Annotated in this window: 47 protein-coding genes (2 of these 47 only partly in view); 24 read left to right on the plus strand and 23 right to left on the minus strand. The window is 56.5% G+C overall.

Annotated features, from left to right (window positions below; translation table 11 throughout):
• Nucleotides 1-631 carry the 5' portion of a LysR family transcriptional regulator gene (locus tag CKW32_RS15755; RefSeq protein ID WP_095185361.1) on the minus strand. The gene continues 233 nt to the left of window position 1, outside the view, so 631 of the gene's 864 nt are visible here — the first part of the coding sequence; the start codon lies at nt 629-631; its stop codon lies off the left edge, out of view.
• A 102-nt stretch (nt 632-733) separates the two neighbouring features.
• On the opposite strand from CKW32_RS15755, the gene CKW32_RS15760 reads away from it, so the two are divergent.
• A complete protein-coding gene (locus tag CKW32_RS15760) occupies nt 734-1,666 on the plus strand; it encodes a DMT family transporter (RefSeq protein WP_095185362.1) in 933 nt (310 codons plus the stop codon).
• A 117-nt stretch (nt 1,667-1,783) separates the two neighbouring features.
• Here CKW32_RS15760 and CKW32_RS15765 read toward each other — a convergent pair whose 3' ends face one another.
• The gene (locus tag CKW32_RS15765; protein ID WP_095185363.1) at nt 1,784-2,545 is read right to left on the minus strand and encodes an ABC transporter substrate-binding protein; all 762 of its coding nucleotides are present in this window, start codon (nt 2,543-2,545) and stop codon (nt 1,784-1,786) included.
• 133 nt (nt 2,546-2,678) lie between these two features.
• Here CKW32_RS15765 and dnaX point away from each other — a divergent pair, with 133 nt between their 5' ends.
• The 5 genes from dnaX to CKW32_RS15790 all read left to right on the plus strand — a co-directional run bounded on the left by dnaX (nt 2,679) and on the right by CKW32_RS15790 (nt 8,296).
• Nucleotides 2,679-4,727: a DNA polymerase III subunit gamma/tau gene (gene dnaX, locus CKW32_RS15770; RefSeq protein WP_095185364.1), complete on the plus strand. Its 2,049-nt coding sequence runs from the start codon at nt 2,679-2,681 to the stop codon at nt 4,725-4,727.
• A 43-nt stretch (nt 4,728-4,770) separates the two neighbouring features.
• Nucleotides 4,771-5,109, plus strand: coding sequence for a YbaB/EbfC family nucleoid-associated protein (locus CKW32_RS15775; protein ID WP_032887653.1), 339 nt, complete (start codon nt 4,771-4,773; stop codon nt 5,107-5,109).
• 142 nt (nt 5,110-5,251) lie between these two features.
• A complete protein-coding gene (locus tag CKW32_RS15780) occupies nt 5,252-6,286 on the plus strand; it encodes an NADP-dependent oxidoreductase (RefSeq protein WP_032887654.1) in 1,035 nt (344 codons plus the stop codon).
• 66 nt (nt 6,287-6,352) lie between these two features.
• On the plus strand, nt 6,353-6,955 hold the full coding sequence (recR, locus tag CKW32_RS15785) for a recombination mediator RecR (RefSeq protein WP_095185365.1): 603 nt from the start codon (nt 6,353-6,355) through the stop codon (nt 6,953-6,955).
• 192 nt (nt 6,956-7,147) lie between these two features.
• Entirely contained in the window at nt 7,148-8,296 is a 1,149-nt protein-coding gene (locus tag CKW32_RS15790; RefSeq protein WP_032887658.1) for an acyl-CoA dehydrogenase family protein, read from the plus strand.
• A gap of 107 nt (nt 8,297-8,403) precedes the next feature.
• Here CKW32_RS15790 and CKW32_RS15795 read toward each other — a convergent pair whose 3' ends face one another.
• Nucleotides 8,404-8,952, minus strand: a complete 549-nt coding sequence (locus CKW32_RS15795; RefSeq protein ID WP_095185366.1) for an adenine phosphoribosyltransferase — start codon at nt 8,950-8,952, stop codon at nt 8,404-8,406.
• Between the two features lie 79 nt (nt 8,953-9,031).
• Nucleotides 9,032-9,766, minus strand: a complete 735-nt coding sequence (gene fnr / locus CKW32_RS15800; RefSeq protein ID WP_032887662.1) for a fumarate/nitrate reduction transcriptional regulator Fnr — start codon at nt 9,764-9,766, stop codon at nt 9,032-9,034.
• Nucleotides 9,767-9,919: 153 nt separating this feature from the next.
• Between fnr and CKW32_RS15805 the strand changes: the two genes are divergently transcribed.
• Nucleotides 9,920-10,375 carry a hypothetical protein gene (locus CKW32_RS15805; RefSeq protein WP_095185367.1) on the plus strand — a complete coding sequence of 152 codons (456 nt, stop codon included), beginning with the start codon at nt 9,920-9,922 and terminating at the stop codon, nt 10,373-10,375.
• Here CKW32_RS15805 and hemN read toward each other — a convergent pair whose 3' ends face one another.
• From hemN to ccoN (CKW32_RS15875), 14 genes are all read right to left on the minus strand, one after another.
• On the minus strand, nt 10,376-11,758 hold the full coding sequence (gene hemN, locus CKW32_RS15810) for an oxygen-independent coproporphyrinogen III oxidase (RefSeq protein WP_095185368.1): 1,383 nt from the start codon (nt 11,756-11,758) through the stop codon (nt 10,376-10,378).
• Nucleotides 11,759-11,860: 102 nt separating this feature from the next.
• Nucleotides 11,861-12,544 carry a sulfite exporter TauE/SafE family protein gene (locus tag CKW32_RS15815; RefSeq protein WP_032887667.1) on the minus strand — a complete coding sequence of 228 codons (684 nt, stop codon included), beginning with the start codon at nt 12,542-12,544 and terminating at the stop codon, nt 11,861-11,863.
• Nucleotides 12,537-12,749 carry a cbb3-type cytochrome oxidase assembly protein CcoS gene (gene ccoS, locus CKW32_RS15820; protein ID WP_032887669.1) on the minus strand — a complete coding sequence of 71 codons (213 nt, stop codon included), beginning with the start codon at nt 12,747-12,749 and terminating at the stop codon, nt 12,537-12,539. Before ccoS ends, CKW32_RS15815 begins: the two co-directional genes overlap by 8 nt.
• Before the next feature lie 22 nt (nt 12,750-12,771).
• Nucleotides 12,772-15,222 carry a heavy metal translocating P-type ATPase gene (locus CKW32_RS15825; RefSeq protein ID WP_095185369.1) on the minus strand — a complete coding sequence of 817 codons (2,451 nt, stop codon included), beginning with the start codon at nt 15,220-15,222 and terminating at the stop codon, nt 12,772-12,774.
• A 112-nt stretch (nt 15,223-15,334) separates the two neighbouring features.
• Nucleotides 15,335-15,874, minus strand: coding sequence for a FixH family protein (locus CKW32_RS15830; protein ID WP_032887673.1), 540 nt, complete (start codon nt 15,872-15,874; stop codon nt 15,335-15,337).
• A gap of 15 nt (nt 15,875-15,889) precedes the next feature.
• Nucleotides 15,890-17,305 (minus strand): cytochrome c oxidase accessory protein CcoG, encoded by a 1,416-nt coding sequence (gene ccoG, locus CKW32_RS15835; protein WP_032887674.1) that lies wholly within the window; start codon nt 17,303-17,305, stop codon nt 15,890-15,892.
• Between the two features lie 351 nt (nt 17,306-17,656).
• The gene (gene ccoP / locus CKW32_RS15840) at nt 17,657-18,634 is read right to left on the minus strand and encodes a cytochrome-c oxidase, cbb3-type subunit III (protein WP_095185370.1); all 978 of its coding nucleotides are present in this window, start codon (nt 18,632-18,634) and stop codon (nt 17,657-17,659) included.
• A complete protein-coding gene (locus tag CKW32_RS15845; protein WP_003175465.1) occupies nt 18,631-18,816 on the minus strand; it encodes a CcoQ/FixQ family Cbb3-type cytochrome c oxidase assembly chaperone in 186 nt (61 codons plus the stop codon). The genes ccoP (CKW32_RS15840) and CKW32_RS15845 overlap by 4 nt, the downstream gene beginning before the upstream one ends.
• A gap of 6 nt (nt 18,817-18,822) precedes the next feature.
• On the minus strand, nt 18,823-19,431 hold the full coding sequence (gene ccoO, locus CKW32_RS15850; RefSeq protein ID WP_003193167.1) for a cytochrome-c oxidase, cbb3-type subunit II: 609 nt from the start codon (nt 19,429-19,431) through the stop codon (nt 18,823-18,825).
• Nucleotides 19,431-20,873 carry a cytochrome-c oxidase, cbb3-type subunit I gene (gene ccoN / locus CKW32_RS15855; protein ID WP_032887677.1) on the minus strand — a complete coding sequence of 481 codons (1,443 nt, stop codon included), beginning with the start codon at nt 20,871-20,873 and terminating at the stop codon, nt 19,431-19,433. The genes ccoO (CKW32_RS15850) and ccoN (CKW32_RS15855) overlap by 1 nt, the downstream gene beginning before the upstream one ends.
• Before the next feature lie 350 nt (nt 20,874-21,223).
• Nucleotides 21,224-22,171 (minus strand): cytochrome-c oxidase, cbb3-type subunit III, encoded by a 948-nt coding sequence (gene ccoP, locus CKW32_RS15860; RefSeq protein WP_032887679.1) that lies wholly within the window; start codon nt 22,169-22,171, stop codon nt 21,224-21,226.
• Nucleotides 22,168-22,368, minus strand: a complete 201-nt coding sequence (locus tag CKW32_RS15865; protein WP_032887681.1) for a cbb3-type cytochrome c oxidase subunit 3 — start codon at nt 22,366-22,368, stop codon at nt 22,168-22,170. The genes ccoP (CKW32_RS15860) and CKW32_RS15865 overlap by 4 nt, the downstream gene beginning before the upstream one ends.
• A 3-nt stretch (nt 22,369-22,371) precedes the next feature.
• Nucleotides 22,372-22,980 carry a cytochrome-c oxidase, cbb3-type subunit II gene (gene ccoO, locus CKW32_RS15870; RefSeq protein ID WP_032887682.1) on the minus strand — a complete coding sequence of 203 codons (609 nt, stop codon included), beginning with the start codon at nt 22,978-22,980 and terminating at the stop codon, nt 22,372-22,374.
• Nucleotides 22,981-22,990: 10 nt separating this feature from the next.
• On the minus strand, nt 22,991-24,415 hold the full coding sequence (ccoN, locus tag CKW32_RS15875) for a cytochrome-c oxidase, cbb3-type subunit I (RefSeq protein ID WP_032887684.1): 1,425 nt from the start codon (nt 24,413-24,415) through the stop codon (nt 22,991-22,993).
• A gap of 79 nt (nt 24,416-24,494) precedes the next feature.
• Between ccoN (CKW32_RS15875) and CKW32_RS15880 the strand changes: the two genes are divergently transcribed.
• On the plus strand, nt 24,495-25,187 hold the full coding sequence (locus CKW32_RS15880) for an alpha/beta fold hydrolase (protein ID WP_095185371.1): 693 nt from the start codon (nt 24,495-24,497) through the stop codon (nt 25,185-25,187).
• A gap of 255 nt (nt 25,188-25,442) precedes the next feature.
• Here the strand turns inward: CKW32_RS15880 and CKW32_RS15885 are convergent, their stop codons facing one another.
• A complete protein-coding gene (locus CKW32_RS15885; RefSeq protein ID WP_032887688.1) occupies nt 25,443-27,008 on the minus strand; it encodes a PAS domain-containing methyl-accepting chemotaxis protein in 1,566 nt (521 codons plus the stop codon).
• 584 nt (nt 27,009-27,592) lie between these two features.
• On the opposite strand from CKW32_RS15885, the gene wbpA reads away from it, so the two are divergent.
• The 14 genes from wbpA (at nt 27,593) to CKW32_RS15955 (ending at nt 46,434) form a co-directional block, all read left to right on the plus strand.
• Nucleotides 27,593-28,903 (plus strand): UDP-N-acetyl-D-glucosamine 6-dehydrogenase, encoded by a 1,311-nt coding sequence (gene wbpA, locus CKW32_RS15890; protein WP_095185372.1) that lies wholly within the window; start codon nt 27,593-27,595, stop codon nt 28,901-28,903.
• A gap of 107 nt (nt 28,904-29,010) precedes the next feature.
• The gene (locus tag CKW32_RS15895) at nt 29,011-29,958 is read left to right on the plus strand and encodes a Gfo/Idh/MocA family protein (RefSeq protein ID WP_095185373.1); all 948 of its coding nucleotides are present in this window, start codon (nt 29,011-29,013) and stop codon (nt 29,956-29,958) included.
• A 102-nt stretch (nt 29,959-30,060) separates the two neighbouring features.
• Nucleotides 30,061-30,645 (plus strand): UDP-2-acetamido-3-amino-2,3-dideoxy-D-glucuronate N-acetyltransferase, encoded by a 585-nt coding sequence (wbpD, locus tag CKW32_RS15900; protein WP_095185644.1) that lies wholly within the window; start codon nt 30,061-30,063, stop codon nt 30,643-30,645.
• Entirely contained in the window at nt 30,642-31,733 is a 1,092-nt protein-coding gene (locus CKW32_RS15905; RefSeq protein ID WP_095185374.1) for a DegT/DnrJ/EryC1/StrS aminotransferase family protein, read from the plus strand. Before wbpD ends, CKW32_RS15905 begins: the two co-directional genes overlap by 4 nt.
• Complete coding sequence (gene wecB, locus CKW32_RS15910; RefSeq protein WP_095185375.1) at nt 31,730-32,815, plus strand: non-hydrolyzing UDP-N-acetylglucosamine 2-epimerase; 1,086 nt, start codon at nt 31,730-31,732, stop codon at nt 32,813-32,815. The genes CKW32_RS15905 and wecB overlap by 4 nt, the downstream gene beginning before the upstream one ends.
• A complete protein-coding gene (locus tag CKW32_RS15915) occupies nt 32,812-33,594 on the plus strand; it encodes an ABC transporter permease (protein ID WP_095185376.1) in 783 nt (260 codons plus the stop codon). Before wecB ends, CKW32_RS15915 begins: the two co-directional genes overlap by 4 nt.
• Nucleotides 33,587-35,371 (plus strand): ABC transporter ATP-binding protein, encoded by a 1,785-nt coding sequence (locus CKW32_RS15920; RefSeq protein WP_095185377.1) that lies wholly within the window; start codon nt 33,587-33,589, stop codon nt 35,369-35,371. The genes CKW32_RS15915 and CKW32_RS15920 overlap by 8 nt, the downstream gene beginning before the upstream one ends.
• Complete coding sequence (locus tag CKW32_RS15925) at nt 35,368-38,685, plus strand: glycosyltransferase (RefSeq protein ID WP_095185378.1); 3,318 nt, start codon at nt 35,368-35,370, stop codon at nt 38,683-38,685. Before CKW32_RS15920 ends, CKW32_RS15925 begins: the two co-directional genes overlap by 4 nt.
• Before the next feature lie 55 nt (nt 38,686-38,740).
• Nucleotides 38,741-39,778, plus strand: coding sequence for an acyltransferase (locus CKW32_RS15930; protein WP_095185379.1), 1,038 nt, complete (start codon nt 38,741-38,743; stop codon nt 39,776-39,778).
• A 10-nt stretch (nt 39,779-39,788) separates the two neighbouring features.
• Nucleotides 39,789-40,760 (plus strand): hypothetical protein, encoded by a 972-nt coding sequence (locus CKW32_RS15935; RefSeq protein WP_095185380.1) that lies wholly within the window; start codon nt 39,789-39,791, stop codon nt 40,758-40,760.
• Nucleotides 40,761-40,791: 31 nt separating this feature from the next.
• Nucleotides 40,792-41,991 carry a glycosyltransferase gene (locus CKW32_RS15940; RefSeq protein ID WP_160016643.1) on the plus strand — a complete coding sequence of 400 codons (1,200 nt, stop codon included), beginning with the start codon at nt 40,792-40,794 and terminating at the stop codon, nt 41,989-41,991.
• A 57-nt stretch (nt 41,992-42,048) separates the two neighbouring features.
• Complete coding sequence (gene asnB / locus CKW32_RS15945; protein WP_095185382.1) at nt 42,049-43,968, plus strand: asparagine synthase (glutamine-hydrolyzing); 1,920 nt, start codon at nt 42,049-42,051, stop codon at nt 43,966-43,968.
• Nucleotides 43,940-45,199, plus strand: a complete 1,260-nt coding sequence (locus tag CKW32_RS15950; protein ID WP_160016645.1) for a glycosyltransferase family 4 protein — start codon at nt 43,940-43,942, stop codon at nt 45,197-45,199. Before asnB ends, CKW32_RS15950 begins: the two co-directional genes overlap by 29 nt.
• On the plus strand, nt 45,196-46,434 hold the full coding sequence (locus tag CKW32_RS15955; protein WP_095185384.1) for a glycosyltransferase family 4 protein: 1,239 nt from the start codon (nt 45,196-45,198) through the stop codon (nt 46,432-46,434). The genes CKW32_RS15950 and CKW32_RS15955 overlap by 4 nt, the downstream gene beginning before the upstream one ends.
• Before the next feature lie 322 nt (nt 46,435-46,756).
• Here CKW32_RS15955 and CKW32_RS15960 read toward each other — a convergent pair whose 3' ends face one another.
• The 3 genes from CKW32_RS15960 to CKW32_RS15970 all read right to left on the minus strand — a co-directional run bounded on the left by CKW32_RS15960 (nt 46,757) and on the right by CKW32_RS15970 (nt 50,848).
• Nucleotides 46,757-47,920 (minus strand): D-glucuronyl C5-epimerase family protein, encoded by a 1,164-nt coding sequence (locus CKW32_RS15960; RefSeq protein WP_160016647.1) that lies wholly within the window; start codon nt 47,918-47,920, stop codon nt 46,757-46,759.
• Between the two features lie 353 nt (nt 47,921-48,273).
• Nucleotides 48,274-49,158: a DMT family transporter gene (locus CKW32_RS15965; RefSeq protein WP_095185386.1), complete on the minus strand. Its 885-nt coding sequence runs from the start codon at nt 49,156-49,158 to the stop codon at nt 48,274-48,276.
• A 64-nt stretch (nt 49,159-49,222) separates the two neighbouring features.
• A complete protein-coding gene (locus CKW32_RS15970) occupies nt 49,223-50,848 on the minus strand; it encodes a methyl-accepting chemotaxis protein (RefSeq protein WP_095185387.1) in 1,626 nt (541 codons plus the stop codon).
• Nucleotides 50,849-51,236: 388 nt separating this feature from the next.
• On the opposite strand from CKW32_RS15970, the gene aceK reads away from it, so the two are divergent.
• Nucleotides 51,237-52,958, plus strand: coding sequence for a bifunctional isocitrate dehydrogenase kinase/phosphatase (gene aceK / locus CKW32_RS15975; RefSeq protein ID WP_095185388.1), 1,722 nt, complete (start codon nt 51,237-51,239; stop codon nt 52,956-52,958).
• 42 nt (nt 52,959-53,000) lie between these two features.
• On the opposite strand, the gene CKW32_RS15980 is transcribed toward aceK, so the two are convergent.
• The gene (locus CKW32_RS15980) at nt 53,001-53,555 is read right to left on the minus strand and encodes a hypothetical protein (RefSeq protein ID WP_143499377.1); all 555 of its coding nucleotides are present in this window, start codon (nt 53,553-53,555) and stop codon (nt 53,001-53,003) included.
• A 248-nt stretch (nt 53,556-53,803) separates the two neighbouring features.
• Here CKW32_RS15980 and hrpA point away from each other — a divergent pair, with 248 nt between their 5' ends.
• Nucleotides 53,804-57,671, plus strand: partial view of an ATP-dependent RNA helicase HrpA gene (gene hrpA, locus CKW32_RS15985; RefSeq protein WP_095185390.1) — the 5' portion only. 44 nt of this gene lie beyond the right edge of the window; only the first 3,868 of its 3,912 coding nucleotides appear in the window; its start codon is at nt 53,804-53,806; the stop codon falls past the right edge of the window.

Raw genomic sequence — 57,671 nt, forward strand, 5'->3', positions numbered from 1 at the left:
TCGGTTTGAAGTTGTGCGGCTTGACCCAGTTTTCCAGTGCTGCGCGATACGGGCAGCCAGGCGGCCAGACCAGCAAGGTGCGGCCGGCGAGGTCCTCGGCGCCATTGATGGGTGCACTGGATGCGTTTGCGATCAGCACCAGGCGCTCGCTGTAGACCACGCTGTGTTCGAGCTTGGAGCGTTTGTTGCCGGCGGCCACGAGCGCCACGTCCAGGCGATGGTGTTGCAGGTCGTCGAGCAACGGGCCCCAGGCGCCTGTCACCAGTTCCAGGCTGACATCCGGGTAGCGCCGGTGATACTCCGCCAGCAGCGGTGGCAAACGTCCGCTGGCGCTGGATTCCACCGCGCCGATACGCAAAGTGCCACGGGGAATGGCGCTGGCGTCCACGGCGCGTTTGGACTCATCCACCAGCGCCAGAATGCGCTCGCAGTACTCCAGGAAAATTTCACCGGCGGCACTGATCGCCAGCCCACGCCCGGCGCGGATGAACAGTGGTGTGCCCAGCTCGCCTTCCAGCTGCTTGATGCGCGTGGTGATGTTGGACGGCACGCAATGCAGCAGCACGGCTGCTTGGGCCACGCTGCCGGTTTGTGCCACGGCTCGCACCATTTTCAGTTGGGCCAGTTCCATTGCTCAGTTCCAGTGATTGCAGAAGTCAGAAACGGTTAATTGTCCTGCGCCTTGCGGGGGCGAAGACTGACGGCACACCTTCTCAGTTTCTGGACGCCGTCGATGAATAACCCTTCACCCGCAAAGCTTACGCTAGTCATCGCCAGCGTCATCCTGTGTTGGGCCTATTCGCCGATTGGCGTGCACATGGGGCTGCACAGCTACAGCCCCGGACAATTGGCGTTGTTAAGGTTTTTGATTGCGTCGGTGTTCATGGGCGGTGTGGCACTGGTGATGGGCATCGGTCGTCCGCGCTTGCGGGATTTTCCGTGGTTGTTGGTGCTGGGGTTCTTCGGCGTGTTCCTGCACCACACCAGCCTCAACTATGGGCAGCAATGGGTCACGGCAGCGGCGTCCAGCGTACTGGCGCAGTCGGCGCCGCTGTTCAGTGTGCTGATCGCGTTTTTCTGCCTGAAGGAGCGGGTCAGCGCTTGGCGCTGGGGCTGCGTATTGCTGGGGCTGCTCGGCGTGCTGGTGGTGATCTGGGGGGATCAGGGTCTGGGCGAGATCGACCCGCGTGGCTTGTTGATCCTGCTGGCGGCGGTTTCGTGGAGTGTGTATTTCGCCCTGCAGAAACACTATGCCCACCGCTACAGTCCGCTGACTATGGCGTGCTACATGGTGTGGGCGGGCACCCTGATGCTGTGCGTGAACCTGCCGGGCCTGCCTGCTGCGGTGGTGCAGGCGCCGTTGGCGGAGAACGTCGCGGTGCTGGTACTCGGTATTTTTCCCAGCGCCTTGGCGTATCTGGCTTGGGGTTATGTGTTGAAGCATGTGGAGGTCAGTCGCGCGTCGGTGGCGATGTACCTGATCCCGCCGGTGGCGATGGTGATGGCCGCGACGTTGCTGGGTGAACACATTGCCTTGCAGGTGATGATGGGCGGTGTGATCGTGCTGGCCAGCGTGGCGGCGATCAGTCTGGAAGGGCGCTGGCGGTTAGTCGTTCAGACAAAACGCACGCAAACGGTGGCCATCGAAGTCCAGGGCCGGCGGTGACTGGATAACGATGGCGCCGCATTCTACCCATCGGTCCCGCAGCAAGAAGCCCACTTCACCGCCGGCTGTAAGCTGGACTGCGGCTCGACCAGAGCCCGAGCCTATAAGGAGCGGCTGTCAGTTTTTGTCAGGGGCGAGCAGGGGCGCCGGGTTTTCGCCGGTGTACAGCTTGATGATGTCGTCGATTTCGCCGGACATTTTCATCCGCAACAAGGTGCGCAGGATTTTTTGCGCCGGCACGTCGGGATCGTTACGCACGATGCAACCGAGGTTTTGCTCGTCAATCAACGCGACCTTGTGCAGCCGCTGGCTGATCGGCATTTTCTGGTTGAAACGGTCGACGATCCATTCGTTGCTCACCGCATAGTTGAATCGCCCCGCCACCAGTTTGTGCAGCACCAGCTCTTCGCTATGGGCGTCGTCGCGGGTGAGTTGGCCGTTGGCAAACAGCGGGTCGAGGGCGGCATAGCGATAGTTGAGCACCGTGCCGATCGGCTGAGGTGCCAGCTTGAGCACCTGTACCGGCTGGTTTTGCGCACTGACCAGCACATTGCGCTGCACCATTAAAGGCAAGCTCCAGATGTAGTCGCCGGACAGGTTGTCGACCCACGCCTGGGTGACATAACAGCGCACATCAATGTCGCCGTGTCCCATGGCCGCAGAGATGCGTGCCCGGGCCAGCACGTGGAACTGCGCCGGATGGCCAACCTGGGTGGCCAGGCTCAGCATCACGTCATACAAAATGCCCTGGGTCGGCCGACCGTTCTCCAGTTGCACCATGGGCATCGCCCAACTGTCGGAAACCGAGAAGCGCAGCGGTGCAGGCGCCGCCAGGCTAGCCGTGGTCATCATCCATAAAGCGCCCAGGACTACGCGCATACACTCTCCGGGTTCAGGCCTTTTGGAGGCCAGTCAGCAGAGCTTAGTCAGATTAGGCGAGCGTGCCGGATGCAATTTCCCCCTTGCTCCGCTAGCATTACCGGCTTCCGCTTCCCAGTTGCGACGGTTTTCGATGAGTTATCAGGTTCTTGCACGTAAATGGCGTCCGCGCTCGTTCCGCGAAATGGTCGGCCAGACCCATGTGCTCAAGGCTCTGATCAATGCCTTGGACAGCCAACGGCTGCACCACGCCTACCTGTTCACCGGTACCCGGGGCGTGGGCAAGACCACCATTGCGCGCATCATTGCCAAATGCCTGAACTGTGAAACCGGTATCACTTCGACGCCTTGTGGCACTTGCTCGGTGTGCCGCGAGATCGACGAAGGGCGCTTCGTAGACCTGATCGAGATCGACGCCGCGAGCCGCACCAAGGTCGAAGACACCCGCGAGCTGCTCGACAACGTGCAGTACGCGCCTAGCCGCGGTCGTTTCAAGGTCTACTTGATCGACGAAGTGCACATGCTGTCCAGCCATTCCTTCAACGCGCTGTTGAAAACCCTGGAAGAGCCGCCGCCCTACGTCAAATTCATCCTGGCCACCACCGACCCGCAGAAACTTCCTGCAACGATCCTGTCGCGGTGCCTGCAGTTCTCCCTGAAAAACATGACCCCCGAGCGCGTGGTCGAGCATTTGACCCACGTGCTGGGTGTCGAGAACGTACCGTTCGAAGACGACGCGCTATGGCTGCTCGGCCGTGCCGCCGATGGTTCGATGCGTGATGCCATGAGCCTTACCGATCAGGCCATCGCCTTCGGTGAAGGCAAGGTCATGGCCGCCGATGTGCGCGCCATGCTCGGCACCCTCGACCACGGCCAGGTGTTCGATGTGCTGCATGCATTGATCGAAGGTGATGCCAAGGCGTTGCTCGAAGCCGTGCGCCACCTCTCGGAGCAAGGCCCGGACTGGAATGGCGTGCTCTCGGAAATCCTCAACGTCCTGCACCGCGTCGCTATCGCCCAGGCTTTGCCGGAAGGTGTCGACAACGGCCATGGCGACCGCGACCGCGTGTTAGCCCTGGCCCAGGCGTTGCCGGCCGAAGATGTGCAGTTCTACTACCAGATGGGCCTGATCGGTCGTCGGGACTTGCCTTTGGCGCCGGACCCGCGTGGGGGCTTTGAAATGGTCCTGCTGCGCATGCTGGCGTTCCGGCCAGCTGATTCGGCCGATGCGCCGAGACAGCCGCTAAAGCCAGTGGGGATCAGCCAGGCCACAGTTGATTCCGCCAAACCAGTGGCTGGCGCGGCGGTGGTTGCGCCAGTGGTTGCTGCCCCGGTTGCGCCGGCGCCTGAGCCAGCCCCCGTGGTGGCACCTGTGGTTGATCCGGAGCCGGTGGTTGAGCCAGAGCCTGTCGTCGACCTGCCCTGGAATGACCCGGTAGAAGCCGAGGTCGAAGAACTCGAACAGCAGCCCTATGTTGAGCCCGTGCTCGAAACCGCCAGCGAGCAGCCTGAGCTGACGCCTATGCCTGCGCCGACACCGGACAGTGTGGTGCCAGCCGCTCCTGAGTGGGTTTCAGCACCGGTTCCCGAGCCGACAGTCGCCCAGGTTGAGGCCGCAACCCCAGGCATCGACCTCGACGACGAGCCGCCGCTGGACGAAGACTACATCGAGCCGGACATGGATTCGGCCTACAGTTACCTGGACGATTTGGCCAGCGAACACACCGCCGAACCGGCCCCCGAGCCCGAAGCAGAACCCGCGGCAGCCCCGGCCACCGGCCTGGCGTTGCAATGGCTGGAACTGTTCCCGAAACTGCCGATCTCCGGCATGACCGGCAGTATTGCCGCCAACTGCACCCTGATTTCCGTCGACGGCGACCACTGGCTGTTGCATCTGGACCCGGCCCACAGCGCCCTGTTCAACGCGACCCAGCAACGGCGCCTCAACGATGCCCTGAACCAGTACCATGAGCGCACGCTGACTATCACCATCGAGTTGATCAAGCCCGAGCAGGAAACCCCGGCCCAGGCCGCGACCCGCCGGCGTATCAACCGTCAGCGCGAGGCAGAGGATTCGATCCACGCAGACCCGCTCATCCAGCAAATGATGCAACAGTTTGGTGCGGTCGTTCGTCACGATACTATTGAACCTGTCGAAGCCCCGGTGACCCAAGCGTCATGACACCGGGCTATTAATTGATCCACGTACTTTTGAGGTGATTCCCATGATGAAAGGTGGCATGGCCGGCCTGATGAAGCAGGCGCAGCAGATGCAGGAAAAGATGGCCAAGATGCAGGAAGAACTGGCCAACGCCGAAGTCACCGGTAAAGCCGGGGGCGATATGGTCAGCGTGGTGATGACTGGGCGTCACGACATCAAGCGCGTGAGCATCGACCCAAGCGTGCTGCCAGGCGTGGGTGAAGATGACCTGGAAATGCTCGAAGCGCTGTTCGCCGCGGCCGTCAACGACGCCGTGCGCAAGATCGAAGCCAATAGCCAGGACAAAATGTCCGGCGTGACCGCTGGCATGCAACTGCCACCGGGCATGAAGATGCCGTTCTGATTCTCCAGCGTTAGCTAGACTCCAATGCCAGGCCCAGTGCCTGGCATTTTTGTTTGTGCCTATTCAATCGAATCCCGATCGAACCCTGGCCTGGCACCCATGGTCTGCAACCTATACCGATGAATTCGATAAGGAGCCCCTGATGCCTCAAGAACTGACCCTGAACCAACGTATCGTGCTGGTCTCGCGCCCCCAAGGCGCGCCCACTCCGGAAAACTTTCGCCTGGAGCGCGTGAGCTTGCCGGAGTTGGCGGACGGCCAAGTGCTGCTCAAGACCCTCTACCTGTCCCTTGACCCCTACATGCGCGGGCGCATGAGCGACGCACCGTCCTACGCCGCCCCGGTGGAAATCGATGAGGTGATGACCGGCGGTGCTGTCAGCCGTATCGAGCAATCTCGTAACCCGAAATTCGAAGTGGGTGATCTGGTGGTCGGCGCCACCGGTTGGCAGAGCCACAGCATTTCCGACGGCCGCAACCTGATTCCGGTGCCCAAAGGTCTCGCCAGTCCGTCCATGGCGTTGGGCGTATTGGGGATGCCGGGTATGACGGCCTACATGGGCCTGATGGACATTGGTCAACCCAAGGCTGGGGAAACCCTGGTGGTCGCCGCTGCCTCCGGCGCAGTCGGTTCGGTAGTGGGTCAGGTCGCCAAGCTCAAGGGCCTGCGCGTGGTCGGGATTGCAGGCGGTGCGGACAAGTGCCGCTATGTCGTGGATGAACTGGGTTTTGATGCCTGTATCGACCATAAGAGCGCAGACTTCGCCGATCAACTCGCCCAGGCTTGCTTCAACGGCGTGGACATCTATTTCGAGAACGTCGGTGGCAAGGTGTTCGACGCCGTGGTGCCTTTGCTCAACCCCAAGGCACGCATTCCTTTGTGCGGGCTGATTGCCGGCTACAACGCCCACGAAGCCCCCAGCGGGCCTGATCGCTTGCCGGCGCTGCAACGCACGTTGCTGACCAAGCGGGTGCGCATCCAGGGCTTTATCGTGTTTGATGACTACGGTGATCGTCAGCCAGAGTTCCTCAGTGCCATGGCGCCCTGGGTCCGCGACGGTAAGATCAAGTTCCGCGAAGACGTGGTCGATGGCTTGGAGCAGGCGCCCGAAGCCTTTATCGGCCTGCTTGAAGGGCGCAACTTCGGCAAGTTGGTGGTGCGGGTCGCGCAGGATTGAGGATTTGACGCTAATCCGGGGCGCGGGTATAAACCGCGTCTCGTTGTTTTGTCGGACCATTGCCCCATGAGCTTCAGCCCCCTGATTCGCCAACTGATCGACGCCCTGCGCACGTTGCCGGGTGTCGGCCAGAAAACCGCCCAGCGCATGGCGCTGCAACTGCTGGAGCGTGATCGCAGCGGCGGCACCCGGTTGGCCCAGGCCCTGGGCCAGGCCATGACGGGCGTCGGCCACTGCCGCCAGTGCCGAACCCTCACCGAAGAAGACCTTTGCCCGCAATGCGCCGACCCGCGTCGCGACGACACGTTGCTGTGTGTGGTGGAAGGCCCGATGGACGTCTACGCGGTGGAGCAGACCGGTTATCGCGGGCGTTACTTCGTGCTCAAGGGCCACCTGTCGCCGCTGGACGGCCTGGGCCCGGAGGCCATCGGCATTCCGCAACTGGTGGCACGTATCGAAGAGCAGGGCACCTTTACCGAGGTGATCCTGGCCACCAACCCGACCGTGGAAGGTGAAGCCACCGCCCATTACATCGCCCAACTGCTGAGCAACAAAGGCCTGATCACTTCGCGTATCGCCCATGGCGTACCGTTGGGTGGGGAGTTGGAGCTGGTGGATGGCGGCACGCTGGCGCATTCGTTTGCCGGTCGCAAGCCGATCGCGCTCTAACGATCAACACCAGCCAAATGTGGGAGGGCGCTTGCTCCCGATGGCAGTGGATCAGCCATGAATCTATTGGCTGACACACTGCTATCGGGAGCAAGCCCCCTCCCACAATGGTTTTGCGGTGTGATTGAGATCTGTGTTGCTAACCAAGCAAGCGCTTGGTAATTTCGCTCCACCTCTCCGTGGAGCTTGCCGATGTCTGCCTATCAGGACTACTTCGACCCCAGCCACCAATTGCTCCGCGACAGCGTGCGCCGTTTTGTCGAGCGCGAGCTGTTACCGGACATCGAGCAATGGGAGGAGGCGGAGAGCTTTCCCCGAGCGTTGTACCTTAAGGCCGGTGCGGCGGGGATCCTCGGTATCGGTTATCCCGAATCCTTGGGCGGCAGTCACGAGGGCGATCTGTTCGCCAAGGTGGCCGTCAGCGAGGAATTGATGCGCTGCGGCTCCGGCGGCGTGGTCGCGGGATTGGGCTCGCTGGATATCGGCTTGCCTCCCATCGTCAAATGGGCGCGGCCCGAAGTGCGCGAACGTGTGGCCCCGCAAGTGCTCTCGGGCGAGAAGATCATCGCCTTGGCCGTCACCGAACCCAGCGGCGGCTCCGATGTAGCCGGCCTGCGCACCCGCGCCGTGCGTGATGGCGACGTTTACCGGGTCAGCGGCAGCAAGACCTTTATCACCAGCGGCAACCGCGCCGATTTCTACACCGTTGCTGTTCGTACCGGCGGGCCAGGCTTTGGCGGCATCAGCCTGTTGCTCATCGAAAAAGACACCCCGGGTTTCACCGTCGGCCAGCCCCTGAAGAAAATGGGTTGGTGGGCGTCGGACACGGCAGAGTTGTTCTTCGATGATTGCCAAGTGCCCGTAGGCAACCTGATCGGCGCCGAGAACATGGGGTTTGCCTGCATCATGGGCAACTTTCAGAGTGAACGGCTGGCGCTGGCGTTGATGGCCAATATGACCGCGCAGCTTGCGCTTGAGGAAAGCCTCAAATGGGCCGCGCAGCGTGAAGCATTTGGCAAGCCCATTGGCAAATTCCAGGTGCTCAAGCATCGCCTGGCGGAAATGGCGACGGCTGTGGAAGTGTCCAGGGAATTCACCTACCGCCAAGCCGCCAAGATGGCCGCTGGCAAGAGTGTGATCAAGGAGATATCCATGGCCAAGAACCTGGCCACCGATACCGCCGATCGGGTGACTTATGACGCCGTGCAGATCCTCGGCGGCCAGGGCTATATGCGCGGCAGCCTGGTGGAGAGGCTGTATCGCGACAACCGTATCCTGTCGATCGGCGGCGGCACTCGTGAAGTGATGAATGAAATCATCAGCAAACAGATGGGGCTTTGAGGCGGCTTACCTGCCTCATCGGGGCAAGCCCTCTGCCACATTTTGATGTGTAAACACCTTCAAGTGTGGGAGGGGGCAGCCCTTGATAGCGTCAGTCCCGCCAAATATTACCGCTCGGACAGCGCAAATTGCGTCAGGCAAAACGTCGGAATCCCCATGTCTTCCAAACGCTGCGAGCCACCCAGCTCCGGCAAATCAATAATTGCCGCGGCTTCAAAAATCTTCGCACCCATGCGCCGCACCAGGTTCGCCGCAGCGATCAAGGTCCCGCCTGTGGCGATCAGGTCATCGAACATCAGCACCGAGTCGCCTTCGCACAGGCTGTCGGCGTGCACTTCCAGTAAAGCTTCGCCGTATTCGGTCTGATAACCCTCGGCCAGGACATCGGCCGGCAGCTTGCCCTGCTTGCGGAACAGGATCAGCGGTTTGTTCAGTTGGTAGGCAATGATCGAACCGATCAGAAACCCGCGGGCATCCATCGCGCCGATGTGGGTGAAATCGGCTTCGACATAGCGATGGGCAAAGGTATCGGCCACCAGGCGCAGGGCCTTGGGCGATTGGAACAGCGGCGTGATGTCACGGAAGATCACCCCAGGCTTGGGGAAGTCGATGACGGGGCGGATCAGGGATTTGATGTCGAACGAATCGAAGGTCATCGTCGAAGAGTCCTGGGAGGAAAACGGACTCGAAGTATACCTGCGGCCTCACCGATTGGCGCGGCCACAAGTGTCTGCATCAACCCTCTAGAGAACCACCCGCCAGCGCACACAGCTGGATCGGGTCGAGAATGTGCACTTCCTTGCCTTCGGCGGCAATCAACTCGTTCTGCTGGAAACGAGTGAACACGCGGGACACGGTTTCCACCGCCAGACCCAGGTAGTTGCCGATTTCGTTACGCGACATGCTCAAGCGGAACTGGTTGGCCGAGAAACCGCGTGCCCGGAACCGGGCCGACAGGTTGACCAGGAATGTCGCGATGCGCTCGTCGGCGGTTTTCTTCGATAACAGCAGCATCATCTGCTGATCGTCACGAATTTCTCGGCTCATCACGCGCATCAACTGGCGGCGCAGTTGAGGTAATTGGATGGCCAGTTCGTCCAGGCGTTCGAAGGGGATTTCGCACACCGACGTGGTCTCCAGCGCCTGGGCCGACACGGGATGCATCTCGGTGTCCATGCCCGACAAACCCACCAGTTCGCTGGGCAGGTGAAAACCGGTGATCTGCTCCTCGCCGTTGTCGCTCAGGCTGAACGTCTTCAACGCGCCCGAACGTACTGCATAGACGGAGTCGAACTGATCGCCCTGGCGAAACAAAAACTCGCCTTTCTTCAGCGGGCGACCACGTTTAACGATGTCGTCCAGCGCATCCATGTCTTCCAGATTCAGCGAAAGTGGCAGGCAGAGGGGGGCCAGGCTGCAATCCTTGCAGTGAGCCTGGCTGTGAGCGCGCAGTTTGACTGGCTCGGACATTTCTTAAATCCTTGTGGGAAAACACACATAAGACGTAAGGGTAACGCACTGGGGGGCAGTGAGGCCAGCGTGTACAAAAAACAGACAGCCGTATAAAGCTTTGTGTATCGGTGCCGATACATATGAGTACGTTCATGAGCAGGAGCTCAGCGCATGTTGATCATCGCCGCCAACAACCCCTCCATCCGTGTGCCAAACCCAGAGCCTGCCCCGCCCGCTGCGGCGGTTGAGACGCAGGATGCCGTGTCAACGCCTGCCACGAGCGAAGGCGTGAAGGTGAGCATTTCGCCGGATGGCTTCAAGGCTGCGGGTGCGGCCAAAAGTGCCAACGCCGATATCGACGACAGCGGTCTGGACGACAACGTTAAGCAAGTTCTTAAAATGATCCGTCAGTTGAAGCAGCAGATCGCCGAAAAATTGGCGGAGCTTCAGGCCATCGCCGCGGACAAAAGCCTGACGCCGGAGGAGGTTCAGGCCAAGGTCGCTAACGTGCAAGGTGCCATCAGTTCCTTGCAGGCCGGCTTGATGACGGCCCAAATCTCCTTGGCCAAGGCCATGAAAACCATGAGTGCCGATCAGGCGCTCAAGGCCGCTTCGTTGTCGATGTAACTAGATCACCCGTGAAAACCGTTGCCGGTTCTGGTGTTCCAGGTACGCGTCGAACACCATGCACACCGAGCGCACCAGTAAGCGCCCTGCGGGCAGCACCCGAATGCCCTGGGCGTCGAGCGCGATCAGGCCGTCCTTGGCCATGGCCTCAAGTTGCAGCCAGATCTCATCGAAGTACCCGCGAAAATCAATATTGAAGGCCTGTTCGATACGCTCGAATACCAGGCTGAAATTGCAGATCAACTGCTGAATCACTTCCCGTCTTAGTCGATCGTCTGTGGTGCAGACCAAGCCACGGCTGGTCGCCAGCTGCGCGCCGGCCAGGGTGTTCTGGTAGCCGTTGAGGTCACTGCTGTTCTGGCAATACAAGTCGCCGATCTGGCTGATCGCCGACACACCCAGGCCGATCAGGTCGCAATGGCCGTGGGTGGTGTAGCCCTGGAAATTGCGTTGCAGCGTGCCTTCTTCCTGGGCGATGGCGAGTTCGTCATCCGGCAGAGCGAAGTGGTCCATGCCGATGTAGCGATAACCCGCCTCGGTCAATTGCGTGATGGTGGTTTGCAGCATCAGCAGTTTTTCCGCCGGTGCTGGCAGCTCGTCGCTGTCGATGCGCCGCTGGGGCATGAAGCGCTCCGGCAGGTGCGCATAGTTGAACACCGACAGGCGATCCGGTTGCAGCTTGATCACTTCTTCCACGGTGCGCGCGAAGTTGATCGGCGTTTGCTTGGGCAGGCCGTAGATCAGGTCGATATTGATCGAGCGAAACTGCAAAGTGCGCGCCGCATCGATTACTGCGCGAGTCTCTTCCAGGCTTTGCAGGCGGTTAACGGCCCGCTGCACCTCGGGGTCGAGGTCTTGCAGGCCAATGCTGACGCGGTTGAAACCGAGTTCACGCAGCAGGCCCATGGTGGCCCAGTCGGCTTCGCGCGGGTCGATTTCGATGCCGTAGTCGCCGGAATCATCATCGAGCAAATTGAAGTGCTGGCGCAGGGAGCCCATGACCTGACGCAGTTCGTCGTGGCTGAGAAACGTCGGCGTGCCGCCGCCGAAATGCAACTGCTCCACCGGCTGTTTCGGGTCGAGGTGGCAGGCCACCATTTGGATCTCCTGCTCCAAGCGGTGCAGGTATGCCTGGGCGCGGCCACGGTCTTTGGTGATCACCTTGTTGCAGGCGCAGTAGTAGCAAATGTTCGCGCAGAACGGCACATGCACATACAGCGACAATGGGCGCACAGCCTTGCGACTGTCGCGCAGGGCATGCAGCAGGTCGAAGGTGCCGACCTGGCTGTCGAATTGTACGGCGGTGGGGTAGGACGTATAGCGCGGTCCCGCCAGGTCGTAGCGATGAATCAGATCGGTGTCCCAACGAATGGCGTCGAGCATGCGGGCGTCCCCCGGATAGGCTAGTGGGCCGAGTCTAGAGGCGTGGAGCAGAGGGCATCTTGATTTGCATCAACGAGCAGCGGCGCTATGCCACATGGCCTTTTAGTGGCCCATCAGCCAGTGCTGGTGCGGCCCTGGCAAGGTCCAAATACCGAACACAATGACCAGCAATCCACCGGCCATGCGCACGCTGCGTTTGCGCAATAACGCGGTGACGCGTTCGGCGGCCAGCCCAGTCGCCAGCAGCACGGGCCAGGTGCCCAACCCGAACGCGAGCATCAGCAAGGCACTGTCCAGCGCATTGCCCTGGCTCGCGGCCCACAGCAGGGTGCTGTAGACCAACCCGCACGGCAACCAGCCCCACAGCGCGCCCAGCAGTAGAGCGCGGGGCAGGCTGGACACCGGCAGCAAACGGGTGGCAACGGGCTGGATATGCCGCCACAGGCCGCGCCCGAGGCTTTCGATACGGGTGAGGCCGCTCCACCAACCGGCCAGGTACAGGCCCATGCAGATCAGCAGCAGACCGGCGAGTACGCGCATGAACATCGCCGCCGGGCTATTGGCCACGGCCCAGCCGGCCAGGCCGATCAACAGCCCAGCCGTGGCGTAACTGAGGATTCGCCCCAGGTTGTACGCCAGCAGCAGGCGAAACCGGCGACTGCGTTGCTCCTTGGGAATTGCCAAAGTCAGCGCGCCCATCAGCCCGCCGCACATGCCCAGGCAATGACCGCCGCCCAGCAGGCCCAGGATCAGCGCGGAGACCAGCAGCGGCGCCAATTCAAGCATGAGGTGGGTCTTTGGGCGGTTGTTCCGGACCGTTGGCTTCGTCGATGGCGGCCAGGTGGTTCGGGTCCTGGTCGTCGAACAGCACGCTGTGGGCCGGGCCGTCGAGGTCATCGTACTGGCCGCTGTCCACGGCCCAGAAGAAGATGTAAATAGCGATGGCCACTATCAGCAGCGCCGCCGGAATCATCACGTATAAAGCTGGCATCTGCACTCCATGCCCGCGCGGCTCACGCGGGCAGCGGGCGGGTGATTGAGGGGGCGCTGGCGGCCTGTGCGCTCGGCACGCGAGTCAGGCGCAGGGCGTTGAGTACCACGGTCAACGAACTGATGGACATGCCGACTGCCGCCCAGATTGGCGTGATCCAGCCCAAAGCAGCAAACGGCAACATCAGGCCATTGTATAGGCCCGCCCAGAGCAGGTTTTCAATAATCACTCGTCGGGTGCGCCGCGCCAGGCTGAAAGCCTGCACCAGAGCGTCGAGGCGATTGGAGAGCAACACCGCATCGGCACTGGTCTTGGCCAGGTCGGTGGCCGAGCCCATTGCCACGCTGATATCGGCGGCGGCGAGGACGGGGACATCGTTGACGCCATCGCCGAGCATCAGCACCTTGCGACCTTCCTTGTGCAGCTGTTGCAGCACGTGCAGCTTGTCGTCGGGACGCAGGCCGCCGTGGGCCTCGTCTATGCCCAGCTCAAGGGCGACACTGGCGACCATCGGCGAACTGTCCCCGGACAGCAGCAGTGTGCGCCAACCGCGCGCCTTGCAAGCGGCGAGCAGGGCGGGGGCGTCGCTGCGCAGGCGATCATCCAGTACGAACCAGGCGAGGGCGCCGCTGCGGTCGCCCAGCAGCAGCCATTGCCCGGCGTCGTCCGGCGGAGCGGGGATCGGGCAGCCACTGAGTTCGCAGACGAAACCCGGCTGGCCGATGCGTAGCAGACGCTCGCCCACTCGACCTTCCAGACCGAGACCGGGCGTACTGAGCACTTCGTCAGCGGCCAGTGGCGCACGGCCAAAGGCGCGGGCAATCGGGTGTTCCGAGCGGTTTTCCAGGGCGGCGGCGAGACCCAGGCAGTCGTCGCTGCCCAATTCGCCCAGCGGCCGGATCGCGCGCAGGGCCAGGCGACCTTCGGTGAGGGTGCCGGTCTTGTCGAAAATCACCGTGTCGATCTGGTTCAGGCCCTCCAGCACATGGCCACGGGTCAGCAGCAGCCCGAGTTTGTGCAGGGTGCCGGTGGCGGCGGTCAGGGCGGTAGGTGTAGCGAGGGACAACGCACATGGGCAGGTCGCCACTAACATCGCCAGCACGATCCAGAACGCTCGTGATGAGTCCAGTTCCCACCACAGCAGGCCGATCAGCGCAGCGGCGATCAGCGAACACAACAGGAACCACTGCGCGGCGCGGTCGGCGATTTGCGCCAGTCGCGGTTTTTCGGCCTGGGCGCGTTCCAGCAGGCGCACGATGGCGGACAGGCGGGTCTCGTGGCCAAGGGCGCGCACTTCGACGGTCAGCGCGCCGTCGACGTTGAGGGTGCCGGCGGTGACGGTGTCGCCGACTTGGCGCGGTTGCGGCAAGTACTCACCGGTGAGCAGGGACTCATCAATGCTGGACTGGCCATCGAGGATCACGCCGTCTGCTGGCAGCACCGCGCCCGGATGCACCAGCACGCGGTCGCCCAGGGCCAGTTCGCTCAACAGGATGCGTTCGCTCTGGCCGTCGTCTTTCAAGCGCAGGCACGACGCAGGCAACAGGTTGACCAACTGCGCAGTGGCCGCCGCCGTGCGCTCCCGGGCACGGCGTTCCAGGTAGCGACCGGCCAGCAGGAACAGTGCAAACATGCCCACTGCATCGAAATACAGCTCGCCGACGCCGGTGATCGCGGTCCATATTCCCGCCAAATAAGCCCCGCCAATGGCGAGGGATACTGAAACGTCCATGGTCAGGTGGCGCGTGCGCAGGTCGCGCATGGCGCCCTTGAAGAACGGCGCGCAGCTGTAGAACACGATGGGGGTTGTCAGAAACATCGCCACCCAGCGCAGGATTACATGCAGCTCCGGGCTCAGGTCGATATTGAATTCCGGCCAGGTGGCCATGGTTGCCATCATTGCCTGGAACCACAGCAGCCCGGCGACACCGAGTTGGCGCAAAGCCAGGCGGTTTTCGCTGGCCAGTTGCTCGGCGGCGCGGTCGGACTGATAAGGATGGGCGGCATAGCCGATATGGCGCAGCTCACTGAGCACTTGGCTCAACGGCAATTGCCCGTCGGCCCAGCGCACCTGCAAGCGATGGTTGGACAGGTTCAACCGCGCCTCGGCAACGGCGGGCAAGCTGCGCAGGTGTTTTTCGATCAGCCAGCCACAGGCGGCGCAGCTGATGCCTTCCATCAACAGGGTCGTTTCGGCCAGTTCGCCTTGGTGGTGCACGAAGGGTTTTTGCACGTCGGCGCGGTCGTACAGCGCCAGTTCGTCCACCAGTTGCACCGGCAGCGTTTCGGGGTTGGCCGAGGCTTCGCTGCGGTGCTGGTAATAGCTTTCCAAGCCTGCGGCCACGATTGCTTCGGCCACCGCCTGGCAGCCCGGGCAGCAGAGTTCGCGGCGCTCGCCGAGGATATCGGCGGTGAACCGGCTGCCGGGCGGTACGGGCAGGGCGCAGTGGTAGCAGGGAGTGGGGGTGGTCATGGTTCGGGATCTTTGGTGGCTGGGAAGGCCCCATCGCCGGCGAGCCGGCTCCTACGAGAGGGGTGTGGGTCTGTAGGAGCCGGATTGCCGGCGATGCGCGAAGCGCAGGTGTTTATTTTTTCAGGTCTTCGGCACCCTGCAACGGTTCATCACCCAACAGCAAGTCTTTGTCGTGGCTGACTTCTTCTTCCTCGAACAGCCGCCAGGTCTTGTCGCCTTCCACGCCCAGCAGTTCCACGAAGCGGCGGCCTTCGACTTTGTCGGTGACCTGTCCGATGTAGCGGCCGGGTTCGCTGTCGCTGCGGGCCAGATTGATTTTGCGATCTTTCTCCGGCTGAGTCGGGGAAATCAGGTTCAGCTCCAGGGTGTTCGGGTTGCTGTAGCCGGTGAGCTTCAGCTCGACTTCACCGGTCAGTTCGTCCAAATGCAGCTTGGCGCGCAGTTGCAGGGTCTGCGCCAGGCGTTCGCGGTCCAGTGAGCGGTTGATGCCCTTGCCAGCCTCGTAGTAGTTGTCGTTGACCAGGTTGTCCGGGTTGTTTACCGCGATGGTCACCATGGACAAGGTCAAGGTCACCGAGCAGGCGAGGATCCCGATGATGATCCAGGGCCAGAGGTGCTTGTACCAAGGGCTTGCGGCAGTGGCTAAGGGCATTGTTCCGTTCTCTCTTTATCGAACTTGTGGGCCGATGAATCGGCTCTTGGCTTCAATGTTGACGCTGGCGTCATCGGCATCGGTGAGGGTGAATTTCACCTCGTTGGTGCTCGACGGCAGTTGTTCCGGCGCACTCGACAGTTCCACTGGCATGCTGACGATATCGCCGGCAGCCACCTTGATCTCGCGCCGGCCCTGCAGCTTGAGGTCTGGCAGGCCTGATGCGTCGAGCACGTAGGTGTGGTCGCGCTGGTCCTTGTTCATGATCTTCAGGCTGTAGACGTTTTCGATACGGCCTTCGGCGTTTTCGCGGTAGAGCACGCGGTCTTTGCTCACGTCGAAGCCCACCAGCGACCGCATGAAGAACGCCCCGGCCAACAGGCTGATCATCGCCAGCAACACCAGGGCGTAACCGATCAGGCGTGGTCGCAGCTTGTGGGTTTTCTGCCCGGACAGGTTGTGCTCGGTGGTGTAGCTGATCAGGCCGCGCGGGTACTCCATCTTGTCCATGATGTTGTCGCAGGCGTCGATGCACGCGGCGCAGCCGATGCACTCGATTTGCAGACCGTCGCGGATGTCGATGCCGGTGGGGCACACCTGCACGCACATCGTGCAATCGATGCAGTCGCCCAGGCCTTGGGCCTTGTAGTCGATCCCTTTTTTACGCGGGCCACGCAGCTCTCCACGACGTGGGTCGTAAGAGACGATGAGGGTGTCTTTGTCGAACATCACGCTCTGGAAACGCGCGTACGGGCACATGTAGATGCACACCTGTTCGCGCAGCCAGCCGGCGTTGCCGTAGGTGGCGAGGGTGAAGAAACCGACCCAGAAATACGACCAGCCATCGGCCTGGCCGGTGAAGAAATCGAACACCAGTTCGCGGATCGGCGAGAAGTAGCCGACGAAGGTAATCCCGGTGGCAAAACCGATCAGCAGCCACAGGCTGTGCTTGCTGAATTTGCGCAGGAATTTGTTGGCGCCCATCGGCGCTTTATCCAGCTTGATGCGTTGGTTGCGGTCGCCTTCGGTGACTTTTTCGCACCACATGAAGATCCACGTCCACACGCTTTGCGGGCAGGTATAACCGCACCACACGCGGCCGGCGTACACCGTGATGAAGAACAGGCCAAACGCCGCGACGATCAGAATACCCGAGAGCAGGATGAAGTCTTGGGGCCAGAAGGTCGCACCGAAAATGAAGAACTTACGCTCCGGCAGGTTCCACCACACGGCCTGGTGGCCACCCCAGTTCAGCCACACCGTGCCGAAGTAGAGCAGGAACAAAGCAGCGCCGCCGAGCATTCGTAAATTGCGGAACAGGCCGGTAAAGGCGCGGGTGTAGATTTTCTCGCGCGGGGCATAGAGGTCGACGGTGGCGGTCGAGTGTTTGGCAGGCGGGGTAACGTCATGTACCGGTATTTGGTCGCTCATCATTGCATCCCACGGCGGTGGAGATTTGCCTCGGCCAGTACGTGCCAACCGGGGTCAAATTAGGGGTCTTGCAGTGGCGTAATGATACGCCCCCGATGCTGCGCAAGGGGTGCGACCTTTGGTCGCGTTGGGGAAAATCAATTGATGGTGTACGTGATCTGGATCAATTGACTTGTGAAGTATGGACGGTTTTTGCGGGCTCAACCTTCAAAAAGCCGAAGATCCAATGTGTGAGGGGGCTTGCTCCCGATAGCGGCGTGTCAGTCAGAGTCACTAATACTGATCCACCGTCATCGGGAGCAAGCCCCCTCTCACAAGGGTTTTTTGGTGTTTCTGGGTAAGGGGGTCGCCTTACTGCTCCTCGGCCTTCTTATCCCCATGGGACAAGCTGTAAACATACGCCGCGAGCAAGTGCACCTTGTCATTGCCTTGCAATTGTTCCTGCGCCGGCATCTGGCCCTGGCGGCCGAAACGGATGGTCTGCTGCAGTTGGGCGAAGCTCGAACCGTAGATGAATGCACCGGGGTGGGTCAGGTCGGGCGCGCCCATTGCTGGGGTGCCTTTACCGGCTGGGCCGTGGCAGGCCACGCAGTTGGCGGCGAAGAGTTTTTCGCCGTTGGCTACGTCGGCCTTGACGCCTTCGGGCAGTTTGCGGCCGTCGAGTTGGGTGACCACGTAGGCCGCCACGTCGCTGACACCCTCTTCTTGCAGCACCGGCAGCCAGCCCGGCATCACGGCATGACGGCCTTTCATGATGGTTTCCTTGATCGTCGCCGGCTCCCCACCCCAGCGCCAGTCGGCGTCAGTCAGGTTGGGGAAGCCGTAGGCACCCTTGGCGTCGGACCCGTGGCACACCGAGCAGTTGGACGCGAACAAGCGGCCACCCATCTTCAGGGCTTGCGGGTCTTTGGCGACTTCCTCAATGGGCATGGAGGCGAATTTGGCGAAGATCGGACCGAACTTGGCGTCCGACCGGGCCATTTCCTTTTCCCATTCATGCACACCGGTCCAGCCGGTCTGGCCATTGGCGAAGGGGGTTTGTTTGTCGTTGTCGAGGTAGTTGTAGCCCGGCAGCAGGCCTTTCCAATTGCCCAGGCCTGGGTACAGCACCAGGTAGCCAAGGGCAAAAATGATGGTGCCGACGAACAGCATGAACCACCACTTGGGCAATGGGTTGTCGTACTCCTCGATGCCATCGAACGAGTGGCCGACGGTCTCGTCGGTTTGCTCGGCGCGCTGGCCCTTGCGGGTCGACAGCAACAGCCAGGTCAGGGCGAAAATGGTACCCAGACTGAGGACTGTGACGTACAGACTCCAGAACGTAGTCATTCTTTGTTACTCCTAGAAGCTTGCTCGACGTGCTTGATGGCTTCGGGATCATCCGCAAAGGGCAGCAAGGTCGCGTCTTCAAACTCCGACTTGCGCTTGGGGCTGAACACCCACAACGCCAGGCCGATAAAGGCCACCATCACCACAACGGTGCCCAGGCCACGAATCATCCCGATATCCATGAAGAATCACCGTTTGCTTTTGATGATGGTGCCCAGGCCTTGCAGGTAGGCCACCAATGCGTCCATTTCGGTCTTGCCCTTTACGGCTGCGGCTGCACCGGCGATGTCTTCGTCGGTGTAGGGCACGCCCAGGGTGCGCAAGACTTCCATCTTCTTCGCGGTGTCCTTGCCGTCGAGCTTGTTTTCCACGAGGAACGGGTACGCCGGCATTTTCGACTCAGGCACCACGTTGCGCGGGTTGTACAAGTGCGCACGTTGCCAGTCATCGGAGTAACGCCCGCCAACACGGGCCAGGTCAGGGCCGGTGCGCTTGGAACCCCACAAGAACGGGTGGTCCCATACGCTTTCGCCGGCGACCGAGTAGTGGCCGTAGCGTTCGGTTTCGGCGCGGAACGGGCGGATCATCTGCGAGTGACAGCCCACGCAACCGTTGGCGATGTAGACGTCGCGGCCTTCCAGTTCAAGGGCGGTGCGCGGCTTCATGCCTTCCACCGGCTTGTTGGTCACGTCCTGGAAAAACAGCGGAACGATCTGGGTCAGGCCGCCGATACTCACGGCGATGACCATGAAGAAGGCCAGCAGGCCGATATTCTTCTCGACTACTTCATGCTTCATCAGTGGGCTCCCACAACGGCGATCTTGGCGGCGGCTTCGGCTTCTGCGGGGTCCGATGCACGCACGGTGCGCCAGACGTTGTAGGCCATGAACAGCATGCCGGCAGCGAAGAACGCACCGCCCAGGGCGCGGACGATGTAGCCCGGATGGCTGGCTTGCAGCGCTTCGACGAACGAGTAGGTGAGGGTGCCGTCATCGTTGATCGCACGCCACATCAGGCCTTGGGTGATGCCGTTGACCCACATCGAAGCGATGTAGAGCACGGTACCGATGGTGGCCAGCCAGAAGTGCGTGTTGATCAGCCCGACGCTGTGCATCTGCGCACGGCCGAACAGTTTGGGGATCATGTGGTACAGCGCACCGATGGAGATCATCGCCACCCAACCGAGGGCACCGGCGTGAACGTGGCCGATGGTCCAGTCGGTGTAGTGGGAGAGCGAGTTGACGGTCTTGATTGCCATCATCGGCCCTTCGAAGGTCGACATGCCGTAGAACGCCAGGGATACCACAAGGAAGCGCAGGATCGGGTCGGTGCGCAATTTATGCCAGGCACCCGAGAGGGTCATCATGCCGTTGATCATGCCGCCCCAGCTCGGAGCCAACAGGATGATCGACATCGCCATGCCCAGGGACTGAGCCCAGTCCGGCAGTGCGGTGTAGTGCAAGTGGTGCGGGCCGGCCCAGATGTAGAGGGTGATCAATGCCCAGAAGTGCACGATGGACAAACGGTACGAGTAAATAGGACGTTCGGCCTGTTTCGGCACGAAGTAGTACATCATCCCCAGAAAACCGGTGGTGAGGAAAAAGCCTACGGCGTTATGCCCGTACCACCACTGGATCATCGCGTCCGTCGCGCCGGCATACGCCGAGTAGGACTTGAACAGGCTGACCGGCAGCGATGCGTGATTGACGATGTGCAGCATCGCCGTGACCACGATGAACGCACCGTAGAACCAGTTGCCCACGTAGATGTGCTTGGTTTTGCGCTTGACGATGGTGCCGAAGAACACCGCACCGTAGGTCACCCACACAATCGCCAGCAAAATGGCGATCGGCCATTCCAGCTCGGCGTATTCCTTGGTGGTGGTGTAGCCCAGTGGCAGGCTGACGATGGCGCCGACGATGACCGCCTGCCAACCCCAGAAGGTAAAGGCGGCGAGGCCATCGGAGATCAGTCGCGTCTGGCAGGTTCGCTGCACGACATAGTAGGAGGTGGCAAACAATGCACATCCGCCGAAGGCGAAAATCACCAGGTTGGTGTGCAGCGGGCGTAGGCGACCGAAGGTCGTCCATGGCAAGTCGAAATTCAATTCCGGCCAAACCAGTTGCGAGGCGATGAACACCCCGAGCCCCATGCCAAGGATCCCCCAGACCACCGTCATGATGGCGAACTGGCGGACTACCTTATAGTTATAAGCAGTCGGACTGATTGCTGTGCTCATTCTAAGGTTCCACGGTTTAGGTTTTTTTATAGGTAAAATCGGCCGCAAGTATGTAGAAAGCGAGGGGCCATTGCAACGCAATGGCTGACCTGGATCAATGCGTTCCACGCCAGATTCTGCGCCCTTTCCATGTTTGGCGTAAGGACAAAATCAGAAATCGAAAGCTGATCGAGTGGACAGGAAATTTTGGGGGTCGCAACGACTGTCGTCGCGTACGCCAAGATCGGTCCGCTGTGCAAGCAAGCGTAGACCCGAATGGCAATAGGGGAAAGTTGTGCTTTGGAGGGGTGTGACACTTGGTCGCGTAGCGCAGTAGAGCTGCCGCCCCAAATTGGGGCGGCAGTCAGGTGTTACTGAGCTGCGCTTTCTGGCATTGCACCATCAGCGTTGTGAGACAGGCTGTACACGTAAGCTGCGAGCAGGTGCACTTTGTCGTTGCCCTGCAACAGTTCCTGCGCCGGCATCTGGCCCTGACGGCCGTGACGAATGGTCTGCTGCAATTGCGCCAGGCTGGTGCCGTAGATATAGCCGCCTGGCAGCGTCAGGTTCGGCGCCCCCATGACTTCCATACCGTGGCCTTCCGGCCCATGGCAGGCCACGCAGGTGGTGTTGAACGCCGCTTTGCCCGCATCCAGGTCGGCAGTGCTATCGGCCGGCAGTGGCAACTTGGCCAAATCGTGACGTACATAGGCAGCGACGTTTTTCACACCGTCGTCACCCAGCACCGTACCCCAGGCCGGCATCGCCGCGTGGCGACCGTTCAGGATGGTGGTCTTGATGGCCTCAGCCGAGCCGCCCCAGCGCCAGATGTTGTCTGCCAGGTTAGGGAAGCCGAACGCGCCCTTGGCGTCCGAGCCGTGACACACCGCGCAGTTGGAAGCGAACAGGCGACCACCCATCTTCAGCGCTTGCGGGTCTTTAGCGACTTCTTCCACGGGCATGGCCGAGAATTTGGCGAAGATCGGCCCGAACTTAGTGTCGGCCTTGGCCATCTCCTTGTCCCACTCCTTGGCCGAGGTCCAACCGTCTTCATAGCCCGGCAGCACACCTTTCCAGTTCCCCAGGCCCGGGTAGAGCACCAGGTAGCCGACCGCAAACACCAGGGTGCCGGCGAACAGCATGAACCACCACTGGGGCAGCGGGTTGTCGTATTCCTCGATACCGTCGAAGGCGTGGCCCATGGTCTGGTCGACACTGCCCTTGGTCTCGCCCTTGCGGGTGGCGATCAATAGCCAGGTCAGCCCGATCAGGCTGCCGAGGGTCAGTACGCAGATCCATGTACTCCAGAATAGGGTCATGGCCGATTGCTCCTTGTTGCAGGCTCTTCTTGAGCGTCGGATGGAGAAGGTTCATCGGCGAAGGGCAGCAGGCGCGCCTGCTCGAATTCCTCATTGCGCCGGTTGTTGAACACCCACAGCGACAGGCCGATAAAGGCGATGGCAACGACCAGCGTGCCAAGGCCGCGGATGGTGCCCGCATCGAATTCAAATCCCATGGCTCACCTCTTGCTCTTGATGGCAGTGCCGAGTACTTGCAGGTACGAAACCAGCGCGTCCATCTCGGTCTTGCCCTTGAGGCTGGCCACGGCGCCACTGATGTCGTCGTCGGTGTATGGCACGCCAAGGGTGCGCATTACTTTCAACTTGTTCTCGGTGTGGCTGCTGTCGACCTGGGCCGTGACCAACCACGGGTAGGCCGGCATCTTCGACTCGGGCACTACGTTGCGCGGGTTGTACAAGTGCGCGCGGTGCCAGTCGTCCGAGTAGCGGGCGCCAACGCGGGCCAGATCCGGGCCGGTGCGCTTGGAGCCCCACAGGAACGGGTGATCCCACACGCTTTCGCCCGCCACCGAGTAGTGGCCGTAGCGTTCGGTTTCGGCGCGGAACGGACGGATCATCTGCGAGTGGCACTGCACGCAGCCTTCGCGGATGTAGATGTCGCGGCCTTCCAGTTGCAGTGCGGTGTAGGGCTTCATGCCTTCCACCGGCTTGTTGGTCACGTCCTGGAAGAACAGCGGGACGATCTGGGTCAGGCCGCCGATGCTCACGGCGAGCACCATGAGCAGCATCAGCAGGCCGACGTTCTTTTCAATCGTTTCGTGTTTCATCACAGACTCCTCAGGCCAGCTGCGCAGTGGTGGCGGCTTCGACAGGCTGCGGCGAACGCACGGTGCGCCACGTGTTGTAAGCCATCAGGAACATGCCGCTGAGGAACACCGCACCGCCCACCAGCCGCACGATGAAGCCTGGATGGCTGGCCACCAGGGTTTCGACGAAGGAGTAGGTCAAGGTGCCGTCTTCGTTGATCGCACGCCACATCAGGCCCTGGGCGATGCCGTTGACCCACATCGAGGCGATGTAGAGCACGGTGCCGATGGTGGCCAGCCAGAAGTGCGCGTTGATCAGGCCGAGGCTGTACATCTGCTCGCGACCGAAGACTTTCGGGATCATGTGGTACAGCGCGCCGATGGAGATCATCGCCACCCAACCGAGGGCGCCGGCGTGTACGTGGCCGATGGTCCAGTCGGTGTAGTGGGAGAGGGCGTTGACGGTCTTGATCGCCATCATCGGGCCTTCGAAGGTCGACATGCCGTAGAACGCCAGGGACACCACCAAAAAGCGCAGGATCGGGTCGCTGCGCAACTTATGCCAGGCGCCCGAGAGGGTCATCATCCCGTTGATCATGCCGCCCCAGCTCGGAGCCAGCAGTACCAGAGACATCACCATGCCCAGGGACTGCGCCCAGTCCGGCAGCGCGGTGTAGTGCAAGTGGTGCGGACCGGCCCAGATGTACAGGGTGATCAGCGCCCAGAAGTGCACGATGGACAAGCGATAGGAATACACCGGACGTTCGGCCTGCTTGGGCACGAAGTAGTACATCATCCCCAGGAAGCCTGCGGTGAGGAAAAAGCCTACCGCGTTGTGCCCATACCACCACTGCACCATGGCATCCGTCGCACCGCCGTAGAGGCTGTAGGACTTGGTCAGGCTGACCGGGATTTCCAGGTTGTTGACGATATGCAGGATCGCCACGGTGATGATGAACGCACCGAAGAACCAGTTACCGACGTAGATGTGCTTGGTGTTGCGCTTCATCACCGTGCCGAAGAACACGATGGCGTAGGCCACCCAGACAATGGTGATCAGGATGTCGATCGGCCATTCCAGCTCGGCGTATTCCTTGGAACTGGTGTAGCCCAGCGGCAAGGTGATCGCAGCCAGCAGGATGACCAACTGCCAACCCCAGAAGCAAAACGCGGCGATTTTCGGCGCGAACAGCTGCGTTTGGCAGGTGCGTTGCACCGAGTAGAACGAGCTGGCAAACAGTGCGCAGCCGCCGAAAGCGAAGATCACCGCGTTGGTGTGCAGCGGGCGCAAGCGGCCGAAGCTGGTCCAGGGCAAATCGAAGTTGAGTGCGGGCCAAACCAATTGGGCGGCGAGAAAAACCCCGAGCCCCATGCCGACGATGCCCCACACCACCGTCATAATGGCGAATTGGCGGACCACCTTGTAGTTATAGGCGGTACTTAAAGTAGTGTTCATGGTTCCCCATCCACGGTTCAACCCAAGCAAATGCGGCACTTGGGCTGGAGTTATAGGCAGACTAAATAGCGAGGCAAGCATGGGCAAAGAGCACAAGGCCAGTATTGACGGGGATCAATGGGCGCAGTGTGTGCGGGAACACGGCTGGTTGTGGGATGTCGCGAAAGGGTCTATCGCGCGTACACCGGTGACGCTGATCCTGGCCCACGGCGCCGGCGCACCGATGGACTCATCCTTCATGAACGACATGGCTGCACGCCTTGCCAGGCATGGCGTCAACGTGTTGCGCTTCGAGTTTCCCTACATGGTCCAGCGTCGATTGGACGGTGGCAAACGCCCACCCAACCCGGCGCCGAAACTGCTGGAAGCCTGGCGCGAAGTGCATGCCGAGGTGCGACGTCATGTCGCTGGGAAACTGGCCATTGGTGGCAAGTCCATGGGCGGGCGCATGGCGAGTCTGTTGGCCGATGAATTGGCCGCGGACGCGTTGGTGTGCCTGGGTTATCCGTTCTACGCGGTGGGCAAGCCGGAAAAACCGAGGGTCGAGCATTTGGCCGAGCTAAAGACGCCGACGTTGATTGTGCAGGGCGAGCGCGATGCGCTGGGCAATCGGGCGGCGGTGGAGGGGTATGTGTTGTCACCGAGCATCGAGGTGATGTGGCTGGTGGCGGGGGATCATGATTTGAAGCCGTTGAAGGCTTCGGGCTTCAGCCATGAGCAGCATCTGGAGGCTGCGGCGGTGCAGGTCGCCAGGTTTCTCGGCGCCTGTTAGGAACGTATCGGGACGTAGGTATCTACACATCTTCGATGCAAACATACCCTTAGAAAACGAGGCTCTTGTGGTGAGCGGGCTTGCCCCGCGCTGGGCTGCGCAGCAGCCCCAAAACCTGCCAGTCGGGTGTTGCTGAAAAAATGCGGTGTCTGGATTAGGGCTGCTTCGCAGCCCAGCGCGGGGCAAGCCCGCTCACCACAGAGTTATGTGTCTGCCTTTAGGCGTTGTGTAGATAACCCTGCCCCCGAGAGCGGTCTAGCGGTTAAAGCGCTCCACCAGCGAGTACTGGGTATTGGCGGTATGCGTCAATTCCTCACTCAACTGCGCCGAGTTCATCGCCTGCTCCGAGGTCTGATCTGCCAACAGCGCAATGGTGCTGATGTTACGGCTGATCTCTTCGGCTACCGAGCTTTGCTCTTCAGTCGCCGCTGCAATTTGCGTGGTCATGTCAGTGATATGCGCCACCGCCTCACTGATGCCCACCAACGCCTGATCCGCTTCCATCACCCGCGCCACACCTTCTTCGGCCTGGCGATGCCCGGCGTCCATGGTTTGCACGGCGGCGGCGGCGGTGTGTTGCAGCTTGGCGATCAGGGCATGGATCTGCCCGGTCGACTCGGCCGTACGCTGCGCCAGCTGCCGTACTTCGTCGGCTACCACGGCAAAGCCTCGGCCCATCTCGCCGGCACGAGCGGCTTCGATAGCGGCGTTCAATGCCAACAGGTTGGTCTGGTCGGCAATGCCCTTGATCACATCAACAACACCGCCGATCTCATCGCTGTCCTTGGCCAGTTGAGTGACGGTCACGCCCGTCTCACCCACGGCAACCGACAGACGCTGAATGGCCTCGCGGGTTTCCCCGGCGATATCGCGGCCGCGACCGGTCAAGCGATTGGCTTCCTGGGTGGCGTCCGCCGTGCGCTGCACATGGCTGGCGACTTCCTGGGTGGTCGCCGCCATCTGGTTGACCGCCGTGGCCACCTGTTCGGTTTCCACGCGCTGGCGTTCCAGGCCGCTGGAGCTGTTGTGGGCCAGGGTGTTGGACTGCGCCGCTTGCTCGTTGAGATGCTCAGCAGTGTCCTGCAAGCGTGTAAGGCATGTCTTCAGACGCGCTTCCTGGCTGAGGATCGACATCTCCAAGCGCGCCTGAGCGCCACGGCTGTCGGTGTACATCTGCGCGATCAACGGGTCGGAGGTGGTCTGCTCGGCCAAACGCAGCAGGCGCTTGAGACCGCGCTGTTGCCAGCTCAGGCCCAGCAGGCCCAAAGGCACCGACAAACCCGCCGCCAGGGCAAAGCCCCAGTGGGAGTTGAGCGACACGCCAATCATGAAGCTCAACTGGCTGATCAGGATAAACGGCAGCCAGTCCTGCAGCACCGGCAGCCACTTGTCCCGCTGGGGAACGGCCGACTTGCCCTGGTTGATACGTTGGTAGAGCGCTTCGGCCCGGCGGATCTGCTCGGCGGTAGGCTTGATGCGCACCGATTCGTAGCCGACTACCTGATTGCCTTCAAAGACCGGCGTCACATAGGCGTTAACCCAGTAGTGATCGCCCGTCTTGCAGCGGTTCTTAACGATGCCCATCCATGGCAAGCCTTGTTTGAGCGTGGCCCACATATGCCCGAACACCGCCGCCGGCACGTCCGGGTGACGGACCAGGTTGTGCGGGGCGCGTACCAGTTCTTCGCGACTAAACCCACTGATCTCGACGAAAGCGTCGTTGCAGTAGGTGATCACGCCTTTGGCATCTGTGGTTGAGATCAACCGTTGCTGAGCGGGGAAGGTACGTTCGCGCTGGGTAACGGGTTGGTTATTACGCATGGTTGTTCAATCCGCAAGGCTTTCAGGGGGTATCGGCAGGAGTGTGGGATTGTTTAGGGGGTTTATCAGGAGAGCTAGCGAGGGGGCAACTCTGTCAGTCGTTTTCGGTGGAGGCTCTTGCCCAATTGCCTGCAGGATTTTGATGTCGGTTTGAAAAGAATCACACACTTACAGGCAAAGTGCCATGACTCTCAGGAGGGGCATGAGTCTGTTCGAGGAGGGGCGCTTGTCACTTTATGGACGTATGTCTTTTTCTCGACATTGATGATCGGTTGATTAATAATTCAAGAGCTTTCTTAAGATAAAAACAGATTTGTCTGATTGACAAAGGGGTTGCATTTGTATTTTGGATTTCGTTTTCTGGCCTCTGAGTAGGTTGAGTGCGAGCGCTATAGCTAAATCTCAAGCTTCAGAAAACGATATTTTAAGAGCGGTGGTAGATATCGCGCTTGTTGGCCGAAGTTTGTATTGCAGAAGGTGGTTTGAATGCTGGCCCGGTCCTAATAGGTCGAAGAATCTGCGCAAAAATAGATGGCTTTTTGTTTCTTTCGATTTTCAGTTTTTGCTAGGGAGTGGTGTAGTTTATGGGGTTGGTTGAGGCGAGTATTGCCAAGTTCGAGAGAAAAGAGGCAGTAATTGGGATTGTAGGTCTCGGTTATGTCGGGTTGCCATTAATGCTTCGCTACAATGCTATCGGATATCGTGTTCTGGGAATCGATATTGATGTTGATAAAGTCGCCAAGCTTAATGCCGGTCAGAGCTATATCGAACACATCTCCAGCGATCATATCGTGGACGCATATGCCAATGGTTTTCGTGCGACCAGTGAGTTTAGCCGCGTCAGTGAGTGCGATGCATTGATACTGTGTGTACCCACGCCCTTGAACAAATATCGCGAGCCGGACATGAGCTTCGTGATTAACACTACCAACGCAATTAAGCCTTACCTGCGCGCTGGTCAGATCGTCTCGCTCGAAAGTACAACTTATCCTGGAACTACTGAGGAAGAACTACTGCCTCGGATTGAGGAGGGTAACCTCGTTACGGGAGAGGATATCTTTCTGGTTTACTCGCCTGAGCGAGAAGATCCGGGTAATGCTGACTTTGAAACTCGCACTATTCCAAAAGTTATCGGCGGCCATACGCCAAACTGTTTGAAAGTGGGCGTCGCTCTATATGGTCACGCCATCGACCAGGTTGTTACTGTCAGTTCTACCAAAACTGCCGAGATGACCAAGCTACTGGAAAATATCCACCGTGCGGTCAATATTGGCTTAGTGAACGAGATGAAAGTCGTTGCTGATCGTATGGGTATCGACATTTTTGAAGTCGTAGATGCGGCCGCGACCAAGCCTTTCGGTTTCACGGCTTACTATCCAGGGCCTGGTCTTGGCGGTCATTGCATTCCAATCGACCCGTTCTATCTAACCTGGAAGGCTCGTGAGTACGGGCTTCATACGCGTTTCATCGAGCTGTCCGGCGAGGTCAACAAGGCCATGCCGGAATATGTGGTTAGCAAGCTGATGGATGGCCTGAACAATAACAATAAGGCGCTCAAAGGCAGCCGTGTGTTAGTGCTGGGCATCGCTTACAAGAAAAATGTCGATGACATGCGAGAGTCGCCATCGGTGGAAATCATGGAGTTGATTGAGGCTAAGGGCGGCATAGTTGCTTACAGCGACCCGCACGTTCCCGTGTTCCCGAAGATGCGGGAGCACAGCTTCACGTTGACTAGTGAATTGCTTACCCCAGAGAGTCTGGGGTCGTTCGATGCCGTGGTCCTTGCGACGGACCATGAAAGATTTGACTACGAGTTGATCAAAACGTCGGCACGACTGATCATCGACAGCCGTGGTAAGTACCGTACGCCTGCTGCTCACATTATCAAGGCATGACAGCCCCAGTCTCACGGGGTTGAGCCAACTGACCGGATGCGCATTTAACTGCGTTCCTGCTGTTGTTGGTTGCCTCGTGGGGCGATACTCTTTTTGAGGTCTTTCTCATGAAACGTTTTGCTCTCGTTGGCGCTGCTGGCTATATCGCTCCACGGCACATGCGTGCAATTAAAGACACAGGTCATGAACTGGTTAGTGCCTACGATATCAACGACTCGGTAGGCATCATCGACAGTCTTTCACCGAATAGCGAGTTTTTCACCGAGTTCGAGCGCTTTTACGATCATGCATGGCGATTGAAGCGAGATCCTGCAACTGCGCTGGATATAGTCTCTGTCTGCTCACCCAATTATCTTCACCACTCGCATATTGCTGCAGGCCTGCGTCTTGGTTGTGACGTTATCTGTGAAAAGCCTCTCGTCCCTACCAATGCCATGCTCGATGATCTGAGTCAGATCGAGCGAGAGACAGGTAAGCGTCTCTGGAACATCCTCCAGCTGCGTCACCATCAGGCAATTATCGATCTGAAAAATCGTGTGCAGCTTGAAAAGCTGTCCCACAAACATGAGGTCGACTTGACTTACATTACCAGTCGCGGCCGCTGGTACATGGAAAGTTGGAAGGGTGACTCTCGCAAGTCCTTTGGCGTGGCCACCAATATTGGTGTGCACTTCTATGACATGTTGCATTTCATATTCGGAAATCTGCAGCGCAACGTCGTTCACTATGTTGACGATTTCAAAGCTGCTGGTTATCTGGAGTATGAGAACGCGCGAGTACGCTGGTTTCTTTCCATTGATGCCAGCGACCTGCCAGAGTCGGTAAAAGGTAAAAAGCCCACCTTTCGCTCGATCACCTGTGATGGGGAAGAGATAGAGTTCTCTGAAGGTTTTACCGATCTTCACACTGTCAGCTACCAAGCAATACTGGATGGCAAAGGTTATGGCATTGAAGATGCGCGTCATTGCGTTCAAACAGTGGAGACCATCCGCACTTTGACGCCTTCGCGGGCTCAGGGGGGCGAAGGTCACCCGTTCATTGCCAGTCTGAAATAAACCTCAGCGTCGTGGCGCCCCGCAGGCATTGGGCTACGTGCATTTCGGCAATGTCCCGGAGTGTTTGGATGTATGTACCTTGATATCAATCAGGACCCGGAATTGAACTACTACCAACACCCGAGTGCGATCATTGATGACGGCGCGCAGGTCGGCGATGACTCCCGCGTCTGGCATTTTGTCCATATCTGCGGTGGCGCCCGGATTGGGCGTGGCGTATCGCTTGGCCAAAATGTTTTTGTGGGGAACAAGGTCGTCATTGGCGACCACTGCAAAATTCAGAACAATGTTTCCGTCTATGACAACGTCACGCTTGAAGAGGGTGTTTTTTGTGGCCCGAGCATGGTGTTTACGAATGTCTACAACCCTCGTTCGCTGATTGAACGAAAAAGCGAATACCGCGACACCCTGGTCAAAAAAGGTGCGACGTTAGGTGCCAACTGCACCATCGTCTGCGGCGTGACTATTGGTGCTTACGCGTTCGTTGGTGCGGGAGCTGTGGTAAACAAGGACGTACCCGCCTATGCCTTGGTGGTCGGGGTTCCGGCGCGCCAGATTGGCTGGATGAGTGAGTTTGGTGAGCAACTGGACCTGCCGTTGAATGGAGAGGGCAGTGTCGCGTGCGAGCATTCTGACGCCACGTACGTGCTCAGTAGCAATGTGCTTAAAAAGGAGAATACACATTGATCGAGTTCATAGATCTCAAAGCTCAACAGCAGTTGTTAAAAGTAAAAGTTGACGCCGCTATCCAGCGCGTACTGGCCCACGGTCAATACATCCTCGGGCCCGAGGTGTATGAGCTCGAAGAACGTCTGGCTGCGTTTAGTGGGGCGAAATACTGTATCAGTGTCGCTAATGGCACTGATGCCCTGCAGGTTGCGCAGATGGCGCTTGGCATTGGACCTGGCGATGAAGTCATCATGCCGGGATTTTCCTACATAGCGACCGCTGAGACTGTCGCTGTGCTTGGAGCCAAACCCGTCTATGTGGATGTCGATCCTTTAACCTATAACCTCGATCCAGTGTTGCTGGAAGCCGCCATCACAACGAACACTAAGGCGATAGTTCCTGTCTCGTTGTATGGCCAGTGTGCTGACTTCGACGTGATCAACGCCATCGCCGCCAGGCATGGAATCCCGGTGATCGAGGACGCCGCGCAGAGTTTTGGTAGCCGCTATAAGACTAAGCGCTCTTGCAACTTGACTACCATCGCCTGCACTAGCTTCTTCCCGAGCAAGCCATTGGGTTGTTATGGCGATGGCGGCGCGATTTTTACCAACGATGAACACCTAGCCACGGTAATGCGCCAAATTTCCAGGCATGGCCAAGATCGCCGCTATCACCATATCCGCGTCGGAGTGAACAGTCGCTTGGATACGTTGCAAGCGGCAATCATGCTGCCCAAACTCGATGTATTTGAGGCAGAATTCATTCAGCGTCAAGAAGTCGCCAAGCGATATTCAAACCTGTTGGAGCAGGCTGCTATCGGTGCGCCCTTCGTAGCCGCACACAACCAGAGTTCCTGGGCTCAATACACTGTCCAGGTTGACTCCCGTGATGCGGTACAGGCTCACCTCAAAAATGCCGGTGTGCCGACTGCCGTACATTATCCAATTCCTCTCAATCGTCAGCCCGCTGTAAAGGATGAACATGCGTACTTGCCGATCGGCGACACTATCGCCGATCGCGTGATGAGCCTGCCTATGCACCCCTATCTGGATGAGGAGGCTCAGCGCTTCATCGTCGATACCTTGAAAGAGAGCCTTAACGCATGACCTGCAAGATCGTAACCATCGTCGGAGCTCGTCCACAGTTCATAAAAGCCGCCGCAGTTTCCCGGGAAATCCTCAAGCACCCGGGGCGATTGGTCGAAGTCATGGTGCACACCGGACAGCATTACGACCCGAACATGTCGCAGGTTTTTTTTGACGAGTTGGAGATACCGACACCTAAGTACAATCTTGAGGTGTCCGGCGGCACCCACGGCGTCATGACAGGCCGGATGCTCGAAGGTATCGAGCAGATTCTTATTGAGGAAAAACCGGACTGGGTACTGATCTACGGTGATACGAATTCGACCTTGGCGGGCGCGTTGGCTGCAGCCAAGTTGCACATTCCGGTGGCGCATGTAGAGGCAGGTTTGCGGTCTTTCAACATGCATATGCCGGAGGAGGTAAACCGGATTCTTTCAGATCGAGTTTCTAACCTCCTTCTTTGCCCTACCGCCCTGGCTGTAGACAATCTCTCTAAAGAAGGGATCACCCTTGGGGTGCATAACGTCGGTGACGTAATGTACGACGTGGCGTTGTTTTATCGCGAGCGCGCTAAGGCAAAAAGCAAGGTCCTGGCTCTGCTAGGGCTGGAGCCCGGTGCTTTTGCATTGGCGACCTGCCATCGAGCTGAAAATACTGATGACCCCCAGCGGCTAGGCGAAATTATGGCTGGTCTGGCAGACATTGCAGTGCAAATGCCCGTTGTCTTGCCCCTGCACCCACGTACGCGTAACTTGCTTAAAGTTCACGATATGGAGTACCACCTGAACTCTATTATAGTGGTCGACCCGTTGCCATTTTTGGACATGGTCGCTCTTGAACAGGCGGCCAACATCATTCTTACGGACTCCGGCGGCGTTCAAAAAGAAGCATATTTTTACGGGGTACCATGCATTACCCTGCGCGATGAGACCGAGTGGGTTGAAACTGTCGATATGGGGTTCAACCAACTGGTTGGTGCCAGCCGCAGTGCTATCAACGCGGCGATGAGCAACAGGTTAATCCCGAAAGCGAAGTCAGACGTCTATGGTGACGGTACAGCTGCCGCGCAAATAGTCGCTATTCTGGAAAAAACACGACTATGAATCCAATTTTAATCATTTGGCGTCACGTTCATGTCTTGTGGGCAACCACTCTAACCGACATACGCAGCCGGTTTATTGGCACGATATTCGGTGTCGCATGGATTTTCCTTTACCCATTGCTCTTCCTTGGCCTGTACGCAGTGGTTTACACGATGATTTATCGTGTACGGGTGGCAGAGTTCGGCACTTTCGACTATGTGCTCTTGATATTTTGCGGGTTGGTACCTTTTCTAGGGTTTTCGGAGGCGTTGGGCAGCGGAGTGGGGTCCGTCCTGGGTAACAAAGGGTTGATCAAGAATACGCTTTTCCCGATCGACCTTATTCCTGTTAAAACAGTACTTGCCAGCAGTGTGACTATGCTTGTGGGACTGGTAATGTTACTGATGGTGTTGTGGAGTCGCGGTATCGTTCACTCAACACAGCTGGCGATTCCACTGATATTGGTGTTGCAGATAGTCTTTACCGTTGGACTTATCTGGATACTCTCGGCGGTCAATGTGTTCATACCTGACCTAGCCCAGATGGTCGGAGTGCTTATCCTGTTCCTGATGCTCGTATCGCCTATTGCCTATACACAGGAAATGATTCCCAAGGAACTTATTCCGTTCATGTACCCCAATCCGCTGTATTACCTGATTATGTTGTATCGGGATGCAGCCTTCATTGGGGTTATCAAACCAGGGTTGCTGGCGATTTTTACTGGTATTTCGTTCTCCACTTTTTTCTTGGGTGGATTTGTCTTTTCACGATTGAAGCCATTATTTGCCGATTATGTCTGAGCCGATCATTGAACTAGCCTCCATCGCCAAGATGTACCGAATTTTCCGCTCGCCGCGTCATCGCATGATCGAGGCGCTGGGTTTCCCTGTTGGCCGCTCAACCTATGAAGAGTTCTGGGCAGTTCGCAATCTGTCTCTGACGATTAAACCTGGGGAAAGGGTCGGACTGGTCGGGCGAAATGGTGCGGGCAAAAGCACACTTCTCAAGCTTATTGCCGGGCTGATACAGCCGACCGAAGGTACGGTCAAGGTGCGAGGAAAGGTTCAGGCATTGATGGAGTTAGGAACCGGATTTCATCCCGAGTTCACCGGTCGTACCAACGTGCTGTCATCTTTCGCTTATCAAGGTGTTACAGGGGCTCGCGCCAGGAAGCTACTCGACGATGTACTTGAGTTTGCAGAGCTTGAAGAATTTATTGATAAGCCGGTAAAGACCTATTCTTCGGGAATGTACTCACGCCTGGCTTTTGCGGCTGCGACCGCAATACGCCCGGAAATTCTCATCATCGATGAGATCCTCGGCGCTGGGGACTCTTATTTCGCCGGAAAGTCGGCTAAGCGGATGCGTACACTGACTGCGGAAGGCTCAACTGTACTGTTTGTTTCTCACGACATGTCGGCGGTTCAAATGATCTGCGATCGCGCTATTTGGGTTGAGCGTGGAAGAATTGTCGCCGATGGCGATCCGATCGAAATCGGTCGTTCCTACGCCGCCTCCATCCGAAAGCAGGAAGAGTTGCGTCTCAGAGCAATCAACTTAAAGCTTAGCCGGGGCGATGTCAGCGAATTGTTGACTGACAATGAAATTGATCGAGTGTCGATACTTCGTTTCGTAGCCGCGTCCGATGATGCGCCAACGACGCCGCTTGCAGTATTCGAAATGACTCTGGAGCATAAGGGAGAAGTCATCGATAACGTGCTGGTAGGGGAGGCGTTGGATGACGATCGCAACCAACGCCTTCATGTGTTGACCGCACATGGTTACATGAACTGGAGTGCCCCAAAAAAGACCGCCGAAGGTATCAGCTTTCGTGATTTTGAAAATTGTGGAGGACAGTACAAACATGCCCCTGTAAGTGTCAAAGTTCCGTTGGGGTTGGGGGCACTGAGCGAATTTACGGTCACCGTTCGACACATGGGCAGGGCGGAGAACGAAGCAGTATATTGCCAGATATTTGATGGGCTGGAGTACGTCACTATCGGTACGCTGGAGCCAACTGTCGAAAGCGGGCGGATGATCATTCAGCGCTTTGCGCTTGAAAACCCGCTTTTGACCTCAGAGGAAGACAACGCGCCTGTAGCAGTTGACCGATCCGATTTCGAGTATGGGGAAGGTAGTGCCTGGATTGACGGTGTCGACTTCCTAGATCGGCACCAAGAATCACGGCGGGTGTTTTCCTTTGGGGAACCGCTTTATGTAAATGTGAAATGGGGCGCCAAACTCAATATTCCTTGCATGGCTTTCATTATCTGCATTTACGGTATGGACGGAAGGTGCGTGGCTCAGGTTGTATCGCCGTTCATATCATCAACTCGGGAGCGTCGTACCGGACTGGTCAAGGCGCAGTTTGACCCATTGATGGTCGGGGCTGGCGACTACGTCATTTCTGTTGGTATTTTTGACGGTATGACTGAAGATCAATTTAGTGGAGAACACCCACTGGATGTCCATGATCGTCAGTATCGTATCCGGATCACTGCGCCGATCGATGTGCGTATGGAGAGGGGGTTGGTTGTTCACCCTGTGGCTTGGGTAAATCTGGAATCCGTTGAATGAGTAAGCGGTCCGAGATTAGTTATTTTGCCCAGGATGATCTCTGGAGCCGCAGTGCAGTGTCAGAGCAAGTTGCGGTGGCCGAGGACCTGATCGAACTGATACCCCCTTCCGTGAGTACCATTCTTGATGCAGGGTGCGGTAATGGAACGGTCACCAACCGTTTGACGCCACATTGGGATGTAGTGGGCTGTGATATCAGTGAGGCTGCGGTAAAACACGTTCTGGCGCCAGCCTTGGTGGCTGACTTGTGCGCAATTCCATTTGGTGATCGAAGTTTTGATCTGACCCTTTCCAGCGATGTGATAGAGCATTTGCCTGATTCCATCTACGCACAGGCATTGGCAGAAATTGCGCGGGTTTCATCTCGCTATATCTTGGTAGCGGTTCCTTATCGTGAGTTGCTCGAAGCGGCAGAGATCACCTGCCCTGGCTGTGGTTCGCGCTATCACGCCCATCTGCATCAACGTTCCTATACGGTGGAGGACGCTGTCTCGTTATTCGCTCCGACGTTCTCTGCGATTGATGTCCGGTTTTCTGGTGAGGCGTGGACCTTTGAAGATCCCAGAATAGTCGAATCATCGCGTGCGTTGTCGGGCTTGGATTATCCTTTTGAGGATGGTGTCTGCCCTAATTGTTCCAAGCGTCGTGGACCTGTCGAAAGGTCGAGTTCCGCGCTGATGGTGCAGCGACGATTTGAGGCCCTGCAAGCGATGCAGTCCGCAGAGGGCCTGCGCAGGACGCCTGATATTAGCGAGATCCTAGTTTTGTTCGAGAGGGGCGTGTCGGCGACAACCAACTGGACGCCCACGCCTAGTGCCGAACCTTTCAATCAACGGACGCTGACGCTGTCCGAACTTGCCTTACGAGATAATCCGTTCAACTATCCGAGCCAAGCCTGCCGTATTAAGGGCGATGTGGATTATGAGGTTGTTACGTTTCCTCGGCGTCCGCAATCCATTCAGGTTGAGTTAGGTACTCTGACATCACTGGAGGTTTACGATCACGTCCGTGGTCGCTACGTCGCATGTCTCCAAACTGATGAGCCGGGCTTCTATATCATACCGCCGGTACCGTTCGGTCCTCACGGCTGCATCCTGCGCATGCTTCATCCTAGTGATGACGTGCGATTACAGATGAGCTTTGAAAGCTTTGACCAAAGTGCGATTACTGCCTGCTGCTTGGGCGATGATCCGACTATTGATCAAATGCGTGAAGAGTCAAGCAAGTTTTTGGCATTGTCCGAGCAGCTTGAGATTACGCGCTCGGCCCTTGAAATAAAACTTCAGGAAAAAGAGCGTTCGCTGCTCAAGCAGACGCAAGCGATGGCCAAGGTCAATAACTTGGCGAACGAGCTTGAAGGAAAACGCGCTGAGTTGGAGGGTCGTTATACCCAACTGAGCGAAAGAGCGTCTAGCCAAGAAGTGCTGATTACCACAGGAGAGCGTCGTGTAGAGGCGTTATCGGTAGAGTGCGAAAGACTTTCTTTCCAACTCGATGCTCTTCAAGTGGAACTCGATAGTTCAGTAAAGCAGGGCGCGGCTTGTCTGCTGCAGGTAGACGAACTGGTGATTAAACTCGAGCAGATGAGTAGTCTTGCCAATACTCTTGAAATGCGCCGTGACGCATTAGAGCATGAACTTCTCGCTCGCGATCAGCAATTGAAAAAACTGCAGGGTCTTTACGATGCTGCATTGCGACAGAAAGAACAGTGGGTCGAAAAGTCTAGCGAATCAGAACTAAAGCAACACAATCTGGTACTCACGATTGAGGCGCTCGAGGCGGAAGTAAATCAAGCGCAGATTATCTTGCTTGAGTATCAAAACGCTGTGCAGCGTATTGAAGTTTTGGAATTAGAAAAAACTACCTTGACTCTGGAGTTGGAAAGTTTAAGTATGGAAGTTTCGGCGCGTTCACACGAACTAGAAGAAAAGCATCGTGTGGCGAGTAGCCTCAATGAGCTGTCCGAACGCTTGGAATACCAGCGTGAAGCCTTAGAGGCGAAGGTGAAAAGTCTTGGATTGATAATCAACAGCTTGGTAGAGGAGAAAAACGAATATCAGTTGTTGGTCGACGCACTGCATATTCATATGGGGCAAACTCTAACTAGAGAGGCAAACCAACCACGCAAAGTTCTAGTTCTTTCGCATATGTATCCGCGCGAATACAATATGGTTGGTGGTATTTTTGTTCATGAGCAAGTCAAGGCACTAAGGGCTCAAGGTATTGATGCGCGAGTACTCAGTGGAGAACCTTTCTGGATCAATACTATTAATCCAAAGGCTATTAAGCGTGCGCTGGACGTATATCGGGAGCAGAAGCCCATTAGTTGGGAAGATCATGAAGGTGTCCCGTTGATACGCTTCCCGTACATTGTCAGTTCACTTCTACCCTTTCAAGCTCATGCCACAACCTACTCCCATGGCCTGATGCGCTATGCTGACTGGTTGAAAACGCACTTCGAATTTGAATTGATCCACGCCCACACATCCTATACCGACGGAACCGCTGGCCGTCGCTTAGCTAGCAAGCTGAAAGTTCCACTAGTCATTACCGAACATACAGGCCCGTTCACGACGCTGACTCGCACTCGTTATTTGCGCCGTATGACGCAAAAAGCTTTGAATGCGGCTGATAAAGTCATCTCGGTCAGCTCGGCACTCCTGTCGGATATTCGCCAGCAGATCAAACTTAAAGCGAGTGTCGACACGCAAGTCATTGCCAATCTAGTCGATACCGATATGTTTTGTGAGCAGCCAATGCAGCATGGCGAGTTGATCCATCTGTTATGGGTTGGCCACTTCGTGCCAGTCAAGCGAGTGCCTTTATTGCTGGAGGCGTTTGCGGCCGCATTCCAAGAGGAGCCTCGTTTGCGCCTGCGCATGGCAGGTAGTGGTGATGGTCTAGAGGATGCTAAGGCTCTGGTTAATAGCTTAGAACTCGAAAAAATTGTTGAGTTTTCCGGACGGGCAAGTCGTGCGCAACTTGTCGATTACTACCGTGAGTGTGATTTCTTGGTGATCTCCAGCGAAAGCGAGACATTTGGCGTGGTGGCGATTGAGGCAATGAGCTGTGGTCGTCCGGTGCTTACTACGCGTTGCGGTGGACCTGCAGAAATAGTCTCGCATCCACAGTTAGGTAATGTGGTTGGAATGAGTGTTTCGGAGTTGACCCAAGGAATATTGGTAATGGCCCGACAGCGTCGAACGTTCAACAGCAAAGTAATCCGTAAAGTGACCGAGCTCAAATTCTCTAGTGCCAGCATTGCGCAAGAGATCGCGAGCGTCTACTCGTCTTCCATAGACAGGCACAAATAATAACTACTAACAGTTGTCTAGCTTGATAAAAATTTAATAGGGGTTCTCTTGTTCAATGAGTCAAATAATCGCAAGTCCATCTGTCCGGCCCTATGATTCAAACTTGGATTTTGTTCGGGTAGTCGCTTGCCTGGCTGTTGTATTGTTACATGTGTCTGCTCGGCCCATCTACATGCAGGATGAGTTGAGCGCGTGGGGTTGGTTCTTAGGCGACGTCGTAAGTTCTCTGACTCACTGGTGTGTCCCAGTATTTGTGATGCTTAGCTCGGTTTTAATTCTGGGTAATAGCAAAACTACTTATGCTCATGTCATAAAGTCACGTGTTCCACGTATGTTGGCAGTGCTGTTCATATCATCGGTAATCTACGCTCTGTGGATGAAGTACTTTCAGCACGCTTTTGGCTGGGCGGCTTTCCTGAGAGCCATTGTCATGGGGCAGCCGTATTATCATTTGCACTTCTTTTACCTGATCATAGGCTTGTACCTGATAGCGCCGCCGTTGTCACAGGCGGTGGTCAATATGGAAGAAAAGGATCTACGTAATGCGGTAATCGCCACTTGCGTCCTGACGATGACTACATTCGCCTGGAGTACGTTTTCTAGAACCTACACGCCCAATGGTGGCAGCTTTTCTTGGTCGTACATCAGCTATTTTTTGCTAGGATATTATCTATACAAGTTTAAGCCAAATCTACCTTATGGGATGATCACTCTGGTAGGTTACTTGTGCACAGTCTTTGGCACTTTTGCTCTGGCTTATGGTTTTGGCACTACCTACACCTGGAAGCTGTATTTCTATAGCTACTTCAGTCCAACAGTATTTGCCATGGCTATCGGCGTATGGGGCCTAAGCTTACGGATCGCTGCTAGAGTTAGTTTTCCCGCGTTGAAAACTCTTGCGCCGCTTACCTTGTTGGTCTATATCCTCCATCCAATCTTCATGGAGCTCTTCCGTTCGCAATACAGCAAAATATCCGCGACATTTATGAACCCGTTGATAGAAGTGCCATTAACATTCGTGTTGACCACTTTTTGTGCTTTTGCTGCAGCCTGGTTGGTGTACAGGATTTCTTTTATTCGTCGTTTGTTTTAAGGATATACAAGTGGTTAATTCTAAGAGACGCAAGGTTTTGATCGCCTCGGTGGCTATCGTAGCTGTACTCGGATTAGGATATGCATGGAAGAGTAACTTGTGGGGCAGCGAGTTGTTCGATTGGGGAAGTGACCCCGTTATTCGTATTCAGCCTGCATCAGAAGATTCTCTTCATGTTGAATACCCTTCAGTCTTTAAGGTGGGCGATTCGAATGTGATGTTGTATTCGGGGTATGGCGATGACCACCGCTGGAGAATCAAGCTGGCAACCGCGCAGAACGATACCGACTACATCAAACAGGGCAATATTTTCGACGAGAAAAAGTTGCCTTTCAAAGGGGCCTATGCGTTCCCTTTCGTCAGAAAAAATCTGACAAATGGTGTTGCGACCTATGAGCTCTACTTCTCCGTGACCGAAGATGGTGCACCCACCTATTCGGCTATCTATCGTTCATCTAGCGTCAACGGTCTACGCTGGGAAACACCTAAAAAGTTATTGACCGACAGTGCCCTTGACCCTGTGGTGTTTAAGCGTAATGGTCACGACAAAATCATCTATACCGCGATGCTCAATGGAGACAACGTGATCAAGTCGGCGGAGCTGAAAGCCGATGGGAGTGCGGAACCGAGCAGGATCATATTGAGCCCAATAGCTGGGATTTACACCTTGGGTATTCTACATGTCGATGCCAAGCCTGTACTTGTCGTTGAAACCCAAAACAGTTGGGATGCCTACTGCTTTGATGCTTCAGATAATTTGATCGTGGCGAGCCAGGAGCCGATTTTTGTTTTCGGTGACGTCGCCGAGAAGAAGTGGGACGGATTGAAGTACGGCATGTATTTCTTTGAGGATGCAAGTACTCCTACTGTTTATTACAACGGTATTGAGGCGCACGGTGTTGAGCAGGGCGGACAGATCGGCGTCGCAAACTACGATCTTGATAGCCTGACTAGCAAGTTGAACTTGACCCAGTGTCAGTGAATCAGGGTTATTACCGCGTATGAACATATTGATGACAACTGCCGATCATCTAATGATTGACCGGAGAATTCTGCAGGAAGCTCAGACGCTGGTTGAGCAAGGTCACCAAGTGACCTTATTAGCAGGCTTCGAATGTCCGAAGCGAGAGTCCTACATCCACAATGGTATAAAAATTGAACGTTTTATGTTTGATTGGGGGGACTCGCGATTTTCCGCGCTAGCACGTCGCTATAAGTTAGTGCCGGGTTCTGCAATGTATAGCCGTGCTTGGCGGGTGTTCAGGGCGTGGGCCAATCGAATAGCGCGCTTGAACAGCTTTGAACAGTTTATTCTTGATCGGATGACCGAGTATCAAGTAGACGTACTACATGTCCACGATTTTCCCATGTTGGCCCCGGGCGTAGAACTGGCAAAGATTCGGAGCGTTCCGCTGATCTATGACGCTCATGAACTGTATTACGCCCAAGTGCAACTGCCCCGCGCTACTCAGAGAAAGTACAAAATAAAGGAGTCGAAGCTGATCAAGCAGGTCGATGCCGCGATTACGGTGAACCCTTATATAGCTAAATTGATGGCAGAGCGTTACTGCGTTGAGATGCCGGACGTAATCATGAACGCTGCACCCAAGATCGAAGTGGCTTCAACGTCGTTACTGCGTAAGCGTTTCGGTCTTGGTTCCGATGCCAACGTTCTGCTTTATCAGGGATGGATTTCTGATAACCGCGGCATCGAACGTATCGTTGAGGCAGCTGCTAATTTTTCCAACGGTACCTACTTGGTTATCGTAGGCTATGGCGCATTTGAGGACACGTTGAAGGCGCTGGTTGTCGAGAAGTGCCTAGAGCAGCGAGTGTTTTTCTATGGTGGCGTGCCCTCAGATGACCTGCACGAGTTGACGTGTGACGCCGACCTAGGAATCATTCCTTACCACGGCGTCGATGAAAATAATTATTTCTGCAGTCCAAACAAGCTGTTCGAGTTTGCTGTCGCTGAATTGCCGTTCATCAGTAACGACTTGCCATTTCTACACGATATTGTCGGTATGTATGGAAATGGCTTGCTGGCAGATCTTAATTCTGCAGAGTCGATCGCTGCTGCCGTCAATGGACTGTTTAGCGATTCGGTGATGATGGCCTCCCTGAAAGCCGGAGCGTCGAAGGCCCGTGAGGCGATCAATTGGGAAGTGGAAGGCAAAAAATTGCTGAATATTTATCAGCGCGTCACCGGCTGATTTCCTTCGGGAAGTTAGAGGACGTGTCAGTTATGTTTTTAGGGCAGGATGGTTTTTATGTGTGGGATTGCAGGGATCGTAGCCGTTTCAGGAACACCCGAGTTGATGCATGGTTCTGTCATGAAGATGATGGACGCTATTCGTCATCGAGGTCCTGATGGTGAAGGGATATGGCTTGATCCGGCACGGCCTGTGGCTTTGGGGCACCGGCGTTTAGCTATTATTGACCCTGAACACGGCAAGCAGCCAATGACTACTGAGGATGGCCGATATACGGTCGTTTTCAACGGCGCCATCTATAACTACTTAGAACTACGCCGTGAACTCATCGGTCGGGGTCATCCGCTGCATCATTACTCTGATACTGAGGTATTGTTGTATGCCTTTAGGGAATGGGGCGAGCGCTGTATAGACCGCTTAGTAGGTATGTTTGCCTTCGCAATCTGGGATCGTGCTGAACAACGCCTTTTTTGCGCGAGAGATCGTATCGGCATCAAGCCGTTCTACTATTATTTTGATGGACAACAGCTAAGCTTTGCCTCTGAAATCAAAGCGCTTTTCGCAGACGGTACGCTAAAGGCCGAATCGAATTCAGAAGGTTTGCAGGATTATCTGACGTTTCAGTTTTGCCTAAATGAGAAGACCTTGTTTAAAGGCGTCCAGAAACTTGAACCTGGTTATCAACTAAGTGCATGGTATGAGGGCAGTCACCTCAAAATCAAAACTTTCCAGTACTGGGACTTGCAATACAATATAGATGACCGTCACGATGAGCGTTACTTTATTGATAATCTTGCAGCCTTGATTGAAGACTCTGTACGCATGCATTTGCGTTCTGACGTACCACTGGGAGCGCATTTATCTGGGGGCCTTGATTCCAGCGCTGTTGTTTGTCTTGCTTCACGGATGTTGGGCGGTGAACAACTCAAGACATTCACTGGTGCCTTTCACGAAGGACCACAATTCGACGAGACTGCGCACGCAAAAGCGGTATCCGCATTTGCCGGCACTGCCTACAATGAGATCTATATTCCCGGAAATGAACTGTCGGATCTGTTGCCAAAACTGATGCATTTCATGGATGAGCCTCTCGCCGGGCCAGGTTTAATACCTCAGTACTACGTCTCGCGTCTGGCAGGCGAGCAGGTGAAGGTTGTACTTGGTGGGCAGGGCGGTGACGAGCTGTTCGTAGGTTATGCACGCTACATGGCTGCTTATCTGGAAAAGTGCCTATCTGGGGCGATCAACGAAACCGCCAATCAGAATCGATATGCGGTTTCGTTGGAATCCATTATTCCCAACCTGTCATTGCTCAAGACCTATCAACCAATGCTGCAGGGGCTATGGCGAGAGGGCCTCTTCGCACCAACTGACCAACGTTATTTTCGCTTGATTGACCGTAGTGAAGGCATGTCACACCTGTTCAATCCGGATGCATTCGACAAGTGCTATTCACCGTTTGAGTCATACCAAAAAATCTTTAATCGCGAAGGCTTGCATTCCTTGGTCAACCAAATGACCTACTTTGACCTTAAAGGCTCGCTTCCGGCACTGCTGCACGTCGAGGACCGTACAAGCATGGCGGCCTCCATCGAATCGCGTGTTCCGCTACTTGATCACCGCATTGTTGAATTCATGGCGACTATTCCACCCAATATTAAGTTTAGCGGTGGGCGCATGAAGCATTTGTTTAAGGAGTCTGTGCGCAGTTCGGTGCCGCGCAGTATTTTTGAGCGTAAGGACAAGATGGGCTTTCCTACACCGCTAACTCAGTGGACGAAAGGTGTAGCGCGTGATTTTGTGAGTGACACTTTACTTTCTGATCGTGCTCGGCAGCGAGGACTCTACAACGTGCAATCCGTCGAGAGAGCACTAAACAGCGAAAGTGAGTATGGGCGAGTTGTTTGGGGGCTGTTATGTATGGAGCTTTGGCATAGAGTTTTCATTGATGGAGACATGCAACCCAGTGATATCTGAAATCAAGCTGCGCTCTCCCACGGTTCTTATGTTATGTAATGACAGGAAAATTGACCGAAGAATTCTTCTGCAAGCCGACAGCCTGGAGGAGGACGGCTGGCAAGTGACTATTTTAGCGATGCCGGAGGATTATGATTCGGATGCCGAGGATCGGCGCGTGCTGCGGATAGGTATTCATACTGAGTCGCATGCACGGCGGGAAAATCGAGTGCTAGAAGCTTATAGCGTAATGCGTCGATATCTGCCTATGAACGGGCGTTTGATGCGGTTCATCAAATCGTTAGCTTGGCGCTTTCTGGTCGATCATGAGCGTTTCTACCTAAATCTGTTTCTTGCTGACGGCCTTCAGCACAAGGCAAATGTGATTGTGGCCCACGATCTTCCGATGCTTGCCGTTGCGCGCAAGCTTGCTGAAGCGTCGGACGCTCACCTTGTATATGACAGTCATGAACTCTACTGCGAGCAGGAGTTTTCCCGTGGGCAACGTTCTAGTTGGGCACAATTGGAACGTCGGCATATTCATGCTTGCGAACGAGTCATAACCGTTAATCCGTCAATCGCTCGCGAGCTTCAAATGCGTTATGAATTGGCGGAAGTTGCCGTCATCTATAACGCTGAACGAATCACGGAACAGGGTGAGCGGTCTTGGTATCTGCATGATCATTTTGGCATTTCGCGCGATCAAAGGGTATTACTGTTTCAAGGTGGCTTTTCAGCGGGCCGTAACTTGCTTGAGTTGGTTGAAGCGATGGCCTTGTTGCAAAAAAGTAACGTTCATTTAGTTCTGCTTGGTGAAGGCCAGCTATCTGGGACACTGCACCGCTTGATTAAGCGAAAAGGTATGATCTCCAGAGTACATATTCATCCAGCAGTAGCGCAGTCATGTCTACTTAGCGTAACAGCCTCGGCTGATGCAGGGATAATTCCCTATCAAGCGATCTGTTTGAATAATTACTACTGTACGCCTAACAAACTGTTCGAGTTTATCGCTGCTGGCTTACCCGTTCTTGCAAGTGATTTACCTGAGTTGCGACGGTTGGTGGACGGTAATCAGATCGGCTGTGTTGGCGATCTTGGAACGCCTAAGGCTATGGCAACTATGATAGAAGCGTTTTTCAATGATGACCAGAGACTGCAGCGGTGGCGCGAACAACTGGTAGAAGTACGAACTGAACTGAGCTGGCAAAGAGAAGGGGAGCGCCTCAAACAAATTTATAGGGCTTTCAAATGAAAGTAGCGATCATTTATCAATATTATCAGGGGCATTCTTCTCCTGGCCATTCATTAGTTTATGAGTTAGCCCAGCATCTTGCCGCGGAAGGGCACGAGGTGACAGTAGTTTCCGGGCAGACAGGTTATATGCAGCGCGATCAGCCTTTGCTTCCTTGGTATAGACGGTTGATTGTTCGGGAAGTGGATGGCATTGTTAATATTATTCGAACCTATACATACAGTGAATTGCATCGCAGTTACATAGGGCGTTTAATTAGTTTTTTATCTTTTTCATTTACTGCGCCGATTGGCTTATTACTAGTGAAAAAGCCGGATGTTGTTTTGGCATCCTCCCCCCCGATTTTTCCAATGCTACCAATATGGATAGTCTGTAAGTTGCGTCGTATTCCTATGGTATTGGAGGTGCGAGATCTTTGGCCAGAATCAGCAATACAGATGGGTATTTTACGCAACCGCACTTTGATAAGCCTAATGTCTTGGATAGAGGGGGTGCTCTATGATAAAGCCAATCGAGTCGTCGCATTGACTCGAGGCATTCGGGACAATATTAGCGGGCGCGGTTGGTCTGAGAAAAAGTTGGCGGTCATTACGTGCGGTGTTGATACGCATATGTTGTATCCAGACACCGAGGCTGGTATAGACGTTCGCCGAAACTTTGGTTGGGAGGGGCGTAACGTTATTTTGTACTTTGGCGCCATGGGGGAAGCTAATAATCTTGATGTGGTGATAGATGCTGCAATGAAGTGCAATGATAAGAATACATTGTTTGTTTTGATTGGCGATGGTATGAAACGACCTTACATTGAGAGACGAATCGCTGAGCTAAACCTTAATAACGTTCAGGTACTGGCGCCAGTTTCGAAAAGTCTTGCGCGAGGTTTTATTAATGCTGCGGATTTATGCTTAGTTACCCTTCAAGCGATCCCCTTGTTCAAAGGGGCTATTCCTACGAAGTTGCTTGATTATATGGCGTGTGGTAAACCAGTATTATGCGGCGTAGAGGGAGAGGCCGCTGAAATAGTTGCTGAAGCACAGGCGGGTATAATGTTTCATCCAAATGATAGCCATCAGCTTGAATCCAGAATTGCAGAGATGATGAGTAATAAGGAGTTGCGTGATCATATGGGATGTAATGGTGCACACTATATTAGGACGAATTTTGATGCCGCACGAAGTAGAGCGGCTATGACTACTTTGCTAGAAAGTGTCGTTTTTGATGGTTCTTCTACTTGAGTGCCACACTAAGCGATTGATTTAAATATGTGTTTAGACATCGAATGAGTTTTGTTAATTTTGTTTTTGGAATAGCGCTTATGTTTTTTCGAATGTTGTGACCATAATAGATAAGCTTTTTCTGGCAGTCGCGTTGGCCAACCCCATTGGCTTCACCCGAGTACTAGATTCGATGCACGCCTTCTCATCGCTCACAGTTTACGGGGCAAAAGGGCGTTATTTGTGAATGGTGTATGGAATCTAAAACTCTTTCCTACGTGGCTGCTGAAAAATGGCTATCCGATGCTTTTATTCAAAATGGAATAATTAAACAGTTGCTTATTTAACGCTTGAGCAGGTCCGAATGTTTTTTCAATATTTCGGATCCTGTTATTTCTGATACGATACCTAGCAGCTTCTGATTATGCTCAAAATAGAGCGCGTTGTATTTTAGCTCATTAGGGAAGTTAAGGTTAGCAATTGCGGTCTGTGGGATATCAAAAGTTAACACCATTATCTTGCCTGCTGTAGCTGGTAGCGTACCTATTTTATAAAAAGTTTTCCCGTCTGATATTTGTAGGTCTGAATTTCCATATGCCCTATAAGCTACTTTGATTTTTGGTTGGTTGTTTAACTGTTTTAGTTCGTTTGGCGATTTTATTGCTATCCTGAATGGTGCGTGATTGAAGCTTCCAATGTTCTCAGTTATCTTTCTGAAGGTTTTGCTACCTCGGGGTGTTATTTCAGTGTGTACTTTAGACCAGTTCATATCCGGAGATATTATAAGGCTAGCAGTGCGAGAGATGTCATCGTCTTGATCGTAGCCAACCTTTATAGTTTGGGATATGTTGTCTGCGCTTAGTGTAATATAAAAAATATCCAGGCTGCCATTGGTCAAATAAAAGCGGAAAAGTACGTCTAGTCTTGGTGGAGCTAAAGAGTACGCGGAAATTGGTCCTGCATAATTTATGTTTTTGATTACGAAACGATTTATATTTTTTTGAAGCCAATTAACAGCTTGCTCAGCCAACTGCTTCGGCTCTTCTTTGTTTGAATAGTTAGCGTAATCATAAAGAGCGATTAGCGCTATAAGATCGCCGTTGAGAACAGCTATCTCTTGCTCGACAGGGTACTCTTCAAATATTACCCCGTCCTTTATATGCCTAGAAAACCCCCCCTTGTTTATCGGTATCGTATATGATAGATAAATCTTATCGGCTTGTTTTTTGTAGTAGGGGGCACCGGTTTTTTTTGCCAATTCTATATAGAGTTCAAGTGCAATTCCCTGTGTGAATGCCGATACCCAGGGAGCTTTCAGATGGAAAGGCCAGTTATCTTTATAGTCATCTAAAAACACATAAAATAAACCTCCTTCTATCTCTTTTTCAAAAAATTTTAGTTGTTTTTCACATGCTAAAGCAGTACTGATGTCGTCTGTGATTATAGCTTCCAGGCCTCGAATCGCTAGTTTGCTTGGAGAACGAAAATTTTTCGTTCTGTTAGACATTCCGACTATGGGGTTGCACTTTTCACTCGGCCCGAATGCCCATAGGTAGTTGGGTATTCCCGGGGTGTAAAAGTCCGATAGATACGAGGCTTGAGCTTTTAAGGGGGCGCAAAAAGGAAGGCAGTAAATAAAAAGCAATAGAGCTATTAATCTCGTCTGCATAAGCTAAGAGGTCCGATGCTGGAGGTTGCAAAATTATTTGGTTGTATACTCGATTTTTAAAATCTTATGCGTTACTTTTTATTTTTCTATTCTAATGGTTTCTCATCGGAAACTGCGGATTTTCCTCTAGTCAATATTACGCGTAGGGCTGTATTTATTGAGAAATAACCACGTTAGCGCTTGATCTGTCTCTACGATTTCCCCGGTCGCAACACCAACCACAACGCCCCCCCAATCAACACCCCGCCGTATAGATGCGCCATCGATAACGGTTCGTCGAGCAACAACGCCCCCCACAGCACCCCAAACGGCGGGATCAGGAAGGTAGTGGTCATCGACCTCACCGGTCCAATAGCCGTCAGCAACCGGAAGTACAAAACGTACGCCAACGCCGTACACCCCAACCCCAACCCGAGCAACGATGCCCACACCTCCCAGCCACCCCAGCTCGCGGGCGGATGCAGGGCGGCGCTGTAGGCGAAGAGCGGCAACAGAAACAACGTCGCGCCGAGCATGCTGCCCAAGGCTGACAGGCGACTGTCTAACCCGCCACGCTGGTCCAGCCAACGCCGCGCGAGGAAGCCGGCGAAGCCGTAACAGGTGGTCGCCACCAGGCAGGCCACTGCGCCCATCAACAGCTCAAGGTCAAAGGCCACCGGCCCGGCGCGCGTGAGTACGCCTACACCAAGCAGGCCAAGGCTCACCCCGGCGATTTTTGAAGCGGTGAGCCGTTCGCTGAAGAACAGCCCGCCGATCAATACGCCCATCAGCGGCGTGGTGGCATTAAAGATCGCCGAGTAACCGGCCGGCAGCACTTGGGCGGCCACGGAGTACATGGTCGCCGGGATCCCGGAGTTGATCACGCCGAGCAACAGGACTGTCTTGAACTTGCCCTGGAAATCCCAGCGCACTCGCATTACTGCCAGCATCACCAGCAGGCCGGCAGCGGCAATCGATACGCGGAAAAACGCGGTCGGGACGGGGCCGATTTCCGGGGCGATGATGCGCATGAACAAAAAGCTCGCGCCCCAAATGGCAGCCAGCCCCAACAGGTACAGGGTGTCGACAGGTCTCACGGAATATTCCTACATCAATAAGGCCGCGAGTGTTGCCCAGTCACCTGTCCGACACAATCACTGTTTACACGACAAACCGCGTCACCAAACCGTTGAGGTCCACTGCCAGGCGCGACAATTCCTGGCTGGCGGCCGAGGTCTGGGTAGCGCCGGCGGCGGTCTGGGTGGACAGGTCGCGGATATTCACCAGGCTGCGGTCCACTTCGCGGGCCACCAGCGCCTGTTGCTCGGCGGCGCTGGCAATCACCAGGTTGCGCTGGCTGATCTGCGAGATGGCGGCGGTGATTTTCTCAAGGGCGCTGCCCGCGCTATTGGCCCGTTGCAGGGTCTGGCCGGCGTGCTCGGCGCTGCTGTTCAACGCTTCGACGGTGTCCTGCGTGCCTTGCTGGATACCGCTGATCATCTGCTCGATTTCTTCGGTGGAATCCTGTGTGCGCTGCGCGAGGGAACGCACCTCGTCGGCAACCACCGCAAAACCGCGCCCGGCTTCGCCTGCGCGCGCCGCTTCAATCGCAGCGTTGAGGGCCAGCAGGTTGGTTTGCCCGGCAATGCCACGGATGACTTCCAGCACCTTGCTGATGTCCTGGGCCTGTACCGCCAGGCCTTCGGCTTTGTTCGAGGCGCCGAGTACTTCATCCACCAGGTTCTGGATCGAGCTGATGGTTTCGCTGATCTGGTAGTGGCCGTGCTTGCTGTCTTCATCCGAGGCCTGGGACGCTTCGGCGCTGGACACCGCATTGCCCGCCACTTCGTCCACGGCCGCGCTCATCTGGGTAACGGCGGTGGCGGCTTGTTCGATTTCATCGTTTTGCGCTTGCAGGCCGCGCGTGCTCTGTTCCATCACCGAGCTCATTTCTTCGGCGGCCGACGCCAGTTGTTGCGCCGATTCGCTGATCCCACGGATGGTGGTCTGCAACTGCGTCTGCATGGTGACCAGGGCGCCAAGCAGTTGGGCCGGCTCATCATTGCCGCTGACGTTGATCGGTTGGCTCAAGTCGCCGGCGGCGATGGTGCGCGCCACGGACAGCGCCTGGCTGAGCGGCGCGGTGATGCTGCGGGTCAGCAGCCACGCCAGCAGTAAAGTGGCGATCAGTGCAATCACGATGATCAGGCCGACCACCCATTGCGCGCTCGAATACATCTGTGCAGCGGAGTCCGCAGCGGCTTCGACACCGTTCTGATTGAAGACGATCAGCTTTTCCAAACTCTGGGTGAGGAGGGTGCCTTGAGGCGCAAGGCGGTTGTTGAGCAGGTCAATAGCGTCTTGTTGCTGATCCTTATCGATCAAATCAACCATTTGGCCGACGATCGCCAGGTAGCCGGCCACGTCGGTTTTGACCTGCTTGAGCATCTCGCGCTCTTCGTCATTGGTCAGCAGGGTTTCATGGCGGGCCAGCAGGGTTTGCAGTTCGTTGCGCTGCAGGGTGATCAGGTTTCTGCTGTTGTCACGCACCCGGGACTCATCGGTGGTCACCAGGCGCAAAGCCTCCAGGCGGATACTGGCCGCGAAGGCCGCGCTGTCGTGGATATTCTCGATGCTCGGCATCCACGACTGCTCGATGACCAGCGCGCTTTCGCGCAGCTTGGCCATCTGCCCCAGGCCGAACAGGCCAACAATCACCAGCAAGCTGGCCAACACCCCAAAACTCAGACTGGCACGCAGACCGATCCTCATGTTCCTCAATGACATCTCAATGCTCCTTGGGCAATTAGAACCTGCTCCCGGATCGGTCTTTTGACCTTGTTAGGGTGGGAGAGGGCGCGCTGTATATCAAAGTGCCATCAAGGTGGTAATCGGGGTTTCCCTTAGTTGGATCCAACGCTTGAGGCGGGATCAAAATTGGAATTGGCACCGCTATTTCTGGCACCAAGTGCCAAGCCCCGCCGTTAGCGGCTATTGGTCAAACGGATGACGACTAATAGGTGTTTTTATTGACCGTATGGTCGAATTAAAAAAATTGAAAACAAATGTACGATGTGAACGAAGTTGTACAACGCAGCGCAAAAAATCAGCCTTCTCCTGCTTACATACACTGGCTAAGCTCAGGGCTTCCCGATGCTCGTTCGAGGTTTTCCGCATGTCGCAACCCACGCCCGCCCTCGCTATCGCCCGCACGATCCTCGACGGCTTCGACGATTACCGTGAGCACTTTCGCCAGATCACCGATGGCGCCCGCGAGCGTTTCGAAAAGGCCCAGTGGCAGCAGGGCCAGGCGGCGTCTGCGGCGCGGATCAACCTGTACGAAGAGAAGGTCTCTGAGGTGATCGCTGGCCTGCGCGCCCGTTTCGAAGACGCGGACTTACTGGATGTCGACCTGTGGCCCTTGGTCAAAAGCGCCTACATCGACTTGATCGACCTGCGTTTCGACGATGAGCTGTCCGAGACTTGGTACAACTCGATCTTCTGCGGCCTGTTCAGCCACGACCTGATCAGCGACGGCTGCATGTTTATCCACACCACTCGGCCCAGCCTGCGCCGGGCGCGGGCAGCGCAGACCCGCACCTATACGCCCGCCGGTAAAATCGGCGAGATGCTTGCGCAGGTCTTTGCGGACTACCGTTTCAGCGAGCCCTACGCCGATTTGAACGCAGACCTGCAGCGCCTTGAAGCGCAATTACGGGAAAACTTGCCCGATTGGGTGTGCAAGGACCCGGACCTCAAGGTCGAGTTGTTTTCTTCGGTGCTCTACCGCAACAAAGGCGCCTATCTTGTAGGTCGCCTCTACACCCGAGATGAACAATGGCCCCTGGTGATTCCGTTGTTGCACCGCGAAGGGCAGGGCATCCAGATCGATGCGTTGATCACCGACGAAGCCGATGTGTCGATCATCTTTTCGTTTACGCGTTCCTACTTCATGGTCGACGTACCGGTGCCCGCGGAGTTCATCGGTTTCCTCAAGCGCATCTTGCCGGGCAAGCACATTGCCGAGCTGTACACCTCTATCGGCTTCTATAAGCATGGCAAGTCGGAGTTCTATCGCGCGCTGATCAATCATCTGGCCACCACCGACGACCAATTCATCATGGCGCCGGGCGTGCGGGGCATGGTCATGAGTGTGTTCACGCTGCCGGGTTTCAACACCGTGTTCAAGATCATCAAGGACCGCTTTTCACCGTCGAAAAACGTCAACCGCGCCACGGTCATCGAGAAGTACCGGCTGGTCAAAAGCGTCGACCGTGTGGGGCGCATGGCCGATACCCAGGAGTTTGCCGACTTCCGTTTCCCCTTGAGCAAGTTCGAGCCAGAGTGCCTGGCCGAGTTGCTGGAAGTCGCCGCCGGCACCGTCGAAGTAGAGGGCGACACCGTGCTCATTCGTCACTGCTGGACCGAGCGGCGCATGACCCCGCTCAACCTGTACCTCGAAAACGCCAACCCCGCCCAGGTGCGCGAAGCCCTGGAGGACTACGGCTTGGCCATCAAGCAACTGGCGGCGGCGAATATCTTCCCCGGCGACATGCTGCTGAAGAACTTCGGCGTCACCCGCCACGGCCGCGTGGTGTTTTATGACTACGACGAAATCTGCTTTCTCACCGAGGCCAATTTCCGCCACATCCCCGAGCCACGCACGCCCGAGGATGAAATGGCGTCGGAACCCTGGTACTCCATCGGTCCGCTGGACGTGTTCCCAGAAGAATTCCCGCCGTTCCTGTTCGCCGACGCCGGGCAGCGCAAGCTGTTTGATGAATTGCATGGCGAGTTGTACAACGCCGACTACTGGAAGGGACTGCAAGAAGCGATTCGCGCGGGGAAGGTGATTGATGTGTTTCCGTACCGACGCAAGGAGCGCGGTTACTCCTGAAGGGCGAGGTGTGCTGGAACCCCCGCCCTGAGTCGGCCGGCGTCAGACGATGACACATACGCCCTTGGTTGCCTCCACGCCCATGCTCCTTAAATGTTGCAGCGCGGGCCTCAAGTCACTTTGCTTGGGTAAGTAATGGCCTGACGTATTGGATAGACAAACTTTCCCCAGCAGGTTTTTTTTCATGTACCCGGCACTGACGATCTTCTGCGACTGACCGGGGCCAGCGCCGATTTCGGCAATGGCGGGGTGAGACATCCACTTGGGTGGCACGTTTTTGTCGATGTTGCCGACTACCAATTGGCCGCCTTGGGTAAGCACAAACTTATTCAACGAAGTTGGTTTATCCAGGATGTTCAGGTCTTTTGGCTGATTGACGTTCACCAACTGACCTCTGGGGTTTTTGGGGTTCAGCGCGGCGCCTGCCAGGTGCAGCTCCGCATTCAGGTCCCGCGCTTTTGTATTGTTCAACAGCGCATAGCCAACGGAAGTGCAGCAGGGTAACGTCGAGCGTTTATAAGGCGTGACGTCGTGATGTGTGTTGGCGTGTGAATGCGAGAAACTGCCGCTGGTAGAGCGATGGGGATTAATAGGCATACGAAATCCTCTTGGGGGGGCAGATTTGAACCCCGCGTCGCTCGCTCAATACATCGGATTTCAGCTTTAACGCGTGGGAACGGTGGTCGGATTTTTGTAGGAACCGTCCTTGCGATGGGGTTGCCAGCGCCGTTACCCGATGACGCAACGTCTCCCGTCCTGCCGAAATCTGCGACAATCGCGTCCATTCCATCGACTGATGCTGCGCAGGCCTCACCTGCCTCACCCAAAAGACCCTTGCCGCCCTGATGACTGACCAAGCGCCCGCTATTGACCAACTGCTGAAAAACCTCGATCACGCCATGCTCGCCGACCGCCACCGCTTGCGGCGGCAGTTGCTTGAGCTGCGCAAGAAGCCCGACGAGGAAAAACTGGCGCAGTGGGTCACGCGCATGCAGGCGTCCTGCGCCCAGGTCACGGCACGGCGCGCCAGCCTGCCGGTGATTCGCTACGACGACAGCCTGCCGATTGCCGCCAAGCGCGACGAGATCAAGGACGCGCTGAACAAACATCAGGTACTGATCATTGCCGGCGAAACCGGTTCGGGTAAAACCACCCAGTTACCGAAAATCTGCCTGGAAATCGGTCGCGGCCAGTACGGTTTGATCGGTCACACCCAGCCACGCCGGATTGCCGCGCGCAGCGTTGCCAGCCGGGTTGCCGAAGAGTTGGCCACGCCTTTGGGCGCGTTGGTGGGCTATCAGGTCCGGTTCGAGGATCAGAGCGATTCCAACACCCTGATCAAGCTGATGACTGACGGCATCCTGCTGGCGGAAACCCAGAACGACCGTTACCTGGAACGCTACGACACGATCATCGTCGACGAAGCCCACGAACGCAGCCTGAACATCGACTTCCTGCTCGGTTACCTGAAAACCCTGCTACCGCGTCGCCCGGACCTCAAAGTCATCATCACCTCGGCCACCATCGACCTGGAGCGCTTTTCCAAGCACTTCGACGATGCACCGATTGTCGAGGTCTCGGGTCGCACGTTCCCGGTGGACACGTGGTACCGCCCGCTTACCCTGGAGCAGGACGAAGAGGGCAACCGCGTCGAGGATGACTTGACCGTTGACCAGGCGATTCTCGCCACCCTCGATGAAATTGCCGCTTACGAGCGCAGCGAACGGCGCAGCCCCGGCGATGTGTTGGTGTTTTTGCCGGGCGAGCGCGAGATTCGTGACGCCGCCGAGATGCTGCGCAAGGCCCAGCTCAAGCACACGGAAATCCTGCCGCTGTACGCGCGCCTGTCACCGGCCGAGCAGCAGCGGATTTTCCAATCCCACCCGGGCCGGCGCGTGGTGCTGGCGACCAACGTCGCGGAAACCTCGCTGACCGTGCCTGGCATTCGTTATGTGATCGACAGCGGCACCGCGCGCATCAGCCGCTACAGCTACCGCGCCAAGGTGCAGCGCCTGCCGATCGAGGCGATTTCCCAGGCCAGTGCCAACCAGCGTAAAGGTCGGTGCGGCCGGGTCGAGCCGGGTATCTGCATCCGTCTGTTCAGCGAAGAAGATTTTATCGGGCGGCCGGAATTTACCGATCCGGAGATCCTGCGTACCAACCTCGCCGCCGTGATCCTGCAGATGCTGCACCTGCGCTTGGGTGAAATCACCGACTTCCCGTTTATCGAACCGCCGGATGGCAAGGCGATCAGCGACGGTTTCAACCTGTTGCAAGAGCTCTCGGCCGTGGACCGCAACAGCCAACTCACCCCGCTGGGCCGCCAACTGGCGCGCCTGCCGGTGGACCCTCGCATGGGGCGCATGTTGCTGGAAGCCGCCAAGCTCGGCAGTTTGCAGGAAGTGCTGATCGTCGCCAGCGCCATGTCGATCCAGGACCCGCGCGAGCGTCCGCCGGAGCGCCAACAGGCCGCCGACCAGGCCCATGCACAGTGGAAAGATCCCGATTCGGACTTCGCCGGGCTGGTCAATTTATGGCGCGGCTTTGAAGAACAGCGCCAGGAGCTCACGGCCAGCCCGTTGCGCAACTGGTGCCGCAAGAACTTCCTCAACTACCTGCGCCTGCGCGAGTGGCGTGATTCCCATCGCCAGTTGAGCCTGATCTGTCGTGACATGCAGTTGACCATCAACAAAGAACCGGCTGACTTCCCGAAACTGCACAAAGCGGTGCTCTCCGGCCTGCTCAGCCAGATCGGGCAGAAGACCGAAGACGGTGATTACCTCGGTGCGCGCCAGCGGCGCTTTTGGATTCACCCCTCGTCGGGTATCGGCAAGAAGCGTCCGCAATGGCTGATGACCGCCGAACTGGTGGAAACCACCAAGTTGTACGCGCGCATGGTCGCCAAGATCGACGCGGACTGGATCGAACCGCTGGCCGGGCACCTGATCAAGAAAAACCACTTCGAGCCGCATTGGGAGAAGAAGCGCGGCCAAGTGGTGGCGTTTGAGCAGATCACCTTGTTCGGGTTGATTGTGGTCGGGCGCCGGCCGGTGCATTACGGGCCGATTGACCCGGTTGTGTCCCGCGAGCTGTTTATCCGCGAAGGCCTGGTGCGCGGCGAGATTCAATCCCGCGCCAAGTGCCTCACGGCCAACCAGCAACTGCTGGAACAACTCGACGAACTGGAAGCCAAGGCCCGCCGCCGCGACATCCTGGCCGATGAAGAAACCCTGTACGCCTTCTACGACGCGCGTTTGCCGGCGGAGATCCACCAGACCGCCACCTTTGACAGCTGGTACAAGGTCAACAGCCAGAAAGACCCGCAACTGCTGATCATGCGCGAAGAAGACGTGCTCGCCCGCGAGGCCAGTGAAGTCACCGCCGCGCATTACCCGGACACCCTGCACTTGGGCGACCTGGAATTGGCCCTGAGTTACCACTTCGAACCCAACCATCCGCGCGACGGCGTGACCCTGCGCGTACCGGCGCCGCTGTTGCCGGCCTTGCCGCCGGAACGTTTGGAATGGCTGGTGCCGGGGGTGATCGAAGCCAAGTGCATCGCCCTGGTGCGCAACCTGCCTAAAGCGCTGCGCAAGAATTTCGTGCCGGTGCCGGACTTCGTAAAGGCCGCACTGCAACGCATCGAGTTCGGTCAGGGCTCGCTGCCCCAGGCGCTGGGGCGTGAACTGTTGCGCATGACCGGCGCGCGGGTCAGCGATGAAGCTTGGGCCGAGTCGGCGCAGCAGGTGGAAAGCCACCTGAAGATGAACCTGGAAGTGGTCGACGGCCAAGGTAAGTTCCTCGGCGAAGGTCGCGACTTGGCTGAGCTGACCGCACGCTTTGCCGAAGCCAGCCAAGCCGCGTTGGCCGTGCCGCAAACGGCGAAAAGCCAGCAGCCGGTGGAAGCCAAGGTGTTCGCCGCTGTGGCCGAGAAAACCCAGCAAAAGATCGCAGGGCTGTCGATGACGGTGTACCCGGCGCTGGTGGAAGAAAACGGTACGGTCAAGGAAGGTCGCTTTTCCACCGCCGCCGAGGCTGAGTTCCAGCATCGCCGCGCGTTGCAGCGTCTGCTGATGCAGCAACTGGCGGAACCGGCGAAATTCCTGCGCGGCAAGTTACCCGGCCTCACCGAGTTGGGGCTGATGTACCGTGAATTGGGGCGTATCGATGCGCTGGTGGAAGATATCCTGCTGGCGAGCCTAGACACCTGCGTGCTCGAAGGCGAAGCCAGCCTGCCGCGTGATGGCGCTGGTTTGGCCGCTTTGGCCGAACGCAAGCGCGGCAGTTGGACCGAACACGCCGAACGCCAGGCGCGCTTGACCCTGGAGGTGCTGAAACTCTGGCATGGCTTGCAAAAGCGCTTCAAAGGCAAGATCGACCTGGCGCAGGCGGTGGCCTTGAATGACATCAAGCAGCAACTGAGTAACCTGGTCTATCCAGGTTTTGTGCGGGAAACCCCGGCGCAGTGGTTCAAGGAGCTGCCGCGTTACCTCAAGGCCATTGAGTTGCGTCTGGAAAAACTGCCGAGCCAGGTGCAAAAAGATCGGGTGTGGAGCAGCGAGCTCAGCGGGCTGTGGGCGCAATACCAGAACCGCCTGAACAAGCATGCCCAGGAAGGTAAGCGTGATCCTCAGTTGGAGCTTTATCGCTGGTGGCTGGAGGAATATCGGGTGTCGTTGTTTGCCCAGCAGTTGGGCACCAAAGTGCCAATTT

This window comes from Pseudomonas sp. Irchel 3H9 (assembly GCF_900187495.1).
GTDB lineage: Bacteria > Pseudomonadota > Gammaproteobacteria > Pseudomonadales > Pseudomonadaceae > Aquipseudomonas > Aquipseudomonas sivasensis.

What these genes read in the sequence shown, in the direction of transcription:
- CKW32_RS15930 (WP_095185379.1), top strand. Translation starts at nt 38,741, where the DNA reads ATGAGTCAAATAATCGCAAGTCCATCTGTCCGGCCCTATGATTCAAAC.
- CKW32_RS15780 (WP_032887654.1), top strand. Translation starts at nt 5,252, where the DNA reads ATGCCTCAAGAACTGACCCTGAACCAACGTATCGTGCTGGTCTCGCGC.
- CKW32_RS15960 (WP_160016647.1), bottom strand. Translation starts at nt 47,920, where the DNA reads ATGTCTAACAGAACGAAAAATTTTCGTTCTCCAAGCAAACTAGCGATT.
- ccoS (WP_032887669.1), bottom strand. Translation starts at nt 12,749, where the DNA reads ATGCCAGCTTTATACGTGATGATTCCGGCGGCGCTGCTGATAGTGGCC.
- CKW32_RS15880 (WP_095185371.1), top strand. Translation starts at nt 24,495, where the DNA reads ATGGGCAAAGAGCACAAGGCCAGTATTGACGGGGATCAATGGGCGCAG.
- CKW32_RS15760 (WP_095185362.1), top strand. Translation starts at nt 734, where the DNA reads ATGAATAACCCTTCACCCGCAAAGCTTACGCTAGTCATCGCCAGCGTC.
- ccoN (WP_032887677.1), bottom strand. Translation starts at nt 20,873, where the DNA reads ATGAGCACAGCAATCAGTCCGACTGCTTATAACTATAAGGTAGTCCGC.
- CKW32_RS15865 (WP_032887681.1), bottom strand. Translation starts at nt 22,368, where the DNA reads ATGGGATTTGAATTCGATGCGGGCACCATCCGCGGCCTTGGCACGCTG.
- wecB (WP_095185375.1), top strand. Translation starts at nt 31,730, where the DNA reads ATGACCTGCAAGATCGTAACCATCGTCGGAGCTCGTCCACAGTTCATA.
- asnB (WP_095185382.1), top strand. Translation starts at nt 42,049, where the DNA reads ATGTGTGGGATTGCAGGGATCGTAGCCGTTTCAGGAACACCCGAGTTG.
- CKW32_RS15925 (WP_095185378.1), top strand. Translation starts at nt 35,368, where the DNA reads ATGAGTAAGCGGTCCGAGATTAGTTATTTTGCCCAGGATGATCTCTGG.
- hemN (WP_095185368.1), bottom strand. Translation starts at nt 11,758, where the DNA reads ATGCTCGACGCCATTCGTTGGGACACCGATCTGATTCATCGCTACGAC.
- CKW32_RS15895 (WP_095185373.1), top strand. Translation starts at nt 29,011, where the DNA reads ATGAAACGTTTTGCTCTCGTTGGCGCTGCTGGCTATATCGCTCCACGG.
- ccoG (WP_032887674.1), bottom strand. Translation starts at nt 17,305, where the DNA reads ATGAGCGACCAAATACCGGTACATGACGTTACCCCGCCTGCCAAACAC.
- recR (WP_095185365.1), top strand. Translation starts at nt 6,353, where the DNA reads ATGAGCTTCAGCCCCCTGATTCGCCAACTGATCGACGCCCTGCGCACG.
- wbpA (WP_095185372.1), top strand. Translation starts at nt 27,593, where the DNA reads ATGGGGTTGGTTGAGGCGAGTATTGCCAAGTTCGAGAGAAAAGAGGCA.
- CKW32_RS15980 (WP_143499377.1), bottom strand. Translation starts at nt 53,555, where the DNA reads ATGCCTATTAATCCCCATCGCTCTACCAGCGGCAGTTTCTCGCATTCA.
- CKW32_RS15805 (WP_095185367.1), top strand. Translation starts at nt 9,920, where the DNA reads ATGTTGATCATCGCCGCCAACAACCCCTCCATCCGTGTGCCAAACCCA.
- aceK (WP_095185388.1), top strand. Translation starts at nt 51,237, where the DNA reads ATGTCGCAACCCACGCCCGCCCTCGCTATCGCCCGCACGATCCTCGAC.
- ccoO (WP_003193167.1), bottom strand. Translation starts at nt 19,431, where the DNA reads ATGAAGCATGAAGTAGTCGAGAAGAATATCGGCCTGCTGGCCTTCTTC.
- CKW32_RS15940 (WP_160016643.1), top strand. Translation starts at nt 40,792, where the DNA reads ATGACAACTGCCGATCATCTAATGATTGACCGGAGAATTCTGCAGGAA.
- CKW32_RS15920 (WP_095185377.1), top strand. Translation starts at nt 33,587, where the DNA reads ATGTCTGAGCCGATCATTGAACTAGCCTCCATCGCCAAGATGTACCGA.
- ccoN (WP_032887684.1), bottom strand. Translation starts at nt 24,415, where the DNA reads ATGAACACTACTTTAAGTACCGCCTATAACTACAAGGTGGTCCGCCAA.
- ccoO (WP_032887682.1), bottom strand. Translation starts at nt 22,980, where the DNA reads ATGAAACACGAAACGATTGAAAAGAACGTCGGCCTGCTGATGCTGCTC.
- CKW32_RS15765 (WP_095185363.1), bottom strand. Translation starts at nt 2,545, where the DNA reads ATGCGCGTAGTCCTGGGCGCTTTATGGATGATGACCACGGCTAGCCTG.
- CKW32_RS15775 (WP_032887653.1), top strand. Translation starts at nt 4,771, where the DNA reads ATGATGAAAGGTGGCATGGCCGGCCTGATGAAGCAGGCGCAGCAGATG.
- dnaX (WP_095185364.1), top strand. Translation starts at nt 2,679, where the DNA reads ATGAGTTATCAGGTTCTTGCACGTAAATGGCGTCCGCGCTCGTTCCGC.
- CKW32_RS15815 (WP_032887667.1), bottom strand. Translation starts at nt 12,544, where the DNA reads ATGCTTGAATTGGCGCCGCTGCTGGTCTCCGCGCTGATCCTGGGCCTG.
- CKW32_RS15915 (WP_095185376.1), top strand. Translation starts at nt 32,812, where the DNA reads ATGAATCCAATTTTAATCATTTGGCGTCACGTTCATGTCTTGTGGGCA.
- CKW32_RS15825 (WP_095185369.1), bottom strand. Translation starts at nt 15,222, where the DNA reads ATGACCACCCCCACTCCCTGCTACCACTGCGCCCTGCCCGTACCGCCC.
- CKW32_RS15950 (WP_160016645.1), top strand. Translation starts at nt 43,940, where the DNA reads ATGGAGACATGCAACCCAGTGATATCTGAAATCAAGCTGCGCTCTCCC.
- CKW32_RS15845 (WP_003175465.1), bottom strand. Translation starts at nt 18,816, where the DNA reads ATGGATATCGGGATGATTCGTGGCCTGGGCACCGTTGTGGTGATGGTG.
- CKW32_RS15955 (WP_095185384.1), top strand. Translation starts at nt 45,196, where the DNA reads ATGAAAGTAGCGATCATTTATCAATATTATCAGGGGCATTCTTCTCCT.
- CKW32_RS15830 (WP_032887673.1), bottom strand. Translation starts at nt 15,874, where the DNA reads ATGCCCTTAGCCACTGCCGCAAGCCCTTGGTACAAGCACCTCTGGCCC.
- CKW32_RS15790 (WP_032887658.1), top strand. Translation starts at nt 7,148, where the DNA reads ATGTCTGCCTATCAGGACTACTTCGACCCCAGCCACCAATTGCTCCGC.
- ccoP (WP_032887679.1), bottom strand. Translation starts at nt 22,171, where the DNA reads ATGACCCTATTCTGGAGTACATGGATCTGCGTACTGACCCTCGGCAGC.
- CKW32_RS15795 (WP_095185366.1), bottom strand. Translation starts at nt 8,952, where the DNA reads ATGACCTTCGATTCGTTCGACATCAAATCCCTGATCCGCCCCGTCATC.
- CKW32_RS15885 (WP_032887688.1), bottom strand. Translation starts at nt 27,008, where the DNA reads ATGCGTAATAACCAACCCGTTACCCAGCGCGAACGTACCTTCCCCGCT.
- fnr (WP_032887662.1), bottom strand. Translation starts at nt 9,766, where the DNA reads ATGTCCGAGCCAGTCAAACTGCGCGCTCACAGCCAGGCTCACTGCAAG.
- CKW32_RS15970 (WP_095185387.1), bottom strand. Translation starts at nt 50,848, where the DNA reads ATGTCATTGAGGAACATGAGGATCGGTCTGCGTGCCAGTCTGAGTTTT.
- ccoP (WP_095185370.1), bottom strand. Translation starts at nt 18,634, where the DNA reads ATGACTACGTTCTGGAGTCTGTACGTCACAGTCCTCAGTCTGGGTACC.